The following is a 57671-nucleotide window of genomic DNA, read 5'->3' on the forward strand; positions in this document are numbered from 1 at the left end:
TCTCACTGATACTGTGGTGGGTGGCAAAGAGTTGGAGGAATCGTTCTGGTCCGCTCTTGGTTCCACCTTTGCAAGTTACGCAACAGACGAGATAACCTCAGACCAGTTGAACGATACTGTCAATTTGATCCTCATTGGAGCGATAGGAGCTGCAGGCTCCGCCATCGCTGGCGGCGACCCGATACAGGGAGCCTTTAGTTCCATCATCGCCGAGCTGGCAGAGCAGATCAAGGCTCCGGAGTTGACGGAGGAGCAGAAAGAGCGGGATGGACCGAAGGCAAAGCTTTCAAGTTGTTCGTATGACGATGACTGTCCTGGCTCAGATGGCTTTAGGCGGTTGACAGATAGCGAAATAGCTCAAAAAGTCCCAGAGTTACCTGCTCTTTTGCAGGACAACGACACAGGCATGACTACGCAGGTGTTTTTCAACGAAAAAATGAAAGAGTTGGTAGCGGTTTATCGTGGCTCAGATGAAATGAAAGACTTTTCATCAACGAATATTTCACAATACTTTGGGGCTTCTCCAGGGCAATATGCCATGTTAAATGAGCAAGTTAAGCTTCTTGATAGATTAAGATTTGAACTTAAAGCCGACAAGGTTACTGCTACTGGGCACTCTCTTGGTGGTGGTATGGCCATTGCGGCTGCTTCCACAGAATATGTTGCCAGTGCAGTGGTATTCAATCCTGCTGGGGTCCACGATAACACCTACACTGCAATTGGGGGAGATGTGAACAAAGTGCACGATAACGTCATATCCTATTCGAGTAGAGGCGATATGTTGACGAATCTCCAAGATATGCTGAGCTTCATGCTTCCAACTGCGATAGGCGAAAGATATGTCGTTGAAGCTGGTGGAATCCACGGAATAGAATCCATGTTGTCAGAATTTGATACGCCAACGCAACCGTAAATAAAAATCGTTATGAACATAATAATCAATGTGGCAATGTTATTGGCAAGCCTTTTCCTGCTCAACGCATGCGAAGGGATGTCGGCTGTTACAAAGGTTGCGATGCAGCAACTGCCCAAAAAAGAGATTCGAATTTCCGATCTTTTCCCAAGTGACAGTATGGCCCAAAAGTTGGCTGTTGCTGCTTCAGAAGGCGACCTTAAAAAAGTGGATGAACTTATCGCACATGGGGCGAACCCAAATGCTGTTGGCAAACACGGCATCACGGTTATTGGGTGGCTACTCTACCATCCCAATAAAGCTGGGCTCAAACGTCTCTTTGAGCATGGCGCAGACCCCAATGCCATTTGGGATAAGTGGGACGAACAACGAAGATGGGAATGGTCATTTATTCATTTAGCGACTGAATTGTCTTCAAAAATTGGCATAGATTATCTTCAAATGGCATTAGATGTGGGCGGAAATCCTAATTTGATTGTACGTAACTTGTACTCGCGTCCAATCTCTAGAGCAGTAGATATAAAATATTTTAAATCCTTTTGTGCTCTATACTATGCTGGGGCTGAATTGGATTTCGACGATTATATTTTTAGCATTGAACTCTTAGAATATTCAAAAGTATCACGCAATTATGAATTGACTTTTTTTTTGCTTGAGCATGGAGCAGACTATATGAACGGTGATCCATTTGACTGGGCAAAGGAATTTGCAAGAGAGAATTGCATTTCTGGACCCATATCAAACATATGGGGATATTTTTTATACGATATCTTACATCGAGAAAAGTCTATTGAGAACATGTGGTTCTGGCGCTGCATCGATTTCCTTGAAAAGAAAGGAATGGATTTCGCTGTTCCCGCTGATGTTGAAAAGCTGCGTCCGAAAATCCTAGATGCTAAGCCAACTGCTTATGAGCTTGAAATCGAAAAACTGAAGCTGAAAGAGGAGAATATTGATGCTTCGTAATTTCACGAGTCTTGTAATCGTTTTGCTTGTTTCATCTATAAGTGCGCCCGACGCCGTGAGTGCTGATTTGTCACAGGTGAAAACCATTACCCAAGTGGTCAAACTCTACCAAGGCGTCCTCTCCTATCCCCCGCCCATGTGGGTGAATGGTGTCAAAGACCTTGGCAACTCGGAGTTCTTTCGGAATCAGCAAAACAATCTATTCGCACTTGAACAGATCCCCAAAGGCCAGAATTTCGAAAGCTGGTCGAATCTTTACGGTGTGTACGGCTTCTACCTACCGAAATACGACATGAAACGCTTCCTAGACGAATCCCTCAATGCACTCGCCCTTGGCTGCAAGGTGCAAGGAAAGTCAAAAATAGTCAGCGCCGAAGGCGGCGCGATCATCATGACCTATTTTTGCAGCGACCTTCAGGATCCGCTGGTCGTGGACGGTTGCAATACCGAAAGCGGTTTCCTCTTTCTGAGTCAGGTCGATCAATCTTTTGCCAAGGTCTACATGGCATGGCGCGCGAAGAAGGAGGACATGAAGACGGATAAGTGGCCCATGAATGAGGAAACCGCAACCAAGGCTGTGGAGCGAATGAAAAAGATACGATATTTCAAGGCAGAATGACATCAATACACCAGTGAAAGCCCGCCTCCCCCTGCGGGGCTTTTTTTGTTTTTTGACATAACCACCACCTCCACACAACTCCGACGCTGGCGGGTAGATTGATCTCAAGGCCGGTGACAGCGTCATCCTTCAATCGGCGCGCATCACCTCCGGCGACGAGACCTCGATTACCACCGAGAGCGGACAGGTCGCCATGCTGGTGAGCAAGGACAGCCAATACTAACGTCTCGTCCGATATGGGCTTTCTGGCTTGGTCCTCTTCCGACAAGGGGACGCAGGACGAAACGGTTCAGCACACGGAGATATCAGCCAGGAAGCTGAGTATCACCACGGCGAACGGGGTCGTGGTCCAATACAGGCAGACTGGAAACGTCCGTCAGGACATAGAGCAGCTCGCGCAGGCCCCTGGTTTGGGCTGGATGGGCGAGCTTCTCAAGCGCGACGACGTCAACTGGCAGGCCGTGCAGGAAGCCCACGATAAATGGGCGCATGAGGACAGCGGTATCGGCGGGCCGGGCGTGCAACTGGTGGCCCTGGCCGTGGCTGTGCGCTGACGGTGACCGGGGTGGGAGCAGCCTTCGCGACATGGGCGACAGGCATCAACACTGCAACAGGTGCAGCGGCAACGGCCGCGACTGCAAGTGCCACGGCGGGAGCAACGACGGCCGCGAGTCTGACGGCAACGCAACTGGCCGTGCACTCCGCTGTGGCAGCGGGTTTCAACTCGCTTGTCAGCCAGGCCGCCGTGCAACTTATCGTCAATGAAGGCGACGTTGGCGCGGTGCTCAAGGCCATGGCGACCGAGGATACAGTCCGCTCCTTGGCCACGGTCATGCTGGCGGCGGGCCTGACGAGCGGGCTCATGAGTGCGACGGACGCGGCCAATGATCCTGGCCTGCTGAGTCAGGCAGAGGACATGACCGCAACCATGAAAGTTCTCAGCACGACTCTGCAACGTACGGCCATTCAGGCGGGCGTGTCGGCAGGCGTGAACACCGCCATAAATGGTGGAGATTTGGGACAGAACCTTACGAACAGTCTGCGCACCGCCGCCGTGATCACTCTTGGGGCGCAGGTTGCCGGAGAAATCGGTGCGGCCTACCGGGAAGGTGATCTCAACTACGTTACGCACAAGATAACCCATGCTGCCTTGGGCGCAGCCATGGGTGAGGCGTTAAGCGGCGATGCGGCAGCCGGGGCCATTGGCGCCGTGGTCGGCGAGATGACGGCCGAGGCTTTTGTCCAGCGATTCGTTTACAGTCAGATTGATAATCCTGAAGCCCTGATGAATCTGACGGATGAGGAAGCGCTCCAACTGAAGGCTGATCTCGTCCGGCTTGAGTCCTCCGGCGTGGACATGGGCAGGCTTGCCGCGGGCATTGCCGCCGCCGTTGCGGAAAGGGATATCGATACGGCCGCTACGACCGGCGGCAATGCGGCTGAAAACAACGCATTTTTTGTGATTCCGGTGCTCCTTGAATTCATGGACAAAGGGCTCCAGGCGTACGATGCGTACCGACTTGCCAAGGCCATTGATGCGGGCGATACGGACGAGGCAACCGACATAGCTGCCGAAATCGCCCTTGGTGCTGCAACAGACGCCATCCCGGCCAACGTGATCGCCATCAAGATTGGCATCGCAGTCAAGAAATTCGGCCTTGCCGGACTGGGTGCGAAGATTGTTGGGAAGTTTGGGGATGAGGCGGTCGGGGTTGCTGCCTTGAAGATTGCTGACAAGTTGCCTTCCTCTTTTGGGCATACTGCGGATGATTTGTTGAAAAATGCTGTTACTCCGAACGAATATGGAATATCTCCGATAGCGAGGGCAATTGATAAGCATTCTTCGCGTCCAGGCAGCGTGTATGAAGCGGTCAAAGGCAGCCCTTACGAAAAAAATATTGCGGGTCAAAAGCTTGTTGAAAACATTATGAATAATCCAGATTCAGTTGTATTCTCTAAAAATACAGGTCGATTTGGCCCTGTTATAGATATTGTTTCGCCTGATGGACGAACTCTGCGTTTTGATATTAATGGTAAATTTGTAGGAGTATTGGAGCCATAGTATGATAAAAATTAGTATCGCAAGTGTTCCTGATAGAGAAAAAGTCGTGGCAGAATTGTGGATAAAAAATTACCAATTGGCGGAAATTTCAAAAGAGCAAGAAGAGGTTCTTGTTGAGTTCTTTTGTTATCCCGATATAAAATGGAGTGAAATACCTTTGCTGGAATTAATTGAAAAATTGCAGGAAGCAAACAACAAGCTATCTTGACTATCTGCGGGTCTGAAAAGAGTCGAGCAGGTCAATTATGAACTACTACACCTTATCGTCCATAAATTTTAAGCTAAAACTATGTTTAATTTTATTGACAAATATAAAGAAAATGCTCTTCAGCGTGGAGGATTGTTATTATTCTCGCCGCAAGATGCAATCGAAATAGTAAAGGAATTAGAGAAGAAATCCATAAAAATTCTAGGTCTTGATGCTTTTCAAGTTACCATAAATACTACACAGCCTTTTATGGAACACGGTATCGACTTGTCGAATCAAGATTTTGCATGGAAAGCGGCAATTGAATTTCTTGAAAGAAGGAAAGGTAGCGGATTTGTATTTGAAATAATTACCGATGAATAAGCGAGCAAAAGGCGTCGGGGCACCATCGGGAGGAACGGGGTCTCTTGAATTCAACCGAAATCCACGACGCGAATTCGAATGCCACATCCGAATGGGCATAGGTTCCGCCGTAACGTCCGGCTTTGGACACAATCCCGATCGCGCCAGTTTGGTCAATCCACTGTTTCGGAGTGAGCGTGAAGCTGTTCAGCCCGGCCTGTTTTTTAATCCCGTCGAATTCGACGGGATTAAAACTGGGGTTGTGGAGCTGCTGCTCTCATATCAGGCAACAAAATTCCCATTGTCATACACACACTACCCGTATGCATTGCATACAACTACCCATAGTCGATACAACTCTGAACATTTGGCAGCAGCTATCCGCCTGTCATAAATGAATTCGATCTTGTACGCCTGATCCGGCAAGCACCCGTTTAAAAGGGCTTCCGGACTGAATGTTTCCATCACCCCGTCTTCCTCTTCCCCTTCAGCCACGGGGCCGACACGGCGCACAGTCTGGAAGGAAGAAACGCCCTGCCGGGTCGGGTCCGGTAGGGCGTTTGCTATTCGTTGCGCAGGAAAGGCGCGGCCTTTCTGCCCAGCACACGCCAGGTGCCGAGCAGTCCCATGAACAGCGACACCCCGACACCGGCCAGCACGGTCAAAAAGCCCATGGCAAGGTCCGGAATGAACTGCATGCGCAGCAGGCCCTGGACCACGCCCCAGGCCGTGAGCGAACCCAGCGCCAGGCTGCCAAGGCCGGTGAACAGTCCGGCCAGGGAGAACTCGGCCACGAGGATGGCCAGGATGTCGCGCCTGGTCGCGCCGCAGACCTTGTAGATGACGCTGTCGTAGATGCGCCGGTGCTGGTCCGCCGAGAAGGCTCCGGCCAGCACCAGAAACCCGACCAGCAGCGCCACGCCGGCCATGACCTGGAAGATGCGCACCGTGCGGGTCAGGATCAGGGCCGCGTTGTCGAGCACCTCGCGAATGGTGATCACGGCCACCTCTGGAAAGGCCTGAGTTGCACGGGCATAAAGGGCCTCCGTGTCGTCCACGCCGTAGGCCGCCCCGAGCCAGGTCTGAGGAGCGGCGTCAAGGGTTCCGGGCGAGAAGATGATGGCGAACTGCATGGCCAGGGTCCGCCAGTCGACCTCGCGGATGCTGGCGATGGTCCCGGTCAGGTTCCGGCCGAGCACATTGACGGTCAAGGTGTCGCCAAGGTCAACCCCGAAGCCTTCGGCCAGGTCGGAAGTCAGGGAAATGAGCGGCGGACCGGCATACCCCTTCTCCCACCACTTGCCCCGCACGAGGGTGCTGCCGCGCGGAAAATCCTCGCTGTAGGAGAGCCCCCGGTCCCCGCGCACCGCCCAGGAAACCTCCTCGGCCACGGTGGCGTTCTCCACCGGCGTGTCGCCGATGCGCACGATGCGCCCCCGGATCATGGGGCGCAGGTCCAGCCGCGACAGACCGGGAGTATCGAGAGCCAGGGCGCGAAACCTCTCGACCTGGTCGGGACGGATATCCATGAAGAAGAAGTCCGGGGCCTCTTCGGCCAGTTCGGCGGTCAGCGCCCTGGTCAGGCTGGAATTGACCATGACCACGGCCACCAGGGCCGTGAGTCCGAAGCCCAGGGCAAAGACCAGGCTCACGCCTGGCGAGCCCGGGCGATGAATGTTGGCCACGCCGATGCGGGCGCTGGGCCAGGGCAATCGCGGCGCCTTGGCCGCCAGCCAGCGAATGATCCGGGCCAGCCCCTTGAACAGCACGAAGGCCATGATGGTCCCGCCCACAAACCATGCCGAGAGCTTGTTGTTGCCCGCGAACCAGAAAACCATCAGAGCCAGCAAGGCAAAGGCGGCGGCCGTGGGCAGGATTGCCGCGCGGGGAATGCGCGCCATGTCGGCTGAGACGTAACCTCGGAAAATACCCGAAGGCCGCACCATGACGGCGCGAAAGAGAGGCGGCATGGAGAAGGCCAGGGTCGTGACCAGTCCAAAGAGAGCGGCCTGGATCAGGGGGGCGAAATAAATTCCGCTGCGGACCTGGATGGGCAGGACGTCGGAAAAGAATCGTCCGGCCAGCCAGGGCACAAGGCTCCCGGCCAGCATTCCGGCGCAGGCGCCGACAAAGCCCAGAAAAAGGACCTGCGTCAGGTAGGAAACAAACAGTACGCCGCTTGAGCCGCCCATGCATTTCATGGCGGCCATGTGGTTGAGCCGCCCGCCCAGATACCCGCGTACCCCGCCCGCGATCCCGAGCCCCCCGACCAGAAGCGCGCCCAGCCCAACCAGGGTCAGGTCCACACTCAGGCGCTCCAGCACCGTGCGGATGCGCGGCGCGGCGTGAATGTAGTCGCGCACCCGCCAACCCGAATCGGGATAGGAGTCGCGGATCCGACCGACCACCTGTTCGGCATCTCCGCCATCGAGACGCAAAAGATATTCGGCGCGAAAAAGGCTGCCCGGCTGGGTCAGGCCGGTTTGCCCGAAGGCCCCGGCGGAAACCATGAGCCGGGGTCCCAGGCTGAAGAACTCGACCACGCGGTCCGGCTCGCGCTCGATGATCCCGCGCAGGATGAAGCGCACATCACCAACGCGAATTTCATCCCCCACGGCAATCTGAAGTCTGGTAAAAAGCCCCCGGTCGGCAACGGCTCCGGGCAGACCGTCCCTGACGGCAAGCAGCTCCTGCAACTGCGCGCCGCCTTCAAGCTCCATGCTACCGTACAGGGGGTAGAGAGCGTCCACGCCCTTGAACTCGATCAGTGCGGAACGGGTGGACCCATGCGGAGCTTCGGCGCGGGCCATGGTCCGCGTGGATAGGGTCCGGCTCAATTCACCGAAACCGCCGAGATATACCACTTCGTCTTCGCTAAGATCCCGTGAGGTGAGGGTCACGCTCACGTCTCCGCCGAGTATGGCCTTGGCGTCACCAGCCAGCCCGGCCTCGAGGGCGCGCCCCAGAGAGCCCACGGCGCTGATGGCCAGAACGCCCAGAAAAAGACAGCCCAGAAAGACGCCGAAACCGCGCAGGCCGCCCCGCAGCTCGCGGCGGCAAAGCGTCAGGGCCAAATGCAGGTCTTTGGCACCCATCATGCCTCCATGCGCCCGGAGTGCATGGTGGCCACCCGGTCGCAACGTTCGGCCAACGAGCGGTCATGAGTGACCAGGACCAGGGTCGCATTCTCTTCGGCCTGCAGAGTGAAGAGCAGCTCCATGACCCGCGCCCCGGTCTCTTCGTCCAGGTTGCCCGTAGGCTCGTCGGCAAGGATGATCCGCGGCCGTGCGGCAAAGGCCCGGGCCAGGGCCACGCGCTGCTGCTCGCCGCCCGAGAGCTGCGAGGGGTAATGGCCGCCGCGATGCCCGAGGCCGACCTGCTCCAACGCTTCCATGGCCCGACTGCGGGCCTTTGGATGATGGGCGAATTCCAGGGGCAAGGCCGCGTTTTCAAGCGCCGTCATGGTCGGAATGAGATGAAAGGCCTGAAAGACGATGCCCAGATGCTCACGCCTGAAGCGTGACAGCTCGTCCTCGGTCAGGGCGGTCAGGTCCACCCCGGCCACCTGTACCTGGCCCAGCGTCGGCCGCTCCAGCCCGGCCATGAGCATGAGCATGGTCGTCTTGCCCGAACCGGAAGGGCCTACCACGGCCAGGGTCTCGCCCTGGGAAACCCGCAGGTTGACCCCGCTCAATATGTTGACCGGCCCCGAGCCGGCGGTTAGCGTCAAATGAACGTCAGAGAGTACAACAGAAGAGGAAACATTCATGTCATCCATCCTTGTATGGAGTATCACCTGGGCCGTGGCCCTGATCATTTTATGTCCGGTTCGCGGAGTTTGCGCGGAGCCTGAAATTCATATTCTCGCCTTCGGGGACAGCCTGACCGCAGGCTACAACCTGCCCCCCTCCAAGTCTTTCGCCGCCAGGCTGGAGCAGCGGGTGCTCAGCCAGGGGCGCAAGGTCCGAGTCACCAACGCCGGCCTGTCCGGCGACACCTCAAGTGGCGGACGGGCACGCCTGGGCTGGTCCCTGCAGGACAAACCCGATCTGGTCATCCTGGAGCTCGGCGCCAACGACGGCCTGCGCGGCCTGGACCCGGCGCCCATGCGCGCCAACCTCGAAGCCATGATCGAGGAGTGCCTCAAGGCCGGAGTACTAGTAATATTGGCCGGAATGCGTGCTCCGGTCAATTGGGGAGCGGCTTATCGCAAAGAATTCGAGCAGGTTTTTCCCGACCTGGCCCGAAAATACGATCTGCCCCTGTACCCTTTTTTTCTGGACGGGGTTATCTCCGATCCGAAGCTGCTGCTTGATGACGGCCTGCATCCCAATGCCGACGGCGTGGAACGCATCGTGGACGGGATCCTGCCGCTGGTCCTGGACGAAGTGGACGCGCTGTTGCAGCGTCCCGCATAACCGGAAACAAGACATTCTTGTCGTGGGGAACTCATGACCACTCTGCCTTTTGTGCTGCTGGGCATCCTTATCGGAGCCTGGTTCCTGTCAGTCAAGATCATGCGCATCACCGTCAATGCGCTGGCCTCTCCCAAAGAGCGGATGGTCCCGCGCTCGCATGTCCCCTCGGACCAGGAACTGCGCCAGCCGTTGCGCGAGGCCGAGGACTGGGCCCGTGAGCATGGTTTCGAAGACGATGTCATGTTCGACTTCCAGATCGCCTCCAAGGAACAGGCCCTCTTTTGCCGGACCTGGAAAAATGCGGCGGAAAAAAGTTATCTGGTTTTATATTACGGGATGGGCAAGCATTTCGTGGAACTGGTCACCATTTACGATGACAAGACCGGCGTGACGACCACCAACGCACCGGACGCGCATACCTTGCCGGCGGTACCCGGAGCTTTCATCCAGAGTTTTCCCGGAACCGGGCTTACAGACCTGCTCGGACTGCATCTGCAGGGCCGCGCCACTCTGGAGAGGCGCACCGGACTCACTCCGCAGGAGCGTCAGGAAGACACCGTCGATCTCATCGCCAGATCCCTGCAACGCCAGGCCACTTACGTCATGTCCATCCCCGGATGGCAATGGAAGGGCATCTGGTGGATCACCGTGCGCAAGAAGAAGATGATCGGCAAGGATGTCGGCTGGCAACTCGACCAGCTCGGCGTGTTTGAACCCAGCGCCGAGCCCCCTGAGATTCTGCAGTGAAGACCTGCCTTCGACCGGCGGAGGTCCTCTTCCTGCTTCTGGCCTGCACGGTCATACCGGATCAAACCCTGGACAGAAAAACAGCGGCCATGGACTTCATGACCGATCAGGGCGCACTGCCTGCACAGGACCCGGCCGGATCATGACCCTCGACCCCCTGGACTACAATCCTCCGACCCAGCCACGGCTGATCGTCATCCATGAAGACCGGGACATGATCGTGGTCAACAAGCCGGGCGGGCTCCTGTCCGTGCCCGGCCGCACACCGGAGCTGTTCGACTCGGTCCTGTCACGGGTACGCGAACTTCACCCGGGAGCCCAGGCCGTGCATCGCCTGGACCTTGGCACCTCGGGAGTGCTGGTCGTGGCGACCCGGCGCAAGGCCGAAGCGATCCTGCGCCAGCAATTTCAGGACCGCCTGACCCGCAAGATCTATCTGGCCAAGGTCGACGGCATCATGGAAGAAGACGCCGGACAGGTGGACCTTCCGCTCATCTGCGACTGGCCCAACCGCCCAAGGCAGATGGTCTGCCTCGACACGGGCAAACCGGCCCTGACGGACTATCTGGTGCTTGAACGCGCCGAAGAGAGCACCCTGGTCCTCTTGCGCCCCCACACCGGCAGGTCCCACCAGTTGCGGGTGCACATGGCCAGCCTTGGCCACCCCATCATTGGTGACAACCTTTACGGCGACGCCCGGCAAGGCGACCGCCTGCATCTCCACGCCAGCCAGCTTGGCCTCTATCACCCCTACAGCGGGGAATGGACCGTCTTCCACGCACCCTGCGATTTCGCCCCCCACCTGGCTCCCCTCGCGCTGGAGCCCCCCGCCTCCTCTCCCGGAACGTGATTTCGCCGTAAGTTGTCAGGCCCTTTGATCAAAACCGTCCATCCGATCAATCATCGACAAGTTCAATCCATTTCGACCTTCCTAATCAAAATTATCGATTTGACCGAAAGCCCGCATCAGGTCAGATATTCACTCCATGATCCCAATTTACTGGAAATCCTGGTCTTACGCTGCGGTGCGGATCGCGCTGGCGCTAGCTTTTCTTGCGGCCGGAATCATCAAAATCCTGGATCCAATGACCTTTGCCGTGACCATCGATGCCTTCGGCATCCTGCCGGGGCCGTTGATCCCGGCCGTGGCCATCATCCTTCCCATCCTCGAGATCATGGGCGCCGTGGCGCTCATTTTCGATATCCGAGGCAGCCTTGGCCTCATCACCCTCATGATCCTCATGTTCATCGTCGTGCTCGGCTACGGACTGCACATGGGCCTGGACATCGACTGCGGATGCTACGGCCCGGGCGATCCCGAAGGTGAAGCCTTCGCCGGAATCCGCGGCGCGCTGTGGCGGGATCTTGTCATGCTCGGATGCGCGGCAACGCTTTACGCGTGGCGAAAGCTTCTGGGCGTGCGCCCCGGCACTTTCACCAGCATCTACCAATCCATCACAACCTCTATTTCAAAGGAAGAAACTGCATGAAGAAAATCGCCGGCCTCGTCCTGACCCTCTTTTGCCTGCTCGCTGCAAGCCCCTCCTTCGCCCTTTTCGACAACAAGTTCGAGGCCGAAGTGACCACGGAAACAGTTGCCGTGAAACTGCACCGCGACACCATTGCCGGAGGCTACGAACTGCTCGCCGCGACCGAACTCAAAAAAATGATCGACGAAGGCAAGGACATGGTCATCATCGACACCATGCCCTACGAAGACAGCTACAAAAAGGAACACGTCCCCGGAGCCCTGCAGTTCCTCTTCCCCATTCCGGACATGAAGGAATGGAACGACAAGGAGACCACTGGCAAATCCCAGGCCGACTTCGAGGCCATGCTCGGCCCCGACAAGGACAAGCCCATCGTGATCTACTGCGGATTCGTGAAATGCACGCGCAGCCACAATGGCGCGGCGTGGGCCAAGAAACTGGGCTACAAGAACGTCTACCGCTTCCCCGGCGGCATCTTCGCCTGGAAAGGCGCCGGATTTCCCATCGAAAAAATCAAGTAGTCCTTACACTGCGCCGCGAAAAGCCGCGCATCCGGATGAAAACAGGAATGCCCCTGGCCATTACGGCTCGGGGCATTCTGCATGGTAAAGGCGGGATGTCACCGTCCCGGCGCGCAGTGCTCAACCCACCACGTCATACCGGCTGAAAACCAGCGAATAGAACGCCTTGCCTTTGGTCCGGGATCTGAGCTCCGTGGAAAAGCCGAAGAGCTGACGCATGGGGGCGGTGGCCGTGATACCGGACTCGAAATCGGAGGTGCGCACGTCCAGGATGCGGGCGTTCTTTGCTCCGAGGAGGTTGACGCAGTCACCGACATATTCCTGCGGCATGCGCAGTTCCACATCCATGATCGGTTCGAGCAGGACCGGCGAGGCCTTGATCAGGGCCGACTTCATGGCCTCCAGCGCGGCCATGCGCACGCCCAGATCCGTCAGGCCGTCCTCGAAATGGGCAACCTCGAGCAATGTCGCCTGCACGTCCGAAACCAGGCAACCCTGAAGCATCCCGGCCTGCAGCGCGTCCTCCATGGCCTTGAGCGCTATGTCCGTGTGATTCGAGGCCGGCAACTCGGTGACGCAGAGGTTGCCCTGCCCCCGCGCAGCCGGATGCACCATGACCCGAACCAGGGCGCGATGCTGCTGGTCCCCGATGAGCTTGCGGCAGGTTCCCTCGGCCGTCGCATCGGCGGCAATGGTCTCACGAAAAATGACCTGCGGATTGCCGTACCGGAAAGTAACCCCGCTCTCACGACGCAGCCTCTCCAGTACGACCTCCAGATGCAGCTCGCCAAGGCCCGCCACGATGAGCTGATCCGTGTCCTCGTCCGTGAAGGATTGCAGGGTCGGGTCTTCGATGCAATATCTTTGAAGCAAAGCTTGAAGTTTGTCCGTATCGCTGGCGCTGCCCGGCACCAGGGCCACGTTCAGGACCGGCTGAATGACGTCGATGTTCTCAAGACGCAACGTGGCCTTGCCGGAGAAGAGCGTGTCGCCGGTGATGCACTCCTTGAGCCCCGTGGCCAGGACAATCTCGCCGGCCTTGGCCTCGGGGATGGGCTCGTACCGGTTGGCATGAACAGTATAGAGCTTGTGGATCTTTTCGAAGTGCTCCAACCGGGAATTGTACACCGCGCTGTTTTCGCCGATGCGGCCGTTGTAGACGCGCATGAAGATCTTCTTATGCGCGCCTTCGAAGAGAACCTTGAAGACAAAGCCCACGAACTGGTCCGCACTCACGCTCTGCTCCTCCATGCGCCGCAGCACATGGGCGTGGGAATGCGACTCCACCGGAGAGGGCAAAAAATGCACGATCCCGTTCATGAGCGGCTGTACCCCGATATTCTTGAGTGCGCTGCCGCAATAGACCGGCACGGCCTGGCCCGTCAGCGTCGCCTTGCGCAGGGCTGCCCGCAACTCGGGCTCGCCGATGGCTTCGTCGGCCAAGTAGCGCTCCATGACCAGATCGTCGAAATCGGCTGCGGCTTCCGTCAGTTCCTTGCGCCTGGCCTCGAAAAGATCGCGGTCCCCGTCCGCCGGATCGAACTCGTGCACCGTCGTGCCCTGATCCGTCGCATCGAAGACCAGGACCTTGCCACGCAGAAGATGCAGCACCCCGCCCTCCACGCAGACGGACGGCACCGTCACCGGCAGCGGCCTGATCGCAAGGCGGGCCTCTATATCCGCGACCACCTTCCAGTAATCGGCTCCGGGACGGTCGGTCTTGTTGACGAAAACAAGTCGGGGCAAGCCGTATTTTCGCGCCTGTCGCCATACCGTCTCGCTCTGGGACTCGATACCGTTGACTCCGCAGAAGACAACGATCGCGCCATCACAGACCCGCAGGGAGCGTTCCACTTCGACGTTGAAATCCACGTGTCCGGGAGTGTCTATGATGTTGACCTGACTGCCCTCCCAAACCACGGAGGTGCAGGCCGAGGTGATGGTGATGCCCCGCTTCTGCTCTTCCTCAAGGTAGTCCATGGTCGCGTTGCCATCATGGACCTCGCCGATCTTGTGGATCTTGTGCGCATAAAAGAGGAGTCGTTCGGTCAGCGTGGTCTTGCCCGCGTCGATGTGGGCGATGATGCCGATATTGCGTGTGGAGGAATCGATGTCGTGTTTTTTCATGAGTTCTGGCTGAATCGGGTTAGGAATAGGTGGAAGTGCAATGGCGAAACGTATCGGGACTGATCACGTCCCAGACCCAACAGCCAAGCAGCCGCTCGGCCATGACCACCGGGGCCTGGCCCGGCTCGCCGCCGTAGAGGATGTAGGGGCGTCCTTCTGCGGCGACCTCGGCAGTGACTGCCCGGTAAGCCTGGAGATATTCGCTGTCCGGGATGTCCATCCGAATACCGTATCCTGCCGGATCAGGGCGCAGCGTCCGGGAATAATCGAGATCCAGTCCGGCCAGATCGACGCATATTCCCGGACCGCTGCCGGCCAGAAGTCTGACCAGGGGCTGCGGATCGGAAGTGAAGACCTGGTGCGCGGACAAAAAATCGCAACCAAACAGGAACGGGTCGGTCACCGGACCGGTTACGTGCACGACCACCCCCTGAACCTTGGCCACCAGGGCCTGGACCATGGCCGAAAAAAGGGCCGGCAGGGGAAAGCGGCGCAGATCCACCGCAAAAAAGGCCCACTCCAGCCGCTCGCAGCTCAGGGAATGTTCCACATGACTGAACCGCCGGGTCTGCATGACCGGCTCGGTCCCGTTCTGGGCCAGGGCATAGGCAAAGCTCACCGCGTTCTTGATGATTGATTTTTGGACCGGCGGACAGCGTTCATACGCCTCCCCGAAAGCATCGTCATCAATGTCCGCTACAAATCCGTTCTCGGCCAACAGTTCTTCGATCACCCGTAGCTCCTTGCAAAAAAATGGGCAGGCCATGCATGACCTGCCCGACATTTCCATATTTCAAGGCGTTGCACAACAGGGTGCGGCCCTGGAAGTTCAGATCGCGTCCAGCACCAGGGCGCCCATTTCCGAACAGCCGACCTTTTTGCCCTCGCCTACATAGATGTCACCAGTACGATAGCCCTGGGCCAGCACGCTCTTGACCGCCGCGTCGATGGCCGCGGCCTCTTCCTCGAGGCCGAAGGCGAAGCGGAGCATCATGGACACGGACAAGATGGTGGCCAGGGGATTGGCGACGTCCTGACCGGCGATGTCCGGGGCCGAACCGTGAATGGGCTCGAACAGCGCAGGTCCGTCCGACCCCATGGAGGCCGAAGGCAGCATCCCTATGGAGCCGGTGATGATGGAGGCCTCGTCGGAAAGGATGTCGCCGAAAAGGTTCTCGGTCACGATGACGTCGAACTGCGAGGGGTCGCGGATGAGCTGCATGGCCGCGTTGTCCACGTACATGTGCGAAAGTTCGACATCCGGATACTCGGCTGCGGTGCGGATGGCCACCTCGCGCCACAGGCGGGACACGTCGAGCACGTTGGCCTTGTCCACGGAGCAGAGCCGCCCAGAACGCTTGCGCGCGATCTCGCAGGCCACGCGCACGATGCGCTCGATCTCGGATTCGGAATAGATCATGGTGTTGAAGGCCGCCCGCTCGCCATTCACCACGGTCTCGCCGCGCGGCTCTCCGAAATAGGCCCCGCCCGTCAGCTCGCGCACGACCATGATATCAAGGCCCTGGCCGATGATGTCCGGACGCAGGTAGGACGCCGCCGCCAGCTCCGGAAAGAGCACGGCCGGGCGCAGGTTGGAAAAGAGTCCAAGCGCCTTGCGGATGCCAAGCAACCCTTTTTCGGGCCGGATTGCAGGATCGATGGTGTCCCATTTGGGGCCGCCCACCGCGCCCAGCAGCACCGCGTCCGCAGCCTTGCAGGCAGCCACGGTGGCATCGGGCAAAGGATTGCCCACTGCGTCGATGGCTGCACCACCGATCAGCGCCGTCTCGGTCTGAACCGTATGCCCAAACTTCGCCGCCACCTTCTCCAGCACCTTCACGGCCTGGGTCACTATCTCGGGGCCTATGCCGTCGCCGGGCATGAGGCATATCTTCATGTTCATTGAGAGCTCCTATGTATTTTAAGCATGCCTCCGGCGGGCAGGGGACGCGCCCCCTGCACCCCATTCAAGGAGAGTGGAGGAGGCCCGATGTTCGCGCCAGAGAGCGCCGAATGGGGCTACTGCGCCACCTTGCGCTTCACGTACTCGACCAGGCCGCCGCCGGAGAGCATTTCCATCATGAACGGGGCCACTGGGATGAAACCGATGGTCTCGCCCGTGGTCAGGTTCTTGATCGTGCCTGCGGCCACGTCGATCTCAAGCTCGTTGCCTTCCTTGATGCGTTCGATGTCGTCGCCCAGTTCCAGGAGCAAGAGCCCCATGTTAAAGGCGTTGCGGTAGAAGATGCGTGCGTAGCTCTTGGCCAGCACCACGGGAATGCCCGCTCCGATGATGGCCAGGGGGGCGTGTTCCCGGGACGAGCCGCAGCCGAAGTTCTCCCCGGCCACCAGGACGTCGCCGGGAGCGACGCGCTTGACCCAGCCTTCTTCCAGCCCCTCGAAACAGTTTTTGCCCAGTTCCGCCGTATCGGCAGTGACAAGAAAACGCGCCGGGATAATGGCGTCGGTATCTATATGATCCCCCACAACGTGGGTTTTTCCTTTGAATTTCATGTTTCCTCCTTTAGCCGAGCGCGCCCGGATGCGTGATGAGCCCGGTCACGGCCGTGGCTGCGGCGACGGCCGGGTTGGCCAGGTAGACTTCGGACTTCAAGCTGCCCATGCGGCCCTTGAAATTACGGTTTGTGGTGGCCAGGCAACGCTCGCCGCCGGCCAGGATGCCCATGTGCCCGCCAAGGCACGGCCCGCAGGTGGGCGGACTGATAATGGCGCCCGCATCGAGGAAAATGCGCAGCAGGCCCTCGTCCAGGGCCATCGAATAGGCGCCGGGTGATGCAGGGATGACGATGAAACGCACCCCCTTGGCCACTTTTCGGCCCTTGATGATCCTGGCCGCCTCGCGCAGGTCGCTGATACGGCCATTGGTACAGGAACCGAGCACGACCTGGTCCACGCGCACGTCGGAAACTTCCTCCACCGGCCTTACATTGTCCGGCAGGTGCGGACAGGCGATCTGGGGAGAAAAGGAGGACACGTCAAAGGTCATCTCCTTCCAGTAATGCGCGCCCTCGTCGGCGGCGATGGGGCTGTCGCCCATGCGGCCGTGAGCCTGGCAATAGGCCAGGGTCTTTTCGTCGGCAGCAAAAAGCCCGACCTTGCCGCCGGCCTCGATGGCCATGTTGGCCATGGTCATGCGCGCCTCGACTGAAAGGCCGTCAATGACCTCGCCGCCGAACTCCAGCGCCTTGTACAAGGCTCCGGCAACACCGGTCTGGCCGATGGTGAAAAGGACCAGATCCTTGCCGCCGACATGCTCCGGCAACTTGCCGGTGAAGTTGACGCGGATTGTCTCCGGAACCTTGAACCAGGTTTCGCCAAGAGCCATCGCTGCGGCGATATCCGTGCTCCCGAGTCCCGTGGCAAAAGCGCCGAGGCCGCCGTAGGTACATGTGTGGCTGTCCGCACCGACCACGATATCTCCTGGTCCGACCATCCCGTATTCGGGCAGAATGGCGTGCTCAACACCCACGTTTCCGCCCTCGTAATAATGGGTGATGTCCATCTCGCGGGCAAAGTCGCGCACGACCTTGACCTGTTCAGCCGAATCAATGTCCTTGTTGGGGGTGAAGTGGTCGCAGACCAGGGCCACGCGGTCCTTGTCGAAAACCTGCTTCACACCCATCCCGCGAATGGACTTGATGGCGAGCGGTGCGGTTATATCGTTGGCCAGCACCATGGAAACGCGGCACTGGACGATCTGTCCGTCCGCGGTGATGGGCTGGTCCGTATGCCTCTGCAATATCTTCTGAGCTAAAGTCTGGCGCATATGCTGTCCTCCTGTCTTTTGGCCAAGCGGTTCAGGGCGTTCAGATACGCCTTGGCGCTGGCCACGATGATGTCCGCATCAGATGCGCGGCCCACCGAAGTTTTTCCGTTCTCTTCTATCTTGACGGTTACCTCGCCCTGGGCGTCGGTGCCGCCGGTTATGGCATTGACCGCATAGCGGACCAGTTTGGGGCTACGCCCCACGACCTTGCCGATGGTGTTGAAAACAGCATCGATGGGGCCTGTCCCGAAATCCGACAGGATGCGTTCTTCGCCGTCCACATACATTTTGACGACCGCGTTGGGGATGGCCATGTTGCCGCTCAAGGCGCTCAGGTATTCCAGGCGGTACTTGTCCGGAAGGCGGAAAATCTCATCGAGGACGACGGCCTCGAGGTCTTCGACGAAAATCTCCTTCTTGCGGTCGGCCAGTTTTTTCATGGCCGTGAAAACAATGCCGAGCTGCTCCTCATCGAGGCGGTAGCCCAGATCCTTGAGGCGCTTGTCGAAGGCGGCGCGACCCGAATGCTTGCCCAGAACCATGTCCTCTTCCTGACGTCCCACGGATTCGGGAGTCATGATCTCATAGGTCTGGCGATTCTTGAGAACTCCATCCTGGTGGATTCCAGATTCATGGGCAAACGCATTAGCACCGATAATCGATTTGTAAGGGGGTATAGGCTGACCGATGATCAAAGACAAGAGCCGGGTGGAGGGGAAAATCTGCTCTTTATTGATGTTTGTGGTCAGCTGATAGAAATCCTTGCGCACGTCCATGGACATGACCACCTCTTCCAGGGCCGCGTTGCCGGCGCGCTCGCCGATGCCGCTCAGGGTCACTTCGGCCTGACGTGCGCCTGCCTTCAAGGCCGCCAGGGTGTTGGCCGTGGCCAGGCCCAGGTCGTTGTGGCAGTGCACGGAAAAGACGGCCTTGTGACTGCCCTTCACGTTTTCGAGCAGGTACTTGATCAGCTCCGCGAATTCCTGGGGCTGGGTGTAGCCGACGGTGTCCGGGATGTTGATGGTCGTGGCCCCTGCCGCGATGACGCGATCGAAGACCTGAACCAGAAAGGGCCAATCGGAACGGGAGGCGTCCTCGGCGGAGAATTCAACATTGGAGGTCTTCGACGCCGCGTATTTGACGGCGGCCTCGGCCATGTCCAGAACCTCGTGACGCTCCTTGCGCAGCTTGAACTTCATGTGAATGTCCGAAGTGGCCAGGAAGGTGTGGATTCGCGCCTGCGGGTTGCCCTTGACCGCATCCCAGGCACGATCGATATCACTGGGCAGCGCACGGCAAAGTCCGGCCACCTGGCAGTTCTGCACGGCCAGGGCAATGTCGCGCACGGCCTCGAAATCGCCCTGGCTTGCGGCGGGAAAGCCGGCCTCGATGATGTCGACGCCGAGTATTTCGAGCTGCCGTGCCAGACGAACCTTCTCGTCTCGGTTCATGGTTGCGCCGGGAGACTGCTCGCCGTCACGCAAGGTCGTGTCGAAAATGAAAATTCTTTCTGACATGATGCACTCCTTTTAATGGATGATGTATAATCGATAAGTGATAAAGACCGCGACTGACCCTGGCTGAATATACGCCTGGATGGCCGTTTCCTGCAAACGATGCTGAGGGGGTTACGTGTTTCCTTTACGAGATCTTGTGAGAAGACTCTCGTAGGAAGGATTTCCCGCGTAGGGGTAGAAAAAAGTAGGTGTAGATGAGACCGGAGATGATGTAGCCGATGAAGAACACAAAGCTCAGAAGCTTTGGTTCGGAGGCGACGAGCACGAAGATGAGCAGTGCTGTCACCGTGGCGCTGAAGCGGTGTGCGCGAATGACCTCGGCGTCCTTGAAGGAAGCGTAACGGACATTGCTGACCATGAGAATGGAGACCAGAAAAGCGAGCCCAAGCGTGATGCCGGGCACCATGCCGGCCATGGATTCAGGGATGTAGGAAGAAAAGAGGACAAACGTGGCCAAGGTGCAGGCCGCCGCCGGAATGGGCAGGCCGATGAAGAATTTCTTGCTGATCTTGCCCGTCTGGATGTTGAAGCGGGCCAGCCTGAGCGAGCCGCAAGCCATGACCAGAAAGGAGGCCATCATGCCCAGGCGGCCGAACTCGAAAGTGTTCCACTGGTGGATCATGATGGCCGGACCGACGCCGAAAGCGACGAGATCGACCAGCGAATCCAGCTGAACACCGAAATCGGATGCCGAATTGGTCAGCCGAGCCAGTTTTCCATCCAGTCCGTCAAAGACGCAGCTGACGATAATGGCCACGGCAGCCATCTCGAAACGCCCGTCGATGGACCACAGAATACCCAGGAAGCCAGTCAGCAGACTGGCCATGGTCATCATGTTGGGGAGCAGATAGTATCCCCGATGTTTGGGTTTCAAGTGTTCCATTACGGTCCTGAATAAAGCTCTTTTTTATTTCTTGCGGGCCAGGATCGACTGTCCTGCAAAAACCTTGTCACCAATACGAACACTTGGTTCATACTCGGCAGGCAGGTAAAGGTCAACTCTGGATCCGAACTTGATCAGTCCGAAACGCTGGCCACGGCTCAGGGCGTCGCCCTCCTCCCCCCAGCAGATGATACGCCGCGCGATGAGCCCTGCGATCTGGACCATGGTCCAGCTGCGGCCATCCCCGTCCTCGATCAGGAGCGAGTTGCGCTCGTTGTCGGTGGAGGCCTTGTCGAAGGAGGCGTTGAGGAATTTCCCGCCGAAATAGGAGATGCGCGCAATGCGACCGGCCACGGGCATGCGGTTCACGTGCACGTTGAAGACGTTCATGAACACGCAGACGGCGGTACGGTCCTCGCCGGTCATGGGATCGCGCATGGTCTCGACCTTGATGACCTTGCCGTCGGCCGGAGACACGGCAATACCCGGCTCCTGTGGAACCACACGCTCCGGATCGCGGAAGAAGTTCAGCACCAGGAAGAGGACCACGAGCAGGACGGTCGCCATGAACCAGCAGTCAAGCAGGGCGAAGGTCAGGGTGGCGATGGCCGTAAAGAATACAAAGGGCAGGCCTTCAAGAGAGAGGCCGATCGAGGGCTTGTACATGAAAACTCCTGATCAATTGATAAGCAAGGGCCTGACTACTCGCGGGGGATGAGAGTTTCAAGCCAAATTTTCCCCGGTCATTTTCCCGGCCGTGGACCTGAATACAGTTTTTTCCATTCATCAAGAAAGAGAATGGCTGTCTCCAGACGGTCCAGACGGCCTTCCCGGCCGCGCAGGGTACAGACCAGATCCTCGAAACTCACCGTTGGGGCAAGGTTCAATCCGGCCAGAAGGGCTTCCACTTCCGAGCGCAGATGCGGAGCGATTTGAGCCCGCCAATCATCTGGCGGGATCTCCTTTACGTGCATGAATTTTGCCGCGTGCCGCAACAGGGTCTGCATGCGGTGCGCGTAGGTGTGCTCGGCCAGCACCCTGGCCCTGCCCCTGGCCGCGACCTCGGACCTGGCCTCGGGATGGGCCAGGTAGTACGCGATGCTTTGCAGCAGTTCGGGCATGTCCGAAAAAAGGGCCAATTCCCCTTCTGCGAAAAGCTCGGGCAAGAGCCCGCGCCGGTCCACCAGCTGAAAAGCGCCACAGGCCGCAAGCTCGAAGGTGCGGGGATTGACGAAATCCCCATCCCCCACCAATACGCCCGGCCTGACGGAAGAATGCAGGTTCACGTTGATGGTCGTGGCGTTGAAGATACGCACCACTTCCTCGGTCTCTATGCGCGCCCCGTCCCGCTGCAGATAGGGGGCAAGGGTCGTCTCTCCGTCCCAGTCGTTGCCCCAGATGCGCAGGCCATGGCCGGCCAGTTGCCGAAAAGCCAGGCGCCGGTTGGGGTAGCCCGCGCCCACAAAGGAAATTTCGCTGCCGCACTTGCGCCGTTCAACGGCTGACAACTCCAACGGCCGGTGCACGAACGGATCCGCCGCCAGAGGCAGATAGAATGAGTCCCGCTGCCCCAACGCCGCCAGCTGTTCCGCGAAATCTCCCTTCTGGATGACCGCGAACAGGTCGTAATAGGGGGCAAAGGCCTTCCAGTACGGAAAGACCTCGCGGTCTTCCACGAACCACATGGCTGTCGGCACCTTGTCTCGCCGGAGACGTTTGAGGGCCTGCCGGGACAAGGGAGCCTGCGCCATGGCCAGAACCAGGTCGGGGCAGAATGTTTCGACCTTGGCCAGGATGGCCTGGGACACGACCTGCAGGAAGCTGTTTTCCAAATAATCAAGACGGTCCGTGCCCACGCGCAAGGTCTTCAGCGCCGAAAAGGCTCCAAAAAAATCCGGAGCCTCGAAATATTCTACCACGTGCCCAAGCTCTCGCAGCGCGTTCCCGCAGTAGCGTCCGATAGGCAGGGAGCCTCCGTACATGGGTAAAACAACCAGAATTCGCCGTGTCTCAGTCATGGGCCCTTCCTCGCAGTGTTTGGGGCAGCATCCAGTCGCGCTCCAGAATCCAGTTTTCCTCCGGCAGAAATTCCCCTCCCTCCGGCATGGGCACGCCGGCATAGGCGGCGGCCATCGCCCTGAAGGCCTTTCGCCGCTCTGCTCCGGGGTCCGTACCGGCGACGGCGGCAAAGGTCAGGCCCAGCTCGTCGAAGCCGCTGCTCATGACCGCGCACCCCGGCGCAAGCTCCCGGAACGTGTGGCCGCTGACATGGCGCAGCACGGACGGGTCGCCGAAAACCCGGCGACAGGCAACGTCATGCGGGCAGGGCGTGGTTTCCAGACAGGGCGCGCACTCTCTTGTGGCCTGCAGGACCAGGTGCCCCCGGCCATAGGGCCCGGTCTCGTGACACCAGGCTGAAGAAAGAAAAAAAGCCAGCACCGGCACGCCCAGATGGGCAGCCAGATGCATGGTTCCGGTATCCGGGCTGACGAGCAGATCGAGCCCGCCCACGGTGTCATGAAGCTCTTGCCAGCCGGTGCGGCCGACCAGGTCGCGGACCTCGCTCCGGAGCGAAGCGGGCAGCAGGGCCGTGAGTTCCTTGGCGGCCCGCCGCTCCCCGCCGGAGCCGAGCAAATGGATGGGGCCGTGACCCACGCGCCCGGCCGCGGCCTGGACAAGCGGAGCCAGCATCCCGGCAGGCAGGGACCTGCGGGCGTTCTGCCCGGCCATGACCACCCCAATGCCGCCGCCGCGCGGGACCGCATCGGGATTGAGCAGCTCGGGCAGAACCGGCTGCTCGGCATAAAGCCCCCACACGTCGACCAGGTTGAGGCCGGTCAGGGCGCGGACTCTGGTCCAGCGCATGATCTGCCCGGGCCAGGAATCGATCAGCCGCTGCCCCCGATGAGAACGGTAGCCCCGGACCGAGGAACACGGAAACATCCCGGCCAGGGCGAAACTCGGCCCGGAAAAATTGAGGTTGTAGATGCGGTGGAAATCGAGGTCCATGATACCGCCCAGATCCTCGTGCACCCGCGCCAGAATATCCGGGCCGTGAACCCCGTGGGCGGCAATGCCGTGCACCTGGACCCCCGGATAGACGATCCGGGCCAGGGACTTAAGCGAATCGTCCACCAACAGGTGCGCCTCGCCTTCGCCCTGCAGGGAGCGCAGCAGACGCTTGGTCTGGAGCAGGTCGCCGAACCGGGCCAGCTGGATGACCAGATATTTGAGGGAGGATTTGCAACGCATGTCGGAATCGCAGGAATTCATGCCCCTTCATCCGGCAAAAAACCGGAAAAGTCCAGAACTCCCCGGATTATCAGACCTCTCGCCCGGCAGGACCGGACTGGACGGAAAGCGGGGGGCCTGACGTCTTGGACAAGCAGGACTCGCTCTGCTAGACGACAGGCATGCGTTATTATCCTCTGCTTTTGGATCTGACAGGCATGCATTGCCTGGTCATCGGCGCGGGCGAAGTCGGCCGGCGCAAGATCGAGGGACTGCTGCAATGCGCCCCGGCGCTGGTCACCGCCATCGACCCCGCGCCGCCAAGCCCGGAACTGACCGAGCTTCTTGCAAGGCAGGACAACTTCTCGTATGAACAGCGGCCCTTCGCCGAAACGGACCTGGCCCGGGCGCGGCTGGTTTTTGCCTGCACCAGCGACCGCGCCGTGAACGCCGCAATCGGCCGGATCTGCATGGAGCGAGGCATACTGTGCAACATGACCGATGCCCCCGGGCATGGCAGTTTCGTGCTCCCGGCCAGCATCACCCGCGGCGATCTGACCATCTCCATTTCCACCAGCGGAGCCAGCCCGGCCCTGGCACGGGTCATCCGCCGGGATCTGGAGAAACGATACGGGCCGGAATACGAGACCATGACCCGTCTTCTGGCTGACATCAGGACCGCGCTGCTGGCCCTGGGTCGAAGCAGCGACGAGAACAGGGAGATCTTCCGCCGGCTGGCCGCCTCCGCCCTGCCGGACCTGATCAAGAACACCGATCGGCACGCCTGCCTGGAACTGCTCCGGAACGTGCTTCCCACTGACCTGCATACAAGAATCGGAGAATGGTGTGATGACTGCTTCCCGACTTTTTGAACTGATCATAGCACTGCTCTACCTGTCCGGGTCGGTTTCATACCCCCTGGGCCTGGTCCTGCGCCGCGCGTTCCTCAAACGCATCGCGGCCTGGACATCCGCGCTGGCCTTTGGCCTGCATACCGTGGACCTGGGCCTGCGTTTTATGGAGCTCGGGGCCGCCAATCTGCAGCACGGCCAGTTCTACATGAGCCTCATGGCCTGGTTTTTCGTACTCATCTTTTTTGTCCTGTGGTGGCGTCTCAAGCACGACTTTCTGTCCATGATCACCGCGCCGCTGGCGCTGGTCCTCTTTTCCTCTTCCCTGGCAGTGCGCACCCAGGTCCTGGCCGTGCCCGAGCATTTCAGCGTGCTGTGGTTCAGCCTGCATGTCGGCACCATCTTCGTCTCGCTCGCGCTCATCGCCATGGCCTTCGGCGCCGGGGTGGCCTATCTGCACCTGGAAAGACTGATCAAGACCAAGGCCAAGCTGCCCGGGTTCTCCAAGGAACTGCCCTCCCTGGAGACCTTCGACAGAGCCAATCACTGGGCGGTGAGCATCGGGTTTCCGCTTTACACCATTAGCTTGCTTGCCGGATTTCTGTGGGCATCCTTCACCTGGAAGAAAGTCATCAGCTGGGACCCAAAGGAGCTGATCTCCATCGTCATCTGGGTTCTTTTCGCCCTGCTCTTCCATCAACGCATGGCCCTGGGCTGGAGAGGCCGCAAACCGGCACGGACGGCAATAATCCTTTTCATTCTTTGTCTTGTCTCCCTGGTCGGGGTCAACTTTCTGTTGCCCTCACACCATAGCTTCAGACAGTAATCTCTAGACATCACCAATCCATGAATCAGGAAATCTATCTCGTTGGTTTGAATCACAAGACCGCCGGTGTCGACATCAGGGAACGCTTTGCGCTGACCGATTGCGACCCTGCCGCCACCGGTCTGGTCAGCGAAGCCGGGGCCGTGAACGAAGCCATGATCCTCTCGACCTGCAACCGCGTCGAATTTCTGGTTGTCGGAGCGGAAGTGGCGGACATGCGCGCAAGAATCCTGCGCTTTTGGGCCGACCAGTGCGGACAGCCCGCCAGCGATCTGGAAGGCCACACCTACTGTCATGTCGGAGACGATGCCGTAAGCCACCTCTTCACCGTGGCCTCAAGCCTCGATTCCATGATCCTGGGCGAACCCCAGATTCTGGGTCAGCTCAAGACGGCTTACCGCAACGCCGTGGAAAAAGGTGCGGCCAGGGTCATCGTCAACCGTCTGCTGCACAAGGCTTTTTCCGTGGCCAAAAGGGTCCGCACCGAGACGGCCATCGCCTCCAGTGCGGTATCAATCAGCTATGCGGCCGTGGAACTTGCGCGCAAGATCTTCACCGACCTGACCAACCACCGCGCCCTCTTGATCGGCGCGGGGGAAATGGCCGAACTGGCAGCGACGCACCTTCTTTCCTCCGGCGTGCGCGACATCACCGTGGTCAACCGCACCCTGGCCAAGGGCGAGGAACTGGCCAGGCAGTTCAAGGGCCGCGCCATGCCCTTCGAGGAACTGCATCAGGCGCTCCTTGAAACGGACATCGTCATCAGCTCCACGGGTTCGCCCACGGCCATCATCCGCGCCAAGGACATGAAGGAAGTGCTGCGCAAACGCCGCCACAAACCGATCTTCTTCATCGACATCGCCGTGCCGCGAGACATCGACCCCGACATCAACGGGCTCGACAACGTCTATCTCTACGACATCGACGACCTCAAAGAGGTGGTCGAAGAAAACCTGGCCGGAAGACAGCAGGAAGCGCAGAAGGCCAGAACCATAGTCGCCGAGGAAGTGGGCGCCTTCATGCGCTGGCGCGACGGACTGGCCCTGCAGCCGACCATCGTAGCGCTGCTGGACCAGGGTGAATGCATTGCACGCAAGGAGCTCAGGAAATCCATCAAACAGCTCGGACCCAACCCGGATCCGCAGATGGTCGCCATCCTTGAGCGACTGGCCAAATCCCTGTGTCACAAGATCTACCACGAGCCCATAAGCTACCTCAAACGCCGTTCCCTGGAAGAAGGGTCGGCCCAGCGGTTCATCCACAATGCCCGCCGGATGTTCAATCTGGACGAGGAAGCCATCCCCGAAGACGCCCATCTGGACCGAAAAGTCCCGACCGGCAGCAAATAACGGAGAATCCCATGCGCGCCTTTGTCATCGATGAAATCACCCCCGAAGACATGGAAAAGCTCGAAAACTGGCTCAAGGAACAGGAGCTATTGAGCATCGAGCACCTGTTCCACTTCAACCTGCCGCCTGCGCTCCTTTCGCCCGTGCAGCAGGAACACGCCCCCGAATGCGGACCGTTCTACATGGCCGTCGAGACTGGCCGCGACTGGGTCCGGCTCGAACTCCTGGTCCGGGCCAAACGCATCCTGCGCTGCGCGTGCATCGCCTACGCCACTCCCGAGCAGCAGGAGCACATGATCACCTACCTGGAAAACCTGCTCAAAGACCTGAATATCCCCCTCTGATCCCAAAGCCCATGAGACTTCAGGACCTCCCTCGACACATGGCCCGGCGTTGCCTCGGCATCCCGCGCTTTTGCCGGGAGGTCCTGGGAGTTGAGCTTCGCGGCGCACGCCTGGTGGTCGCCTACTCCGCAGGCCTTGACTCCACGGCCCTGCTGCACATGCTCCACCTGCTGCGCACGCCGTTGAACCTGACCATCGTCGCCGCCCATGCCCACCACGGCCTCAGGCCCGAATCGGACCAGGAACTGGAGCATGCCCAGGCAGTCTGCTCAGGGCTCGATATTCCCTTGCGCACCACAAGGCTCGACGTACCTGCGCTCAAGGCCGCGTCGGGACGAGGCCTTGAGGAATGCGCCCGTCAGGCGCGCTACGCCTTTCTGGATTCCGTGCGCCGCGAGCATCAAGCGGACTGGATCGTCACCGCCCATCATGGCGACGATCTGGCCGAAGACATCGTCATGCGCCTGCTGCGAGGCACTGGCTGGCCCGGATTGGGCGGCATGCCGGGGATAGATCCGTGTCGAAGCCTGCTGCGGCCACTGCTGGGCTTGGAAAAAAGCGAGTTGCGCGCCTTCTTGGAAGAGACCGGGACAGGCTGGTGCGAAGACATGTCCAATACCTCGACGGATCGCACCCGCAACCGTATCCGACACGATATCCTGCCACTCCTGCGCCGCGAAAATCCCTCGTTTTTCAGGACCTCCATGCAACTCTGGACCCTCGCCCGGATCGATGAGGAATACTGGAGCCAACAATTGCCGGACCTGCCCGCTCCGGAACGGGATTTCATGCTGGATCAGACAATGCTTGAGGCGCATCAGGCCATGCGACTTCGCCTTTACAAGGCCATCCTTGACTCCATGGGGCCAGGGCAGGCGCTGGCGGACCATCTTTTGCTCCTCGACAAGGCCTGGATGCGCAAAAATTGTGGAAGGACCATCCAGTTTCCAGGCGACAAGATCGCCTCGGTGGAACCCGCGGGCATCCGCTTTCATTTCCAGAAACGCACTCCGTAAAATCCGGATTTTCCGCAAAGAGCCCTGCCATTATCCAGCAGGTCCGGTTCCACGGCCGTATTTATCGCCAACATGCCGGAATGAAAAAGCTGGAGCAACCTCTTTGCATGTTTCGCCCGATAAATCCCCATCCGTATTTGGTCCGGGAAAACTGGAACAGGTCCTCAGGCAGGCAGGTTGATTTCCGAAACGACACTGACACACAGGGTTGTCAAAAATACGAATTACTTGGTATATAACTTGCTTCAAAACTACATAGAAGTATGTAGTTCAGGTTCACGGAGCCTGACTTTGCAGTAAAGACGAGGTGTGTATGAGAGTCAGCAAGAAGAGCGATAATCGGGAAAAAGATCGAATTCCGCACAAGGCCGTCATCCGTTTTTGCGCCGGAGAGCAGGAGGAATGCCGGATTGCCAAAATGATAAATTACAGCAGCACCGGCATGTACCTGGAACTGAACTACCCGCCACCGAAACTTGGCGCCAATCTGCTCATCGAAGTATTGACGGATGAAGAACTCCAGAACCCCGTGGCTGAATATCAAAATCCGAAGACATGCTATTACGCGAAGGTCATATGGAAAAAAAACCTGCCCGATTCAAACGCCGAATACGGAGTAGGTTTGCGCTATCTGTCTTCTGCCACAACGGAAAGCTGACCGTAGGCGGCATTTTTCATGGCCCTTTGCAGGGCCATTTTCATTTGCGCGCGGCCAGTTCCGCCTTGCGTCTCGTCAGATCCTCGAAAACCGCCATGGCCGCCGTAGCGCCCTCGCTGACGGCCGTGACGATCTGCTGCACTCCCCCAGTGATGTCTCCGGCCGCATAGATGCGTGGAATGCTGGTCCGCCCCTGCCTGTCGACACGGATATAGCCGCCCGGCTCCTGGGCCAGGCCCAGATGGGATACGGCCTGTACGTTGGGCACGATGCCGATGGCCAGAAAAAGCCCGTCCACAGAGACACGCTCTGTTTCACCGGTTTTTACATGTTTTACGCTTATGAACGTGAGCGCCTCTTTTCCTCCGATCTCCTCGACAACGCTGTTCCAACGCACGGGAATCTCTTCCCTGAGCACTGAATCGACAAGGTGCTGTTCGGCCCGGAAGCTGTCGCGGCGATGCACGATGAACACGTCCACCCCCAGATTCTTCAAGTGCAGGGCGTCGGTCAGGGCAGTATTTCCGCCTCCGACCACGGCAACCTTCTTGCCCTTGAACATGAATCCGTCGCAAGAGGCGCAAAACGACACGCCTTTGCTCATGAAACGTTCCTCGCCGGGAACTTCGAGCTTTTTCCAGGTCGCCCCCGCCGCGTAGATGACGGCATCCGCCAGAAAAATCCGGTCCTGGGTCAAGACCTCGATATCCCGGGCAACCTTGATCTCTTCCACCGTCTGGCCTGTGATCACATCCACGTACTGCTTGGCCTGTTCGTGAATCATGTCCATGAGCATCTTGCCGCCGATGTTGATAAAACCGGGATAGTTCTCCACTTCCGGAGTGATGCTGACCAGCCCGCCGACAATGCCTTTTTCCAACACCACGGCGTCAAGACCGGCGCGCTTGGCGTAGATTCCGGCCGTAAGCCCCGCTGGCCCCGAGCCGATGATGACGACATCGTGCCGGCTCACGTCCGCCGCATCCATGACACCCCTTTCCTCCGCCATGTCCTTGGCCGCCTTGAGGGTGAGGAGTTGGACGACGAAAGCCAGTTCAGCCTCCATGCCCACGGTGGACAGCTTGTCGTCGTAAACCGTGTGCGGAATGGAGCCCACGGAATACTCCTCGGCATATTCGGGGTTCTCACCGGTCTCGATGCATTCGACACTGACCAAAAGCGGTTTCTCGACGGCCGCCTTGATGGCGTTGACGCACTGCCCGGGACAATAAGGGCAGGTCGGACTGACAAAAACCTTGACCTGACGAGGCTCCTGCAATTCCTGCAGCAGTTCCCTGCTGCGCTCGGACAGGAAGCTCTTGCCCGTGGAGACCATCATCAGGGCATGCAAAAAGGCCTGCCCTTCCTCGCCGGCCGGGGCTCCTGTGAAGCGAATGGAATATTTTTCGGGCGCTATGAGCAGCGTCGGGAAACGCTCCACTGCATATTTGCTGTTGGCCGCTTCATCTTGCGAATGCACGCTTAAAGTGACCTTGTCGGTGAGGCGAACGAGATCCTTCATGAGATTTTGCGCAAAGTCCGCATAGGCATCGTTCTGACCGGGCTTCACGAACAGGTGCACCGGCACCACTTCCTTGAAATCTTTCAGATAGGAGGACAGGGCCTTGCGCTGATCCTCGGGCAGAAACCAGTCGTTATTTTTATTGGGTTTGGTCATGAGAGCCTCCGGAGATAGAGTAACGAGTATTGCGAACTGTTTCTCTAACGTCTTCCGGACATTTGTCAAAGCGCTGTCGGTGGTTGCAACGAAACGTCACGAAAGAATAGATTCAGGGAGACGGCAGTCAACGCGGAACAAAGGCCATGAGGGAAGTGATAAAGCATCAAGACCGGGGGGGAAGGACCGAGGCATAGGCCCGCAGATACGCAGCGTGCATCAAGGATGCATCATAGGCCGCAACATCCCGGTTCCCTGCCGAAGCGAGTTGTTCGCCCAAGGCGGGATTTTCGAGCAGGCGCTTGATTTGCAGCGCAAGGGATGACGGTTCGCCATTGGTGAAGACAAGCCCGTTGACACCGTCGCGGACCAACTCAAGATTGGCGGGAAGATCGGAACAGATCACGGGCACGCCCGAAGCCCATCCCTCCTTGACGACCCCGCTTGACCCCTCGCCATGAGCCGAGGGCACGATCAATATGTCGAGGCTGGGGAGAACCTGGACGCTCTCGATATGACCTTTCCACACGATTCGGTCTGAAAGGCCCAAACTTTCGGCCTGACGCGCAAGGTCGGCCTTCAAGGCTCCGTCTCCGATCACCCAGACCTCAGGCACATGCGCAAGGAGCGAGAGAGCCTGAAAAAACTGGGCATGCCCCTTCTGCGGGGAAAGGGCGCCGATGAGTCCCACCCGCCCCCGGTTCCCGGGCTTCCTGCGGGAATACCTGTCGAGCACGATGGCGCTTGGAATGACCGCGGTGCGGGAAACTCCAGCGCGGCGAACCACATCCTCAACTTCCCGGCTGACACAAGCCACCAAGGCCCCAAGCCGGTATTTCCAGCGGCTCCAGCCTTGGCCCAGGGCATAGGATACCCTCCGGGAATGGATCAGGGTCAGGTCCCGCCTGCAGAGATGCGCCAAGGCCCCAAGCGAGGCGGCGCGGGAATCGTGGGTGTGAAGGATATGGGGAGAGGAAGGAAGCAAACCAAGCAGCGCGGCCAGATTCAGGGGATGATAATCACGCCTGCGGGGCAGCGGCGCAATCGCCAGCCCAAGCTCAAGGGCCGCATCAAGAATGGGCGCGCCCTTGGGCGCGGCCACGCACACACACATCCCGGCCTTATGCTGCTCCGCGGCAAGATATATGACCTGACGCTGACCACCACGATATTCACATCCAAGATCCAGATGCGTCACTCCCGCGGCCCCCGGCAACGCCTTCTTTCTGTCCGCCATCTGAATTCTCACGCCCGCCGCAGCGGCTGACCATGGGCCTTGCGGTCCGCCACCAGCAGTTCACGCAGACGCAGACTGACCGGACCGGGAACACCGTCGCCCACGACACGGTCATTGTAACGGACCACGCCGACCGCATCTATGCTCGTCCCCAGAAGAATGATCTCGCGGCAGTCATAAAGCTCGGACTCGGGCACGGGACGTGTGGCGACCTGCATGAATCCCGCGGCCAGGCTCATGGCCCGCTTCAGGGTCGTGCCCATGAGGGCGTTCTTGAGTTCAGGCACGACGAAAACCCCGTCCCGGTCCACCAGCACCGCATTCTCCGTGGAGCCTTCGGCCAGAAAACCCTCCCCGTCGAAACAGAGAGGATAGTCGGCGCCCTGTTCCACGGCGTCCTTTTTCATGAGCACGTTGGGCAGATAGTTCACGCTCTTGATCTGGGACATCCAGCCCTGTTTGGCCGGAATGCGCGTGCGCACGGCACTGACCCCGACGGTCCAGAAGGATTCGAGCTTGCGGACGATGCGCTTGGCCACGATATAAAGGCTCTGGTGCGGGCATTCGCGGGTGTCCAGGGTGAATCCGCCAGGACCGCGCCCCACAAAAACCATGACGTTGCCTTCGTTTGCGCCGCTGACCAGGCAGACCTGCCGGATCAGGTCGTCCAGCTCTGCAGTGCTGATCGGCAACGCAAGCCCGATGGCCCCGGCGGAACGTTCCAGACGCAGCAGATGTTCGCCCAGTTGATAAATGGCTCCGTCCTCAAAACGCAGCGCCTCGAATACGCCGTCACCGCGATGCACGAGGTGGTCATCAAGAGGTATGAGCATGAGGCGCGGATTGGTGAAAATCGCCCCCAGCCGATGATCGTAGAATGCCAGAAAATTCTCTTCGCCGGGACGCGGGAGAGCCAGCAAGCGTTCCCAAAAGAACTGCTCATTTCCGATTTCAGCCATATTACCCTCCATGGCGGCAAGCCGCACCTCATCGCACTGCACTCGCAAAACACGCCCCAAGCCGTTGTCAGGTTCGGGGCGTGCGGAGAACTGGAAGCGTGTCGAGTTTACGAAATGCGCAAAAGGCCGCGTTCCAGAAGCACCTCAGCGATCTGTACGGCGTTCAGGGCCGCGCCCTTGCGAATATTGTCGGCCACGATGAACATGTTCAGCCCATTCTCGATGCTCTCGTCTTCACGGATGCGGCCCACGAAAGTTTCGTCCTCTCCTGCTGCAAAAACGGGCATCGGGTAGATCTTCTCACTCGGGTTATCAAGAACGCGAACACCCGGAGCCTGGGCCAGGATGGCGCGGGCCTCCTTGGAGGTCAGCTTCTTCTCGGTCTCGATGTTCACGCTTTCGCTGTGCCCGTAGAAGACCGGCACGCGTACCGCGGTAGCGGTGACACGGATGGAATCGTCGCCCATGATCTTCTTGGTCTCAAGGACCATCTTCATCTCTTCCTTGGTGTACTCGTTATCCAGGAAGACATCGATCTGCGGCAGACAGTTGAAGGCGATGCGGTGCGGGTATACCGAGTTGGTGGTTTCCTGGCCGTTGAAAAGCTGGCGCACCTGGCTTTCCAGTTCGACGATGGCCTTCTGGCCGGTACCGGAAACAGCCTGATAGGTGGAGACCACGACACGCTTGATGCGGGCCGCGTCATGCAGGGGTTTCAAGGCCACGACCATCTGGATGGTCGAGCAGTTGGGGTTGGCGATAATGCCCTTGTGCCATGCGAGATCGTCCGGGTTGACCTCGGGCACGACCAGCGGAACTGCCGGGTCCATGCGCCAGGCGCTGGAGTTGTCGACTACGACGCATCCGGCCTTGACCGCGCAGGGCGCAAACTTTTCGGATGTGGATCCGCCGGCGGAAAAAAGGGCCAGATCAACACCGACAAAGGAATCTTCGGTCAATTCCTGCACCGTCAGTTTTTTCGTACCGAATTCAACCTTGGTACCCGCGGAGCGCGAAGAGGCAAGAGCCCGCACTTCCGAATGGGGAAAATTCCGGCGAACCAAAGTATCGAGCATCTCTCTGCCAACGGCGCCAGTCGCACCAACCACCGCCACTACGGGGATCTTCTTCATCATCGCCTCCAAAATATGTTACTTCAGCCCATCCCTGCGCAAAAAATCCTTCCAGATGTCAAGACAGGTGTCGGCTTTGTTAAGGGTGTAGAGATGCACTCCAGGGGCTCCCCGGTCAAGCAGATTTCGGATCTGGCTCTTGGCGTAGCCCAGCCCCAGCCCCCGTACCCCGCTCTCTCCGTAGACCTTGTGCACGTGTTCCAGATCGCTCATGAACCCTTCGGGCACGGAGGCTCCGCAAAAGGTGAGCATCCGCTTCAGGGCCCCAAGGTTCTGGACCGGCAGGATGCCCGGAATGATGGGCACGTCGATTCCCACCGCCCTGGCCCGGGCAACGAAATCGAAATATGCGTCATTGTCGAAAAAAAGCTGCGTGATGATGAAGTCCGCCCCGCAGGCCACCTTGTGCCGCAGGCGCTCGAGGTCGTCATCCATGCTCGCGGCCTCGGGGTGCTTTTCGGGGTACCCGGCCACGCCGATGGACAACTCTGAAAAATCCTGCCGGATGAAGGAGACAAGATCGCTGCCGTGCTGAAACTCCTCGCTGTCCGGAGTGAAGGTGCTCTCGCCGCGAGGAGGATCGCCGCGCAGGGCGAGGACGTTCTTCACGTCGGCCTGGACGAGTCCGGCCAGAAAGGATCCAAGACGCGCCCTGTCCGCGCCGACACAGGTCAGGTGCGCCAGCGGCTCAAGGCCGTATTCCTGTTTCATGCGGGCCACGATCTCAAGCGTGTTGTGCTGGGTGCTGCCGCCCGCGCCGTAAGTCACGGAGCAAAACAGAGGGCCAAGGTCACGCAACTGGCGCACGACGTCAAAAAAACCGGGCCACTGCGCCCGGTCCTTGGGTGGAAAGAACTCCAGCGACAGGAATGGTTCCTGCCGCTGGAGCAACTGAGCAATACGCACGAAAAACTCCCTGAACTTAGGCTACTGTGTCGGCGATGGAGAAGATGGGCAGGTACATGCTGATGACCAGTCCACCAACGACAACACCCAGGAAAACGATCATGATGGGCTCGATGAGGGAGGTCAGGGCGTCAACGGCCACATCGACCTCGTCATCGTAGAAGTCCGCGATTTTCGAGAGCATGGAGTCAAGGGCGCCCGTGGTCTCGCCAATGGCAATCATGTGGATGACCATGGGCGGAAAGACTCCGGTATCTTCCAGAGGCTCGGCCAGGCTCTGGCCCTCGGCGATGGATTTCTTGGCTTCGAGCACGCCCTTCTCAACGGTCTTGTTGCCCGAAGTGCGCGAGACGATGTCCAGCGCGTTCAGTATCGGCACGCCGCTTGAAACCATGGTCGCCAGCGTCCGGCTGAACTTGGCCACGGCGGCCTTGCGCAGCAGGGGCCCGAAGACGGGCAGGAAAAGAACCCAGCGGTCGACGATAATCTGCCCTTTTTCCCATTTGTAAAAAAACTTGAAGCCCACGATAAAGGCTATGATGCCGGCCACAAGCAACATGAAATTGTTGATGACGAAGTTGCTCATGGAGATGACTACCTGGGTCGGCAGGGGCAGCGCGCCGCCTGCTTCCCGGAACATCTGCTCAAACGTCGGGATGACGAAGATGAGGATGACCGCGATGACCGCCACGGCCACGGTCACGACCACGCTCGGATAGATCATGGCGCCCTTGATCTTGGCTTTGAGTTTGGCGGCTTTTTCTATGTATTCTGCCAGACGCAGGAGTACCTGGTCCAGGATACCGCCAGTCTCACCGGCGTTGACCATGTTGGAATAGAGGGCGTCGAAAATGTCTGGATGCTTTTTGAGGCCCTCGTACAGGGAACTGCCGCCCTCGATGTCGTTTCTGACCGTGTAGAGTTTGCGGCGCAGCTTGGGGTTCTCGGTCTGCTCGCACATGATCTGCAGGGCCTGCAGAATGGGCACGCCTGCATTGATCATGGTGGCGAACTGCCGACTGAAGACGACCATGTCCCGATCGGACACACCGCCCTCAAGAAAGGTGCCCTCAAGGATGTCCTTGGGCTTTGGCTTGACCCGGACATTGCCATATCCCTTGCGCCTGAGGATATTTTCGGCAAATTCAAGACTTGGAGCGTCCAAATCCCCTTTAACCGATCTACCACCGCGTGTTTTGGCCTTATAGATGAAGACAGGCATGAACGTCCTCCAGAAGTTGGGTCGGGAAAATACGTAACCAATCGCTGCCGGGAATCCGATCGGGGCCTAGCGCGTTTGCAGGCATGCCGAAAGTTCGGACAGAATCTCCTCGTCAGCCGGCAAAAAAGAGTAACCCCGTGCTTCTTCACATGTGACCCAGGCCAGTTCCTGGCCTTCACGCGGCGTTGGTGCGCCTGAAAATTCCGTCACAAGATGAAAGAAGAGCCGAATTGCACCTGCCTTAACCTTTTTTTCCTTTACTTTCCAGAGGGAAAAAGCATCTATTGCAATGGATAATTCCTCTTCCAGTTCCCGCACAAGTGCCTGACCAAGCGTCTCATCGGCTTCGACCTTGCCGCCCGGAAATTCCCAGAATCCGGGCTCGGACATGGAAGCCGAGCGCCGCGCGGCCAGAAACCTGCCTTCGCGAACGATGATCCCGGCCACCACGTCAATGGCGTCGCTCGTCATGCATCCCTCTGGATTTCAAGCTCCTGCAGCTCCTTTTCCAGATAGGCCAGATCCGACATCAGCTCTTCAGCCCTGTTCTGCAAGGCCGCGAAACGCTGCCCCAGTTCCCGGGACAGGGGGACATCCTCATAGGTCGCCGGGTCGGCCAGCCGTGTCTCCACGGTTTCCTGCTCGACGAGATTGGCTTCAAGCTCCGCTTCGAGTTTCTCGTATTTTTTGCGCAGGGGCTTGAGCTGCTGATAAATTCTGTTGCGCATCTCGGCCTGCTCGCGCTTCTTGAGCTTCTGCTCGTTGCGCACCGCGCGGGTCATGTCGGGTTTTTCCAGTTCCTGGGCCTCGCGGGCCTTCTTTCGGGCGTGATATTCGTCAAAGCCGCACTGGTGCACTTCGATGCCGTCGGCATGCAGTTCCCAGATTTCGCTCACCACCTCGCTCAGGAGATAACGGTCATGGGCGACCACCAGCATGGTGCCCTGATACGCAGAGAGCGCGTCCATGAGGGCCTCGCGGCTCTCCATGTCAAGGTGGTTGGTCGGTTCGTCCAGAATGAGGAAATTGGCACGGCTGAGAAAAAGGGTGCTCAGCACCAGGCGGTTTTTTTCGCCGCCGCTCAGGTCCTCGACCTTCTTTTCCCAGTAGCGCTCGCCAAGCATGAACAGTCCCAGGGCGGACTTGAGCTGCAGGTCCGTGCACGACGGCGAGGCCAGCCGCTTGATCTCGGACATGACCGTGAAGGCCGGTCGCACGATGTCGGTCTGGTGCTGGCTGAAGTATCCGGTGACAATGCTCGAACCCATGTTGATGTGGCCCTGGCTGGGCTTGAGTTGACCGGTGATGAGCTTGATCAGGGTCGATTTGCCCTGGCCGTTGGGGCCGACCAGCCCAATTTTCTGACCACGGTAAATATTGAAGGACAGATCCGAAAACAGGACCGAATCCGGAAAGGAAAAGGACAAGTCCACGGCGGAAAGCACGGTCTGATTGCCCCGCTCGGGTTCGGGCCAGCTGAAGGACAGGGTGCGGGAGCGGGTCTCGGGGGTCAGGGTTTGAAGCTCGCTTTGCAGCTTGCCAATCTGGCCGAGCCTGCTCTGGGCCTGCTTGGCCTTGGTGGCCTTGGCTCGGAAACGGTCAACGAAGGCCTGTTTCTTACCGATCTCCGTACGGAGTTTTTCGGCCTGCCGCCGAACCTGATCATTGCGTTCGGCGTTCCATTCCAGAAACTGGGTAAAGTTGCCGTCGCGTAAAAAAGGCTTTTCTCCGCCGAGAAACAGGACCTTGTTTGCGACCCGGTCCAGAAAATAGCGATCGTGAGCCACGAAGACGAGAACGCCCTCGAAGTTCAGCACGTAAGATTCAAGCCACTCCACGGCTTCAAGGTCGAGATGGTTTGTCGGCTCGTCCAGGAAGAGAATATCGGCCCCGGCCACCAGCACCCGGGCCAGCTTGGCCCGTTCGCGCCAGCCGCCGCTCAGCTCTCCCACGGGGCGGGAAAAAACCGCTGGCGCAAACCCCAGGCCGGAAAGGATGGCGTGGGCCCTGTGCTCGGGATTGTACCCGTACTGATGCTCCAATTCCTCCTGCCGGTCGTGCAGCCGGATCAAGGCGGCCTCGTCGCCCTGATCCAGGGCGGCGCGCCACTGCGTCCAGAATTCCCCCCATGAGGGCAGCACCTCCAGCACAAAATCCTGCAGGGGTTTGACCAAATCGGCTGCGCCCAGTTCCTGGCGCACGAATCCGATCTGCGAACCTTTGGGCACGGTGACCTTGCCGGAGTCGGGCACGGTCTCCCCGGCCATTATCATGAGCAGCGTGGACTTGCCGCACCCGTTGGGACCAACCAGGGCAAGACGGGTCCCGGAATGGACCTCCATGGACAGGCCCATGAAGAGATCCACTCCGGAATATGCCTTGGAAACAGCTTGAACGGTAATCTTGGACATTATTCCGCTTCGAAGAAAATGGACATCTGGGTCATCAGCGATGTGACGGACTTGTTGAACATGTCTTCGGAGAAATCCGAGGCCACGAACTTGGTCTGCAGCATGAGGAACTCCTCCTGCTCTTCACCGAGCGGCGGGGTGATGGTCAGAGAAGCGCCGAGCAGGTCGCCGTTGATGATCAGAAGATCCATCAGGTCTTCCTTGCTGATCTCTTCGATGGAACCCAGGGACAGGGACACGGTCACCGTGGGCACATCGAGGGTGCCCTCGTTTGATTCCAGGGACAGAAAGCCGCTGGCGTCCTCGCCAAGTTCAAAACCCCAGATCGCGCCGTCTTCAGAAGCCGGAGAAACCAGTTCGCTCTCGGTCGCGGCCGTTTTGAGGACGGTTTCCATTTCCTTGGCAAATTTAATCAGATCCATATAAGCACCTCAACGTGTAAAAGTGTGATGCCGGCCCTTCAGGCGGCCAGCAGAAAATGTATCCCGGCAATCCAGCCCCGCTCTTCAAGCTCCGAGGCGATGCGCGCTCCGGCTCCCCTGCTTCCCACATATGACAGGAGAAATTCCCCCTGCGGAGCGCCCACTTCGTGCCATGAACGGACCGGACGGCCGCTGGCCCGCTGGCCGATCTTGGCCGGATCGACCTCCAGCCAGCAATCGATGACAATGCCGTGTTCCTCAAGCATCAGGGCCCGACGCCGGGTGATGCGCCCGCCGCCGATGATCGACACCCGTCCTATCCCCCTTGAATCAAGCCATCGGGCCAGATATGCGGCCTTGGTGCGATAGAATGCATCGGGATCGTAACGAGGGTCAGTGCGCGTGAGCCGGGAAGGCGGATCATTCCAGATCAGCACCTCCTGGGGGACCTTGTCCATGCGCACACCGGCGGCCATCAGACGCAGCAAAAACTCGTAATCTTCTGGAAACGGGCCGTCATAAAACGGGCCGCACCGGCTGACAAGCTCTTTGCGGAACATTATGCTCGGATTGGCATAAGGTGATTCCACAAAGCGTGACAGGGAAATTTCCTCTTCCGTCACCAGGGTGTTGGTCCAGTCCACATAGGCCTTGTAGCCCCGGCCGGTCTCGGGATCGCCGCCGAAAAGGACCCGCCCGCCGACCAGGCCCAGGTGGGAATGGCGGTCCAGGTGGGCTTTTTGCACAGCCAGGCGCCCCGGCAAACAGACATCGTCGCTGTCCATGCGGGCCACATACTCGCCCCGGCACTGCTCAAGGGCAAAATTCATGGCCTGCACCACGCCGCCGTGGGGGCGATCGAAAACGCGAATCCTGGAATCCCTGGCAGCGTATCGCCGAAGCAGGGCAAGGGTGTCGTCAAGGGATCCGTCGTTGACGGCCACGACCTCGAATTCCTCCCAGGTCTGAGCCAGCAGGCTGTCCAGGCAGGCCCCAAGGCCTTCCCCGGAATTGTAGCACGGCAACGCGACGGATATCACGCCCTGTCCCCCCTGGTGCAATGGCAATGGACACGGACCGCGCTCACGGCCGCAAATCGGACCCAGACAAAAGACATGAAATTTGCAAACCTCCCAAGCGACAATTTCGGACCGCCCTTGACAGCGCGCCCAGCGCTGACCAAAGCAGAAATCAGATTTCATATTTCCCGCGCAAGGTAAATCCGCCCGCGAGCCCCAAACCACGGAACCCCGTCAATGCCTTCAACGCCACCAAACGGCACCGCTTCCGAAACTCTCATTGCAGAAACCCTGCTGGACTGGTGCCCTGGCGCGAAACCTACAGCCCCTACCACATCTGGATCTCGGAGATCATGCTGCAGCAGACCCAGATGGAGCGCGGCGTGGAATATTTCAGGCGCTGGATCGACCGTTTTCCGGATGTGACCAGTCTGGCCCAGGCTCCGCAAGACGAGATCCTGAAACACTGGGAGGGCCTTGGCTACTATTCACGCGCCCGCAATCTGCACAAGGCGGCGCAAGTGGTCATGGAACATCACGGCGGAACCCTGCCGTCCTCCATGGAAGGACTGCTGGCCCTGCCCGGGATCGGCCCCTACACGGCCAGGGCCATTGCCAGCATCGCCTTCAAACAGGACGTCTGCGTCGTGGACGCCAACGTCGAACGGGTCGTTAGCCGTCTGTACAACATCGAGCAACCAGTAAAATCCCGTCAGGCCCAGAAAGAAATCAGCGAATACGGACAGCGCCTCCTGCCAAGTGGGCATGCGCGAAACTTCAACCAGGCGTTGATGGAATTCGGCAGCCTCGTCTGCACGCCCAGAAGTCCGTCCTGCCCGCAGTGCCCCCTGGCGCAATGGTGCCGGGCCAGGGAGGCTGGAGTGCAGGAGGAAAGGCCTGTCGTGGTCAAAGCCCCCTCCCCCGTCTATCTGACCATGGCCACGGGCATACTGATCCATGAAGGAAGGATTCTGACGCAAAAACGGCTGGCCGAAGACGTCTGGGGCAACCTCTGGGAATTCCCGGGCGGCGTCGTGGAAGACGGGGAGACACCGCACGAGGCCGTGATCCGCGAATACATGGAAGAGACGGGCCTCGTCGTGAACCACCCCGAACCCATCGCGTCTTTCAAACACTCCTTCACGCGCTTCCGCGTGACCCTGCACGCCTTCAGCGTCACCCTGCTCTCGAGCCCCGAGGAACTGAGCCTTCAGGCCGCTCAGGAGCATCGCTGGGCCAGCTGGTCCGAAATCATGAAGCTGGCCTTTCCGGCCGGTCACCGCAAACTCGTCCGCCACCTCGAGAACGATCAAAAATTTTTGGCAAAGGTACAACCATGATCACGTTTCTGCTGACCGCCTTCCTCACGCTGACGCTCCTTCTCGCCCTCCTGACCTACACGCTGTACTGTTACGAGGAGTGCAACCAGACGGGCAAGCCGCTGGGTCCATTTCTGGCCCTGGCCGGAAAAACTGCCCTGCGCAGCATCGCAAGCGAAATGGCGATCCTGCTGCTGCACCCCCTGGGTCTGTGGCCGCGGCTCTGGAAGGAACCGACCGGCGGACGGGATCTGGTGGTGCTCGTGCATGGGCTTTTTCACAACCAGAGCGCCTGGGTTCTCTTTCGTCGCTGGATGCAGGCCCACGGTTTCGCCACGGTCTGTGTTTCCTATGCGAGCTGGGGTGCCGAGTGGGACGAAACCGTGGCCGCCCTGCGGGAGGACCTGGAATCCCTGCTGGCCACGTACCCCGACCGGGAAGTGCATCTGGTAGGGCACAGCATGGGCGGCCTGCTCCTGTGGTCGGCCCTGGCGCAGCTTCAGGGTTCCAGCCGCATAAAGAGCTTCGTGACCATGGGCACGCCTTTTGCCGGAAGCAAGCTCTCCCCCTTTGCGCTGACCTCGCTGGGCAGATATCTTGACTACCAGGGCGAAACCGTGCGCGCAGTCACGCAACTGCCTCTGCCCTCCCACGTGCGCCGTCTGGCCCTGCATTCTCCGGCGGACAACATGGTGCTGCCCAACGCGGCCCTGCGCTGCACGGCTCCGGGATGGGAACAGGTGACGACACGGCCCGTAAGCCATGTCGCCATGCTCCATTCTCGCGAGGTGTTCCGGGAAGTCCGGAGCTGGATCAGCGCCGAGCTGGCAAACGAAAGGTCACAGGCCGCCGCTCAGGACCCTGCCTGAGCCCCTGCCTGCCCCGCCTGCGCGGGACGGGCAGGACCGATTTCTCACTTCAGCCCTTCCTTGCGATCAAGGTACAGGTTGGTCAGGGCCAGCACGGACGTGCCGATGATGAGCAAAAGCGATATGGCGTTGATCACGGGCGTCGAGCCGTCGCGAACCTGCAGGTACAGATTGATGGGCAGGGTGGGCTGCGAGCCGACCAGAAAGAGGGTGGTGTTGAAATTCTCGAAGCTCATCAAGAAGGCCACGGCCCCTGAGCCGATGATCGATGAGCGCAGATAGCGCAGGGTTATGTGCCAGATGACCTCGAAGCGGGTCGCGCCGAGGTTCAGCGCCGCCTCTTCCAGGGAATGGTCGAACTTGCGCAGCTTGGCCGAAACCACCAGCGTCACGAAGGTGGTGATGAAGGAAAACTGCCCCACCACCACCAGCCAGAAGCTGGGCCTGAAGAGATCGAAATCCAGGTTCCAGTGATCCTCGAAATAGATTCCCGCCGTTGTCGCCCCCAGCAGAATGGAGATGCCCAGGATCACGCCCGGAATGACCAGCGGGGCGAGCATCAGAAAATACAGAAAATTCTTGCCCTTGAAATTCTCCTGCTCAAACAGGAACGCGGCGCAGACTCCCACCACCACGCATGAAACCGAGACCCAGAGCGCGGTCTGGAAGCTGACCCAGATGGCGCGCAGGTTGTCGGAATCCTCGAAGATGCCGACCCGTTGGGGTCCGGCCGAGAAAAACCAGTCCAGGGTGAAGCCGCGCCAGGGCAGGGACGGAAAGTCGGAATTGTTGAAGGCCAGCACGCAGGTCACCAGGAGCGGCGCGAACAGGAAAAAGAAATAGAGCAGGATGAAGACCACGAAAGCGCGGTCGTAGGCACGGGATCTTGGCAACGAGCGGATCATGACGCCACCTCGCCCAGACGCTGTCCCGAAAGCTTGAGCCCGACCCAGATGATGCCGGAGCTTAAGACCAGCAGCAAAAAGCCGAAGGCCGCGCCCTGGTTCCAGTTGAAACTGGCGATAAACTGGTTGTAGATCTGCTCCGTGAACCACAGCGAGTTCTTGCCGCCCATGAGGTTGGGGGTCAGGTAGTTGCCGAGCACCAGCATGAAGACCACGATGGAACCGGACGTGATGCCTGGCTTGCAGTGCGGAATGATGATCGTGCGCCAGATGCAGCTCTTGCTCGCGCCAAGGTCGTAGGCGGCCTCGACCAGACTGTCGTCCAGGCTCTCCATGACCGAGACCAGCGGCACGACCATGAACAGCATGGACGTGTACACAAGGCCCATGATCATGGTCGCGTCGTTGTAGAGCATCTCGATGGGCCGCTCAACGAGGCCAAGCTGCAGCAGGAAATAATTGATGACCCCGGATTCGCGCAGCAGGATCATCCAGCCGTAAACCCGCACCAGTTCGCTGACCCAGAACGGCAGTAGCAGGAGGACCATAAGGAACCCGCGCACCCCCGGTCTTGAAAGCTTGGTGATGTAGAAGGCCACGGGCAAGGACACGATCAGGGTCAAAAACGTGGTGATGACGGAGTAGGCTGCCGTGCGCACGAAGGTCAGCCAGTAGATGGGCTCCATGAAAAAATTGCCGTAATTGGCGAGGCTCCAACTCTTGCCGACCCTGAAGCTGAGGATCAAAAGATCCAGGTGCGGCAGCACGATGAGCAGAACAAGCCACATCAGCACCGGGGCCAGAAAAATCCAGAACAGCCCGGAGCGCTTCATGGCGTCTCCTCCTGCGCGAACGCGATGCCGGACTGGGGATGCCAGCCCAGGGTGATGCTTTCACCGGGACGGATGTGATCGAAAGAGCGGTTCTGAGGCAGGGCCACGAGCAGCTCGTGACCGGCGGCGGTGGCAGTCAGCAGGCGGCTGTTGGCCCCGTCGAAGAGAATGGCCTTGACCGTGACGCCGAAGGTGTTGAGCCCGGCCGGATCGGACGGTTCGATGACCATGGCCTCGGGACGCAGAAAAAGAGTGGCCGGACCCTTGCGCGCATCGGCCTTCTTGCGGGCGCGGAAAACCAGGTTTTCGTCCGTGCGGATCAGCACCGTTTGGTCGTCCATCTCCTCCACCTTTCCGGCCCAGCGGTTGTTGTCGCCCACGAATCCCGCCACGAAGGGGGTGTGAGGATCGCCGTAAAGCTCCTGCGGGGAGCCGACCTGCTCGAAGCGCCCCCTGTTCATGACCGCCACGGTGTCGGACATGACCAGGGCTTCGGACTGATCGTGGGTGATGTAGACAAAGGTCGTGCCGATCTTGGCCTGAAGCTTCTTGAGCTCGACCTTCATCTGTTCCCTGAGCTTCAGGTCGAGCGCGCCAAGCGGCTCGTCCAGCAGCAGGACCTTCGGTTCGAGCACCAGGCAGCGGGCGATGGCCACACGCTGTTTCTGACCGCCGGAGAGCTGCTGGATGCGCTTGGCGCCGAATCCGGGCAGATCCACCCGCTCCAGAATCTCCTCCGTGCGGCGGCGGATCTCGGCGGCAGGCACCTTGCGGCGTTTCAGGCCAAAGGCGATGTTCTCGGCCACGTCCATCATCGGAAAAAGAGCCAGATGCTGAAAAACCAGATTGACGGGCCGGTTATTGGGAGTCACCCCGCGCACGTCCTGCCCGCTTATCTCGATGCGCCCGTCCGTCTGCTCCTCGAATCCGGCGATCATGCGCAAAAGCGTGGTCTTGCCGCAGCCCGAAGGCCCGAGGATGGAAAAAAAGGAGCCCTTGGGCACGGAAAAAGAGACATCGTCCACGGCGACAAACGTCCCGAACTTCTTGACCAGACCCGTGATGACCAGATCGTATTGCATGCGCCTTCCGTTATGAAAAAAATGAGGTCCGAAGCCTGGGTGACTTCGGACCTACGTGCTTAGTTGGAGGCCTTGACCTTGTCCAGCACCTTGCCTTCCATGGCTTCAAGGTTGGCTGGAACGGGCGGATACCATTTGATGTTGTCGATGGTAGCCTGCGGGAAGGAGCGGTCGAAATTGGCCTGGAATGCCGGGTCTATGAAAGGACCGGCGCCCTTGCAGGCCGTGGGGGTCTTCTCGGCGGAAGTGAAATAGCCGCTGTTCTCGGGCTTGAGCATAAAGTTGATCCACTTGTAGGCCGCATCCACATTCTTGGCCTTGGCCGGAATGGTGAAGGTGTCGATCCAGCCCAGCGCGCCTTCGCTCGGAGCCACGAAGTCTATATCCTTGTTGTCGCCATGCAGTTTCCATCCACCGTTGTCCCAGGCCTCGGCCACGGTCACTTCACCGGAACGGACGGATTCAAGCAGCTGGTCGCCATTGGCCCAGTAGTTCTTGACCAGTGGCTTGGCCTTGATCAGTTCGGCCTCGATCTTGGAAAGCATCTCGGCGTAGGCCTTTTCGTCACCGTAGAGAGCGAAGGGGTCGTAGCCAAGCGCAAAGCCCAGACCAATGAGGACAGGGCGTTTGAGACGGTAGCTGATGCGGCCCTTGTACTGCGGATCGACGAGGGCTTTCCAGGAGGTCGCGCCCTTGGCCTGCGCAGTGTTGACCACCAGACCGGACGTGCCCCAACAGAAGGGAACCGCGTGCGATTTGCCACCGACCAGTGTGTTCTTCTTCACGGCTTCGAGCATGGAAGGAATGAACAGATCGGCCTCGATCTTGGAATAATCGATGGGCTGGTAGATGCCGAACTCTTCCTGCACCGAGGAGATGCGGTCCTGGCTGGGCTGGGCCAGATCAAAGCCCGCTCCGCGCGTGGCCCGCAGCTTGGCGATCATTTCCTCGTTGTTGGAATAGGTCACCTCGACCTTTACCCCCGTCTCGGCCTCGAACTTGTCCACCAGCTCCTTGGGGGCGTAGCCTTTCCAGGTCAGCAGCTGCAGGGTGTCGGCCATGGCCAGGGACGAACCGGCCACTAGAAAAACGATCATCAATACAATCCGTTTCATGCGTAATTCTCCTTATAAATGTGTAGGAAAAGCCAAACAATCATGTATCAATTACAATCAATTTCGACAAGAGCATGACAGCAGGAAGGCAGGACGACGGCAGGACTGTTTCCAGAGGAATCCCATATGCGCCCAGCGCCGGAGATACTTGAAAACGTACGCAGGTCCCGGGAGGAAAATTTCCGCCAAGGTCCCGTAAAAATTACCTCCCGGGAAGAAGCGAAAGGACGGTCTCTTTGAGATGCCCCATATCCACGGGCTTTGATATATAGGAATCCATCCCGGCCTGCAGGAAGCGTTCGCGATCCCCGGCCATGGCATAGGCGGTCATGGCCACTATGGGGACGTCCTGCCCCAGCTTTTCCCGGATGATCCGCGTGGCTTCCATCCCGTCCATGACCGGCATCTGCACATCCATAAAAACCAGATCCACGCGCTCACGCCCGAGTATTTCCACAGCTTCCCGGCCATTGACGGCGCTTATGACCTCGCAGCCGAACTTTGCCAGAATCCTTTCCATGGCCATGCGGTTCACGCTGTCGTCTTCCACCAGCAGAAAACGTCGTCCGGCAAAGTCTTCATCCCTGCTCCGGCGCTGCACCCGCGCATGACTGCCCGAACCGACGGCAAAAGGCAGCGTCACGCCAACCGAGGTGCCTTCACCCGGGACGCTTTGGATCTGCAGCTGCCCGTGCATGAGATCCACCAGACGGCGCACTATGGCCAGCCCAAGGCCCGCACCCTGATGGGTACGGACACAGGAGCCGTCGACCTGAATGAAAGGCTCGAAAATGTCCTTGAGCCTCTCGCTTGGAATGCCTACACCGCTGTCCTGAACCGTGCAACGGATCTGACAGGGAGATTCACCTGCCGCCGAGACAAGGACAAAACTCACTTCGACCCGCCCTTTGGGTGTAAACTTGACGGCGTTGCCGACCAGGTTGAATAGAATCTGCCGCAGTCTGACCTCGTCTCCAAACAAATGAGCAGGGATACGCGGATCAAGCCGAACATCCAGTCGCACCCCCTTTTCACGGGCCAGGACCCCGAAGATGTCGAGGATGCTCTGCTGCACATCGGCAAGGGCAAAGCTTTCTTCCTGGATGACCAGCTTGTTGGATTCGATGCGGGACAGATCGAGGATATCTGAAAGCAGACGGGTGAGCCGATTCGTGGAACGGATGGCCGCCTCGACATATTCCTGCTGCTCGGCATTGGGGCTTGTGGTCTGGAGCAGCTGCAACATGCTCAGCACGCCGTTCAGGGGCGTGCGAATTTCGTGGCTCATGTTGGCCAGAAATTCGGATTTACTGCGCGAGGCATCCTCTGCCGCATCCTTGGCCTTGCGCAGATCGTCCTGCGCGATCTGCCGCTCCAGGGCCATGCGATCGAGAGCCTCGGCCAAAAGGCCCAGTTCTCCTGCGTCATGACTCACTCCGGTGGATGCACAGTAGTCTCCGGTCCTGAAACGCTCGGCCGCCATGACCAAAGCTCTTATCCGGGGCATGAAGAAAACCCTTTGCGCGGCCCAGGCCAGAGCCAGCGCCAGCAGGGCCGCGCACGCAGACAGAAAAAGGCCAGTTTGCAGGGCCCTCTGGGCATCGGCGCCAATGGACGCTTCGGGCACTCCGACGAAGATGGTCATATAAGGCTGCGCCCCGTCGGCATGCCTGATCTTGTAAAACGCGTTCATGCGGCTGAGGCCGTCGGAGTCCCTGCTGAAGAAAACTCCGCTTTCCCCACCCTGTCTCGATGCCTCCCATGCGTCCGGGCTGATGAACGCCCCCAGGGGAAAGGACTCGTCGACACGGGACCTGAAGATTCGCCTGCCCACATGGTCGGCAATGCACAGGAAGGATTGGTCCGGCAGACGCTGTCCGCCCAGAAATGGATGAAACCTGCCCAGATCAAGGGCCACGGTGAGAATGCTTTCCACCTGCCCCTGGTCGTCCAGGATGGGATACGCGAACGGAAAAGACGGCACCGCCGTGCCCCTGGAAACGATAAATTCTCCCGGCGCAAAATCCTTGGTGCGCAACGCGTCCCTGAAATGCTTGCGATCTGCCAGGCTGTCGAAGGACATGGGCACGGCCGAGGCCAGGACAGTGCCCTCCCGGTCGGTCAGGGCCATGTTGGTGTAGTGGAGATTATGGAGCAGAATTCGCTTGAAGATCGATATGCAGCCGTCAACATCCTGGCTTTGAACCCGATCCATGAGAGACAAGGTCACAAGAGTTTGCCGGGTTGCCTCGGAGGTTCTTTGCTGCACTCCGGCCAAAGCGGTAATGATCCGAATCAACTCGTCCTCGGCGTGACGAAATGCATCGTCCCGGCTTTGGAGTCCATTGTGCAAAATGATTCCCAACGCCGGCAGCACTGACAGCAGCGCCAGGCCGAACAGCATGGCCCGCAAGGATTGGAGAAAAGCCAGACCCACGAAAGTCCTCCCAAGCCCCGGAACGCGTAATCGTCCGAAAGCTTCTTGCCCCCCATAACGCACGGGCAAGGAAAAGGGAAGAAAACGAATGAAACTGTGCGCAATCTTCCCCCCGACATCGCCGCGAACGAAGGCGTACAGGACTGCGGGCCCCGCGTCATGCAGGGCCCGAAAGGGGCGCTACCAGCCTATGAGCATACGACTCTTGTTGGGAAAGATCTTCTTGATCCGTTTGGCCACCACGTAGGAGATCCAGATGACAAATGGCGAAAGGATGGGCAAAAGATGCAGCCCATAGTAAGGCCTGTAGTAAGATTGAACAGTTGAAATGATATAGATGATCCAACCATGCAGAAAATAAATGGCAAAGCTTGAGGCAGCCAGGGTTTTCAGCAGCACACTGTCGACATGTTCGTATTTATGCAGAAAAATCATGAAGTAGACACAAAGTATTTGCTTTTGTATATAAGATATATCAATCCAATTAAATTCGAATGGGTTCTTTTGCAAATTTCCACATGCTTCAAAAAATACAGCCTGCACAACCGCAAGAAAAAAAACAACTCCAAGCAGATGAAAATCTTTTCCTTTAAACGTTTTATATATATAATCTCTTTCCATTGAACATAAAATACCAAACATATATACAGGAGAAAAATAGACCACGGACTGAGTTATAGACCAATTATTTATAGGCCTATGCATAAAAATAGACAGAATAGATAGAATAGCCAATACATACAACTTATGACGCAAATTTAATTTTATAAACAATATGAACAAAGGAGATATTATAAACATGGCCATGATGAATGGGATATACCAATACACCATAACACCACCATACCAGTAGTAAAGCAACGTCGGACGAATAATCTGATCGTAAAAAGTATCATCAGGACCAAAATAGAATTCTGGAAATGGTTCTTTTATGACCAGAGCCCAAATAATGGGCAGTACGGACAAGAGGAGATACGGCAGATACACATTCTTGAACTTTTTCTCCAAGAATTTCCGATAAACAAATTTGGGATAGAAAACATGGTGAAAAAGAAATCCGGAAATGAAAACGAAAAGCGATGTCCCACCTGAAATCAGATTGGCCAGCACCCGCTCGCCAAAACTCTCGATCACCCACCCGGAAATACCGTAACAATGGCCGATTACAATCAGGACAATGGCGACAGCCCTAAAATACTCAAAAGATCTCAGATGCATACATTTTTACTCAAAGTAGAAGGTTGGCGGCAGTCTGCCGCGATCGGAAACAGGACAATCATATCCGGCAAACCAGAAAAAATTTCCCGGCGCCCCACCCAAAAAATACTCCGCCCGCGTCGAGCCCCGCCTGCCGAAGTCTGGCCCAAAATCTGCTAAGATTGCCATGAAGCATCGACAGCGACACGATTTTGACATGGAGACGTTACATGAGCCTTCTTGATCCCATCCAACTGATGACCCTCATGGGAACCAAACCCGAGCGCAGAAGCCACAAGGCGGCGCTGGAGAACGGGTTTCAAAGCCACATGCGTCAGGCCCTGGGAACCAAAGACATAAACGCCCTGAGCGCGAATCTTGGCGGCTCTTCCATGGAAAACTCCCTCATGCGGGATGCCCTGCACGGCCTGGCTTCCATCATGAAACAGCAGTCCTCCAACGGCGCAGGGACAGCACGAAGCTCCCAAAAGCAGAATCCGACAGGCTCCCTGTCCGCGACCTTCGAATCCGGCACAGAGGGCGTAAACGCCATCGGCCATGACAAAAACGGCGGCACTTCATACGGCACCTATCAGATCGCGTCCAAGCCCGGCACCATGAAGGATTTCATCGAGTTTCTGCGCGAAAAGGAGCCCGGATGGGCCGCCAAACTTAAAGCTGCCGGTCCCGCAGACACGGGCTCGACCCAGGGACGCATGCCGGAAGTCTGGCGTGAAATCGCGGCCGAAGACCCGGATAAATTCGGCGGACTGCAACGAGACTTCATCGAGGGCACCCATTACGCCCCCGCTCGTGACAAGATTTTGGCACGAACCGGCGTGGACATGGACACGATGCCGCCCGCAGCCCGCGAAGCGCTGTGGAGCACGGCGGTTCAGCATGGAGCAGGCGGAGCGGCCAGAATCTTCGGCCGGGCCATAAAAGCCATCGGCACAGACCAGTCCGAACAGCAGTTCGCGGAAAAACTCATCGACAAAGTCTACGACAACCGCAAGTCACAGTTCGGCTCCTCCACGGCCAGCGTGCAGGCCAGCGTGAAAAATCGCATGAACGTGGAAAAGGAAATGGTCCTGGCCATGCTTAATAGCGACAGCCAGTCCGTGGCCTAGTTCAACCCTGCGCCAACAGTCCGACATATTTTGTGAAATAGAGAATATCCTCGCCCGGCGCGTAGTAATCGCGAATGCGAGCCTCATTGCTGAAACCGCAGGAAAGGTAAAAACGTTGCGTCGGCGCATACTGTTCCCGGGACGAAGTCTCGGCGATGAGCTTGCCTCCTTTGCCCCTGCGCAACCGTTCCTCCACTTCCGCCAGCAGCTTTCTGCCCAGCCCCTGGCCGCGCATAACTTCATGCACCGCGATCCAGTAGAGATCGTAGGTGTTCGCGGTGCACGGCGTGGGACCGTAGCATGCATAGCCCATGGTCCCGCGCCCCGGTATGTCGGCAAATACGAAAAAATAGCCGCTCTCTTCTCCCTTGGACAGGCGCTCGGTCACCAACTCCTCGGCCACATCCACTTCCGAAGCTGAAAAAAATGCCGTGGAGGTCACGATTTCGCGCACGGCATGAGGATCGCCAGAGTGCACCTGATCGCGAAAGGTAATTTCATCCACGATCGACTCTCTCCTGCTGCTCCGCCCGCTCCAGGGCATCAAGGACTATGCACCGGACCAGCGCGGCATGATCCAGACCGGCCTGCCCGGCCGCGGCCACGAAGCCCGCGTCCGGGGTGATGCACGGATTCGGATTGACATCGATGATGTAAACTTGGCCGCCATCACTGACGCGAAAGTCTATGCGGGCGTATCCGGCCAGATTGAAAAGTTCCCAACAGGAGATGCCGACCCGCGTCATCTCCATGGCCAGGGGGTCATCCCCGGCAAGGTTGAAGCTGCGCGCCGATGCGGCATAATCCGCGCTGCTCTGCTCCCATTTGGCCGCATAATGCAGTATGGCCGGGCCGGATATCGCGGCATTGAAGACCATCTCCGCCAGGGGCAGCGCGCGGACCTTTGATCCCGGCTCTGCCAGCAGAGCCAGATTGAATTCCCGGCCAGGAACGTATCCTTCGGCCACGCAGTCCCCGCCCATGCGCGGCGCGATTTTTTTCATCACCGCCAGCAACTCTTCGCGAGCCTGCACCTCAACGACGCAATCCGGGCCAAGGCCCAGGGAGGCATCCTCGAAACGCGCCTTGACGATATAGGTGCCGGGACCGGGAAAAACACCCCGCTGCAATTCCCCGAGCGTCGCACCGCAAGGCACGGGCAGCCCGGCCGCTTGCATAATCCGCCTGGCCAGGGCCTTGTCGCCCGCCAGGGTCATCCCGCCCTCGTCCGCTCCGGTGTAGACAAGCCCGCCCTTGCGAAAAAGAGCAGGAGCAAGACATGCAAGACTGGACAATCCATGACAGGACTCAACCAGATTGAAGACGACATCGGGTCTGCGGTGCGCAAGAGCGGCCTCGAGCGCAGAGGGATCGGATCCCAGGATATGCTCCGAGGTGCGCCAGCCGCAACGGGCCAGGCTCTCGCGCACGCTGCGGGCCTGCACCACCGTGTCCAGAGCATCGGGGGAAGCGGCTTCCGGAACGCTCTCGCGCACCACTGCCACATGCAGGGGCGTCACGAACGTTTCCCCTGAACCCTGCTTTCGGCTCTGCGGATGGCAGAATCCATGATGCTGCTTATGAGTTCGTCATAGCCAAGGCCTATCTTGCCGCAGAGAATGGGCAGATCCGAACTCTCCGGATTGAGCCCCGCCAGCGGATTGACCTCGATGAACCGCGCCTCGCCCCGCTCGTCCAGACGCACATCGATGCGCCCGGCGTCGAGGCATCCAAGGGCCCGCCAGGCAGCGCGGGCCACCTCGGCGGCCTGCTCCGCAGGGCCGTCGGTGGCCAGTTCGTAGAGCGCCCGCTCGCGCCACTCCTGCTTGTTGGCGTAGGTGTAGGCGCACGCATCGCCGCTGGCGGTGGAGAGCACCTCCATGACCCCGAGCACCCTGCACTCCCGGCCGCTCCCCAGAAGACCCACGGTGAATTCCCGACCCGGAAGAAACGTCTCCACCAAGGCGGGCTGGCGATACGTGCCAAGGACATGGGCGCAAATCTCGCGCAACGCCTCCCGGTCCCTGACCAGCGACTTGTCGCTCACGCCCTTGCTGGATCCTTCGGCCACAGGTTTGACAAAGAGCGGAAAAGGCAGGTCGATGGCGCCCACGTCGTCCATGGAGTTCACGATCCCGAAATCGGCCGTGGGCACGCCGTGCGCCCGCAGCACCGCGTTGGTCCAGCCCTTGTGCAGGGCCAGGGCCAGCACGTCGGGGCCGGAGAAGGTGTAGGGAATGTCCCACGCATCCAGCAGGGCCGGGACCTGAGCTTCGCGAGCAAGGCCGAGCATGCCCTCGGCGAAATTGAAGACCATGTCCCAACGCCGCCCTTCCGCCAGGGCGCGCGTCAGCGGATTCACGCCGCCGATCAGTTCCACGTCGTGTCCCTGGGACAAAAGCGCACTTCTGATGGCCTCTACAGTGACAGGACTGTCCAACTCCGCCACCTCATCCCTGCCGTATCCAGCGGCCAGGTAGTCCTGCTGCAGGTCGTAGGTCATGCCAACGAGCATGGCGCCTCCTGCGGGCAAAGCTGGTCGGGGTAATGGAAAACACGGTTTTCATAATTGCGCAGCACGATACCCTGCTCGTCCCGGCCCTGAAAATAATCCGGTTGCAGCGGCACCTTGCCTCCGCCGCCGGGAGCATCGATGACATAGGTCGGGATGCAGTAGCCCGAGGTATGCCCTCGCAGATCCCGGATGATGGACAATCCCGTCTCCACCGGAGTCCGGAAATGGCTTGATCCGGGAATCGGGTCGCACTGGTACATGTAGTAGGGGCGGACGCGATTGCGGATCAGCCCGTGCATGAGCCGCTTCATGGTCGGCGCGTCGTCATTCACACCGGACAGCAGCACGGTCTGGCTCCCCAGGGGAATACCGCCGTCGGCCAGACGGTTGCAGGCCAGGGCTGTGTCCGGGGTCATCTCGTCGGGATGCGTGAAATGCAGGCTGATGAACAGCGGATGGTAGCGGCGAAGCATGCGCACCAGCTTGGGCGTGATGCGCTGAGGCAGCACGGCCGGCACCTTGGACCCGATGCGCACGATCTCGACATGGGGGATGGCGCGCAACTGGGACAGCAGCCACTCGATCTTCATGGCCGGAAGAGTCAGGGGATCACCGCCGGAAAGAAGTACGTCGCGCACCTCGGGATGCGCGCGGATATAGTCCAGGGCGGCCTGCCAGCTGCGCATGTCCGATCGGTGTCCGACCTTGCCCACCAGGCGTGAGCGCGTGCAGTAGCGGCAATAGGTCGAGCAGAACTCCGTGACCAGGAACAGCACCCTGTCCGGGTAGCGATGGACAATGCCGGGAACGGGACTGTGGCCCTCTTCGCCCAGCGGATCCGGTGTCTCGAAAGGCAGGCTCAGCGTTTCGCGCACATCGGGCAGGATGCAGCGCCGCAGGGCCTCGCTGCGGGATGCGACCCATAGATAATAGGGAGTTGCGGCCACGGGCAACTGGCGCCTGGTCTTTTCGAAGGCCGGCACGGGGACGCCAAGAATCCGCGCCATGGCCTCCACGGAGGTGACACGGTGCTTCAGCTGCCAGCGCCAGCTGTCCCAGTCCTTTTGCACGGCACCGGGAAAATGCGTGCTCATGAATTTTTTGCGATGTGCCCAGAGGCCAAGCTCCAGGTCTTCGGGATGGGGAGATAAAGAGGGGGGTTCGGCCAGCTCCTGATCGATTTCGGAAGGCTCTGCCGCGACAATTTCGACAACGTCCATGGTTTCCTCTGTGCACGTTAAATTATTCAAAAGATGAAAACGCGCCAACATTTAGCAATATATTGAAATCAGTATATAAAATCAGTGTTAATCCTTCATGCGCACCTGCCCTTTGGCAGCTATAAAAACGCATGTTCCCTGATGCGTCGGCTCATATGCCTTTCCCATTTTCTTGTCATCAGGGTTATGCCCATAGCAGCACAAATTTTTTGATATTTCCTGAAATATTTTGCGAAAGTCCGCCAGGGGCATGAAGGATGGAAAAAGTCTTGCGGTTCAAGCTGTTTGAAACCGAAAGATACAGGAATGAAGAGTCCCTATTCGGGCTTTGAGATCACGATGCGCTTGTAGGTTTCGAGCAGCTCCACGAAGGCGTCATGGTCCCCGCCCTTGTCCGGATGCATGGACATGGCTTTCTTGCGGAAGATGCGCGCGAACTCGCGGCGGCTCAGACGCCTGATCTCGTCCATGCCCATGCCGAAGAGTTCCCGCACCCGTACCGGGGCGACAGCCCGTGGGCGGGGACGGGGACGTCGAAAATCGTTCATGAAATCGCGAAAGATCCGCTCGAAACCCGCTGATCCCGCGAAATCGAAATCAAAATGGAAACAGGCATAACGCCGCAGATACGCCTGCGCATTTGTGTCCAGGCCGAAGGCAAAGGCCGCATCGTTCCCGAGGGCACAGAATTCATGCATGAAGGCTTCGTCATGATCGGCCGGATCCAAGGCTTCGGGTATGGTCCGGGCCGCCGGAGAGGTGAAATGGCGTTGCAGATTGAACACCGCATGCACGTAGCCGCGCAACTCCTGCATGGGCAGGGAGCGCTCCAGTCTCAGGAAGAGCTGCTCGATTTCGTCCCGGCTCTTGTTCATGAGGCTCAAAAACAGTTTGGGGCTGACTTCGTCGATGCGGCTCAAATTGAGCTCGCCCGAACGCATGAAAGCCATGCGCCTGCGATCAAAGGGGTGCAGGGCGCGGATGGCGTCCTCCTGCGTGCGGGTCAGCACTGTTCGCGTCCATTTCCCGGCCCGCCCGGCCCGGTCCCGAAAGCCCTGCGGGGCAAAAGGAGCGAAGGCTTCGTCGAGCTCGTCCATGTCCGGGTCCAGACGTGCCAGCTCCTCAAGAAGCTCCTCGGCATAAGAGATCCCGAAACGACCGAACCGGACCATTCTGCCCGGGTCCTCCCCCAGGTCTGCAAGCGTCTCGAAACCGAATCCGCCGTCCATCGGCACGGAACGCCTGAGTTCGAAGCGTACCGGCCTGCCGTCTGCAAGCACTGCCACGTACATGCTAATCCACCACCCGCCACTTCAGGGTTTGGCCCGCCAGATATGGCACGACGGAGCCGATGCGCTCGGGCACTTTCCAGGCGCCGTGTTCAAGGCGCACTGCCCGGGGCATGGGGCTCAGGCCGTAGGCGGCGCAGGCACGGTCCGAGACAAAGGACTGCAGCAGATCCAGGGCACCAAGTTCCTCGAAGAGACCGGCCAGGGCAGGAAGGGCCACTGGCGCGGAAAAGATTCCGGCCGCGCAGCCCGGAGCCTCCTTGGCATCGCGGGGATGAGGGGCCGAGTCGCTGCCGAAGAACGCCCGGGGGTGATGCAGCGCCGCCTGCCGCAGGGCGTCGCGATCCTCCGGACGCTTGGCCACCGGCTTGCAGAAGAGATGGGGACGCATAAGCCCGCCAAGCACATCATCAAGGGTGATGAGCAGATGGTGCAGGGTGATGGTGGCGAAGAGATTGTCGAAGCGGTCCAGCAACTCCACCCCGGCGCGGGTGGTGACGTGTTCGAGAACAATGCGCAGCCGGGGAAACGAGCGCGCCCACTCCTCGACAACGGGCAGAAAAACCGCCTCGCGATCCATGACGAATCCGCACCCCTCTCCGTGAATGAGAAGCGGGATGTCCAGTTCCTCCATGGCGGCCAGGGTAGCATGGGCCTGCCTCATGTCGGCCAAGCCGGCCTCGGAGTTGGTCGTCATTCCGGCGGGATAGAGCTTGACCCCGATGATATGCGGCCTTGCGGCCAGCAATTCGGCTCTGGAGCAGGTCCTGAAGAAAAGGGTCATGAGCGGAGAGAAGGATTCTCCCGTCACGCGAAGTATTTCCTCCCGGTAATCCAGAACCTGCGCGAGGCTGGTCACCGGCGGAGTCAGGTTGGGCATGACCACGGCGGCGGCGAAGTACCGGGCCGTGTGCGGCGCGACCAGGGTCAGCATGTCGCCCTGACGCAGATGGACATGCATGTCCATGGGGGAGTGCAAGGTCAGCATAAAACCTCCAGTGAATAGAAATATATCAGGAAAGCAGATAGGCAAGTCCGGCATACCGGGCCAGCTTGCCGAGCAGTACGGGAGGAATGAAGCGGCTTATTGACAGGCCGAAGAGACCGGCCACGGCGCAAAGCGGATCACCGAGTATGGGCGTCCAGGCCAGCAGCAGGCTCCACGAACCATACTTGGCAAAAACGCGCACGGCCCGCTCCCGCTGCGCGGCGGAGAGGCCGAGCATGCGGGTCAGAAATGCCTCGCTGCCCCACCGCCCCATCCCCCAGGTCGCCAGGGCTCCCAGAGTATTGCCCAGCGTGGCCACCGCCACGCTCGCAAAGGGATCGGCACCGGCCAGAATCAGCCCCACCAGCGCGGCCTCGGAAACCACGGGCAGAAACGTGGCGGCCAGGAAGGACAGGACAAAAAGCCCGAAGAGGCCGTATTCAAGGAGCAACTCTTCCATGTCAGGACGTGAACAGGAAGGCGTTGGGGGTGGACGCGACCCGAGGCCTCTTTCCCAGAATCCGCCTTGCGTTCTCCGCCATGTCTTCCCGGGTCAGCCCGCGCACCAGTTCCGGCCAGAGGCTGTGCCCGTAGACAAAATTGGCGGCCAGGTACGGCACGTATTTTTTGTACATCTTGATGGCCCGGGCCGGCTCGAAATGCTTCCAGATGGCGTCGATCACCTTCAGCGCCGTGTTCATGAAGACATCCTCGTCAGGCTCGAAGCCGTGCACCAGCTGCGCGAAAATCCAGGGCCGGGCGATGGCCATGCGGCCGATGGACACTCCCGCGCAACCGGTCTCGGTCATCATCCGGGCGCAGTCTTCCCCTGAGAACGCATTGCCGTTGCCTAGCACGGGAATCGAAACGGAGTCGGCCACGGCCCGGATGTGCGCCCATTTGGGCGGAC

At 59.1% G+C, this 57671-nt stretch carries 56 protein-coding genes and 1 pseudogene (1 of these 57 running past the window's edge); 20 read left to right on the top strand and 37 right to left on the bottom strand.

Going from position 1 to position 57671, the window contains the following annotated elements; genetic code table 11:
- The 6 genes from CVU60_00005 to CVU60_00030 form a co-directional block, all read left to right on the top strand.
- On the top strand, positions 1–913 hold a 913-nt coding region (locus CVU60_00005), incomplete at its 5' end, for a filamentous hemagglutinin (protein PKN43445.1).
- Between the two features lie 12 nt (positions 914–925).
- A complete protein-coding gene (locus CVU60_00010; GenBank protein PKN43446.1) occupies positions 926–1879 on the top strand; it encodes a hypothetical protein in 954 nt (317 codons plus the stop codon).
- Positions 1869–2498 carry a hypothetical protein gene (locus CVU60_00015; GenBank protein PKN43447.1) on the top strand — a complete coding sequence of 210 codons (630 nt, stop codon included), beginning with the start codon at positions 1869–1871 and terminating at the stop codon, positions 2496–2498. Before CVU60_00010 ends, CVU60_00015 begins: the two co-directional genes overlap by 11 nt.
- Positions 2499–2734: 236 nt before the next feature.
- Positions 2735–3052, top strand: coding sequence for a hypothetical protein (locus CVU60_00020; protein ID PKN43448.1), 318 nt, complete (start codon positions 2735–2737; stop codon positions 3050–3052).
- On the top strand, positions 3049–4560 hold the full coding sequence (locus CVU60_00025) for a hypothetical protein (protein ID PKN43449.1): 1512 nt from the start codon (positions 3049–3051) through the stop codon (positions 4558–4560). Before CVU60_00020 ends, CVU60_00025 begins: the two co-directional genes overlap by 4 nt.
- Before the next feature lies 1 nt (position 4561).
- Positions 4562–4768, top strand: coding sequence for a hypothetical protein (locus tag CVU60_00030; protein PKN43450.1), 207 nt, complete (start codon positions 4562–4564; stop codon positions 4766–4768).
- A 406-nt stretch (positions 4769–5174) separates the two neighbouring features.
- On the opposite strand, the pseudogene CVU60_00035 reads toward CVU60_00030, so the two are convergent.
- The 3 genes and pseudogenes from CVU60_00035 to CVU60_00045 form a co-directional block, all read right to left on the bottom strand.
- Positions 5175–5381: pseudogene (locus CVU60_00035) on the bottom strand (DNA-binding protein).
- A 292-nt stretch (positions 5382–5673) separates the two neighbouring features.
- Positions 5674–8208 carry a hypothetical protein gene (locus CVU60_00040; GenBank protein PKN43451.1) on the bottom strand — a complete coding sequence of 845 codons (2535 nt, stop codon included), beginning with the start codon at positions 8206–8208 and terminating at the stop codon, positions 5674–5676.
- A complete protein-coding gene (locus CVU60_00045) occupies positions 8205–8879 on the bottom strand; it encodes an ABC transporter (protein PKN43452.1) in 675 nt (224 codons plus the stop codon). Before CVU60_00045 ends, CVU60_00040 begins: the two co-directional genes overlap by 4 nt.
- Between CVU60_00045 and CVU60_00050 the strand changes: the two genes are divergently transcribed.
- The 5 genes from CVU60_00050 to CVU60_00070 all read left to right on the top strand — a co-directional run bounded on the left by CVU60_00050 (position 8878) and on the right by CVU60_00070 (position 12286).
- A complete protein-coding gene (locus CVU60_00050; GenBank protein ID PKN43453.1) occupies positions 8878–9528 on the top strand; it encodes an arylesterase in 651 nt (216 codons plus the stop codon). The genes CVU60_00045 and CVU60_00050 overlap by 2 nt on opposite strands.
- A gap of 33 nt (positions 9529–9561) precedes the next feature.
- A complete protein-coding gene (locus CVU60_00055) occupies positions 9562–10275 on the top strand; it encodes a hypothetical protein (GenBank protein ID PKN43454.1) in 714 nt (237 codons plus the stop codon).
- A gap of 142 nt (positions 10276–10417) precedes the next feature.
- Positions 10418–11125, top strand: coding sequence for an RNA pseudouridine synthase (locus tag CVU60_00060; GenBank protein PKN43455.1), 708 nt, complete (start codon positions 10418–10420; stop codon positions 11123–11125).
- A gap of 136 nt (positions 11126–11261) precedes the next feature.
- On the top strand, positions 11262–11765 hold the full coding sequence (locus tag CVU60_00065) for a DoxX family protein (GenBank protein PKN43456.1): 504 nt from the start codon (positions 11262–11264) through the stop codon (positions 11763–11765).
- Positions 11762–12286: a sulfurtransferase gene (locus CVU60_00070; GenBank protein ID PKN43457.1), complete on the top strand. Its 525-nt coding sequence runs from the start codon at positions 11762–11764 to the stop codon at positions 12284–12286. The genes CVU60_00065 and CVU60_00070 overlap by 4 nt, the downstream gene beginning before the upstream one ends.
- A gap of 120 nt (positions 12287–12406) precedes the next feature.
- Here the strand turns inward: CVU60_00070 and fusA are convergent, their stop codons facing one another.
- The 10 genes from fusA to CVU60_00120 form a co-directional block, all read right to left on the bottom strand.
- Complete coding sequence (gene fusA / locus CVU60_00075; protein ID PKN43458.1) at positions 12407–14413, bottom strand: elongation factor G; 2007 nt, start codon at positions 14411–14413, stop codon at positions 12407–12409.
- Between the two features lie 19 nt (positions 14414–14432).
- Entirely contained in the window at positions 14433–15146 is a 714-nt protein-coding gene (locus CVU60_00080) for a hypothetical protein (GenBank protein ID PKN43459.1), read from the bottom strand.
- 96 nt (positions 15147–15242) lie between these two features.
- A complete protein-coding gene (gene leuB, locus CVU60_00085) occupies positions 15243–16316 on the bottom strand; it encodes a 3-isopropylmalate dehydrogenase (protein ID PKN43460.1) in 1074 nt (357 codons plus the stop codon).
- Between the two features lie 116 nt (positions 16317–16432).
- Positions 16433–16927 (bottom strand): 3-isopropylmalate dehydratase small subunit, encoded by a 495-nt coding sequence (leuD, locus tag CVU60_00090; GenBank protein PKN43461.1) that lies wholly within the window; start codon positions 16925–16927, stop codon positions 16433–16435.
- Between the two features lie 10 nt (positions 16928–16937).
- Positions 16938–18200, bottom strand: a complete 1263-nt coding sequence (gene leuC, locus CVU60_00095) for a 3-isopropylmalate dehydratase large subunit (GenBank protein ID PKN43462.1) — start codon at positions 18198–18200, stop codon at positions 16938–16940.
- Complete coding sequence (locus CVU60_00100; protein PKN43463.1) at positions 18185–19717, bottom strand: 2-isopropylmalate synthase; 1533 nt, start codon at positions 19715–19717, stop codon at positions 18185–18187. The genes leuC and CVU60_00100 overlap by 16 nt, the downstream gene beginning before the upstream one ends.
- A gap of 124 nt (positions 19718–19841) precedes the next feature.
- Positions 19842–20600 (bottom strand): CDP-diacylglycerol--serine O-phosphatidyltransferase, encoded by a 759-nt coding sequence (gene pssA, locus CVU60_00105; protein PKN43464.1) that lies wholly within the window; start codon positions 20598–20600, stop codon positions 19842–19844.
- 24 nt (positions 20601–20624) lie between these two features.
- Entirely contained in the window at positions 20625–21266 is a 642-nt protein-coding gene (locus tag CVU60_00110; GenBank protein ID PKN43465.1) for a phosphatidylserine decarboxylase family protein, read from the bottom strand.
- A gap of 77 nt (positions 21267–21343) precedes the next feature.
- Positions 21344–22618: a hypothetical protein gene (locus CVU60_00115; protein PKN43466.1), complete on the bottom strand. Its 1275-nt coding sequence runs from the start codon at positions 22616–22618 to the stop codon at positions 21344–21346.
- Positions 22611–23873, bottom strand: a complete 1263-nt coding sequence (locus tag CVU60_00120; GenBank protein ID PKN43467.1) for an ADP-heptose--LPS heptosyltransferase — start codon at positions 23871–23873, stop codon at positions 22611–22613. Before CVU60_00120 ends, CVU60_00115 begins: the two co-directional genes overlap by 8 nt.
- A 140-nt stretch (positions 23874–24013) precedes the next feature.
- Here CVU60_00120 and CVU60_00125 point away from each other — a divergent pair, with 140 nt between their 5' ends.
- From CVU60_00125 to CVU60_00150, 6 genes are all read left to right on the top strand, one after another.
- Entirely contained in the window at positions 24014–24703 is a 690-nt protein-coding gene (locus tag CVU60_00125; protein ID PKN43468.1) for a siroheme synthase, read from the top strand.
- On the top strand, positions 24681–25508 hold the full coding sequence (locus CVU60_00130) for a cytochrome C assembly protein (GenBank protein ID PKN43469.1): 828 nt from the start codon (positions 24681–24683) through the stop codon (positions 25506–25508). Before CVU60_00125 ends, CVU60_00130 begins: the two co-directional genes overlap by 23 nt.
- A gap of 20 nt (positions 25509–25528) precedes the next feature.
- Complete coding sequence (locus CVU60_00135) at positions 25529–26857, top strand: glutamyl-tRNA reductase (protein ID PKN43470.1); 1329 nt, start codon at positions 25529–25531, stop codon at positions 26855–26857.
- 11 nt (positions 26858–26868) lie between these two features.
- Entirely contained in the window at positions 26869–27201 is a 333-nt protein-coding gene (locus tag CVU60_00140) for a hypothetical protein (protein PKN43471.1), read from the top strand.
- An 11-nt stretch (positions 27202–27212) separates the two neighbouring features.
- Positions 27213–28217 carry a tRNA lysidine(34) synthetase TilS gene (gene tilS / locus CVU60_00145; protein ID PKN43472.1) on the top strand — a complete coding sequence of 335 codons (1005 nt, stop codon included), beginning with the start codon at positions 27213–27215 and terminating at the stop codon, positions 28215–28217.
- 313 nt (positions 28218–28530) lie between these two features.
- Entirely contained in the window at positions 28531–28875 is a 345-nt protein-coding gene (locus tag CVU60_00150; protein ID PKN43473.1) for a hypothetical protein, read from the top strand.
- A gap of 40 nt (positions 28876–28915) precedes the next feature.
- Here the strand turns inward: CVU60_00150 and CVU60_00155 are convergent, their stop codons facing one another.
- The 10 genes from CVU60_00155 to CVU60_00200 all read right to left on the bottom strand — a co-directional run bounded on the left by CVU60_00155 (position 28916) and on the right by CVU60_00200 (position 40045).
- Complete coding sequence (locus tag CVU60_00155; GenBank protein PKN43474.1) at positions 28916–30553, bottom strand: thioredoxin reductase; 1638 nt, start codon at positions 30551–30553, stop codon at positions 28916–28918.
- Positions 30554–30719: 166 nt separating this feature from the next.
- Positions 30720–31790 carry a glycosyltransferase family 1 protein gene (locus CVU60_00160; protein PKN43475.1) on the bottom strand — a complete coding sequence of 357 codons (1071 nt, stop codon included), beginning with the start codon at positions 31788–31790 and terminating at the stop codon, positions 30720–30722.
- A gap of 8 nt (positions 31791–31798) precedes the next feature.
- A complete protein-coding gene (locus tag CVU60_00165) occupies positions 31799–32749 on the bottom strand; it encodes a 4-amino-4-deoxychorismate lyase (protein ID PKN43476.1) in 951 nt (316 codons plus the stop codon).
- Positions 32750–32856: 107 nt separating this feature from the next.
- Complete coding sequence (locus CVU60_00170) at positions 32857–33885, bottom strand: aspartate-semialdehyde dehydrogenase (protein ID PKN43477.1); 1029 nt, start codon at positions 33883–33885, stop codon at positions 32857–32859.
- A 15-nt stretch (positions 33886–33900) separates the two neighbouring features.
- Positions 33901–34788, bottom strand: coding sequence for a methylenetetrahydrofolate reductase [NAD(P)H] (gene metF, locus CVU60_00175; GenBank protein ID PKN43478.1), 888 nt, complete (start codon positions 34786–34788; stop codon positions 33901–33903).
- 16 nt (positions 34789–34804) lie between these two features.
- Entirely contained in the window at positions 34805–36010 is a 1206-nt protein-coding gene (locus CVU60_00180; protein PKN43479.1) for a pilus assembly protein PilC, read from the bottom strand.
- A 66-nt stretch (positions 36011–36076) separates the two neighbouring features.
- Positions 36077–36481: a hypothetical protein gene (locus CVU60_00185; GenBank protein ID PKN43480.1), complete on the bottom strand. Its 405-nt coding sequence runs from the start codon at positions 36479–36481 to the stop codon at positions 36077–36079.
- Positions 36478–38421: an ABC transporter ATP-binding protein gene (locus tag CVU60_00190; GenBank protein PKN43481.1), complete on the bottom strand. Its 1944-nt coding sequence runs from the start codon at positions 38419–38421 to the stop codon at positions 36478–36480. Before CVU60_00190 ends, CVU60_00185 begins: the two co-directional genes overlap by 4 nt.
- Positions 38421–38843, bottom strand: a complete 423-nt coding sequence (locus tag CVU60_00195; GenBank protein PKN43482.1) for a hypothetical protein — start codon at positions 38841–38843, stop codon at positions 38421–38423. Before CVU60_00195 ends, CVU60_00190 begins: the two co-directional genes overlap by 1 nt.
- A gap of 38 nt (positions 38844–38881) precedes the next feature.
- Positions 38882–40045, bottom strand: coding sequence for a glycosyl transferase family 2 (locus CVU60_00200; protein PKN43483.1), 1164 nt, complete (start codon positions 40043–40045; stop codon positions 38882–38884).
- Positions 40046–40161: 116 nt separating this feature from the next.
- Between CVU60_00200 and mutY the strand changes: the two genes are divergently transcribed.
- Both mutY and CVU60_00210 read left to right on the top strand, forming a co-directional pair.
- Positions 40162–41202 (top strand): A/G-specific adenine glycosylase, encoded by a 1041-nt coding sequence (gene mutY, locus CVU60_00205; protein PKN43717.1) that lies wholly within the window; start codon positions 40162–40164, stop codon positions 41200–41202.
- Positions 41199–42050 carry a hypothetical protein gene (locus CVU60_00210; GenBank protein PKN43484.1) on the top strand — a complete coding sequence of 284 codons (852 nt, stop codon included), beginning with the start codon at positions 41199–41201 and terminating at the stop codon, positions 42048–42050. The genes mutY and CVU60_00210 overlap by 4 nt, the downstream gene beginning before the upstream one ends.
- Before the next feature lie 44 nt (positions 42051–42094).
- Here CVU60_00210 and CVU60_00215 read toward each other — a convergent pair whose 3' ends face one another.
- The 6 genes from CVU60_00215 to CVU60_00240 form a co-directional block, all read right to left on the bottom strand.
- Positions 42095–42955 (bottom strand): ABC transporter permease, encoded by an 861-nt coding sequence (locus CVU60_00215; GenBank protein PKN43485.1) that lies wholly within the window; start codon positions 42953–42955, stop codon positions 42095–42097.
- Complete coding sequence (locus CVU60_00220) at positions 42952–43788, bottom strand: ABC transporter permease (GenBank protein ID PKN43486.1); 837 nt, start codon at positions 43786–43788, stop codon at positions 42952–42954. The genes CVU60_00215 and CVU60_00220 overlap by 4 nt, the downstream gene beginning before the upstream one ends.
- Positions 43785–44870 carry an ABC transporter ATP-binding protein gene (locus tag CVU60_00225; protein PKN43487.1) on the bottom strand — a complete coding sequence of 362 codons (1086 nt, stop codon included), beginning with the start codon at positions 44868–44870 and terminating at the stop codon, positions 43785–43787. The genes CVU60_00220 and CVU60_00225 overlap by 4 nt, the downstream gene beginning before the upstream one ends.
- A 59-nt stretch (positions 44871–44929) precedes the next feature.
- A complete protein-coding gene (locus tag CVU60_00230) occupies positions 44930–45985 on the bottom strand; it encodes a spermidine/putrescine ABC transporter substrate-binding protein (GenBank protein PKN43488.1) in 1056 nt (351 codons plus the stop codon).
- A 202-nt stretch (positions 45986–46187) separates the two neighbouring features.
- Positions 46188–48422, bottom strand: a complete 2235-nt coding sequence (locus CVU60_00235; protein PKN43489.1) for a hybrid sensor histidine kinase/response regulator — start codon at positions 48420–48422, stop codon at positions 46188–46190.
- Positions 48423–48602: 180 nt separating this feature from the next.
- Positions 48603–49640: an acyltransferase gene (locus CVU60_00240; GenBank protein ID PKN43490.1), complete on the bottom strand. Its 1038-nt coding sequence runs from the start codon at positions 49638–49640 to the stop codon at positions 48603–48605.
- Between the two features lie 209 nt (positions 49641–49849).
- On the opposite strand from CVU60_00240, the gene CVU60_00245 reads away from it, so the two are divergent.
- Positions 49850–50749 carry a hypothetical protein gene (locus CVU60_00245; GenBank protein PKN43491.1) on the top strand — a complete coding sequence of 300 codons (900 nt, stop codon included), beginning with the start codon at positions 49850–49852 and terminating at the stop codon, positions 50747–50749.
- 1 nt (position 50750) lies between these two features.
- On the opposite strand, the gene CVU60_00250 is transcribed toward CVU60_00245, so the two are convergent.
- The 8 genes from CVU60_00250 to CVU60_00285 all read right to left on the bottom strand — a co-directional run.
- On the bottom strand, positions 50751–51254 hold the full coding sequence (locus CVU60_00250; protein ID PKN43492.1) for an N-acetyltransferase: 504 nt from the start codon (positions 51252–51254) through the stop codon (positions 50751–50753).
- Positions 51247–52269: a D-alanine--D-alanine ligase gene (locus CVU60_00255; protein PKN43493.1), complete on the bottom strand. Its 1023-nt coding sequence runs from the start codon at positions 52267–52269 to the stop codon at positions 51247–51249. The genes CVU60_00250 and CVU60_00255 overlap by 8 nt, the downstream gene beginning before the upstream one ends.
- Positions 52266–53264 carry a D-alanine--D-alanine ligase gene (locus CVU60_00260; protein PKN43494.1) on the bottom strand — a complete coding sequence of 333 codons (999 nt, stop codon included), beginning with the start codon at positions 53262–53264 and terminating at the stop codon, positions 52266–52268. The genes CVU60_00255 and CVU60_00260 overlap by 4 nt, the downstream gene beginning before the upstream one ends.
- Positions 53249–54484: a lysine 2,3-aminomutase gene (locus tag CVU60_00265; GenBank protein PKN43495.1), complete on the bottom strand. Its 1236-nt coding sequence runs from the start codon at positions 54482–54484 to the stop codon at positions 53249–53251. Before CVU60_00265 ends, CVU60_00260 begins: the two co-directional genes overlap by 16 nt.
- 317 nt (positions 54485–54801) lie before the next feature.
- Positions 54802–55776 (bottom strand): hypothetical protein, encoded by a 975-nt coding sequence (locus CVU60_00270; GenBank protein PKN43496.1) that lies wholly within the window; start codon positions 55774–55776, stop codon positions 54802–54804.
- Between the two features lies 1 nt (position 55777).
- Positions 55778–56761 carry a dihydroorotase gene (locus CVU60_00275; protein ID PKN43497.1) on the bottom strand — a complete coding sequence of 328 codons (984 nt, stop codon included), beginning with the start codon at positions 56759–56761 and terminating at the stop codon, positions 55778–55780.
- A gap of 25 nt (positions 56762–56786) precedes the next feature.
- Positions 56787–57221, bottom strand: coding sequence for a hypothetical protein (locus CVU60_00280; GenBank protein ID PKN43498.1), 435 nt, complete (start codon positions 57219–57221; stop codon positions 56787–56789).
- A gap of 1 nt (position 57222) precedes the next feature.
- Positions 57223–57671 carry the final stretch of a tRNA-dihydrouridine synthase gene (locus tag CVU60_00285; GenBank protein PKN43718.1) on the bottom strand. Its footprint extends 577 nt past the window's final position, so 449 of the gene's 1026 nt are visible here — the last part of the coding sequence; its start codon lies beyond the right edge, outside the window; its stop codon occupies positions 57223–57225.

The sequence above is a fragment of the Deltaproteobacteria bacterium HGW-Deltaproteobacteria-18 genome (genome assembly GCA_002841885.1).
Taxonomy (GTDB): Bacteria; Desulfobacterota; Desulfovibrionia; order Desulfovibrionales; family Desulfomicrobiaceae; genus Desulfomicrobium.

Excerpts from the sequence above, each read along its gene's own strand:
- CVU60_00065 (PKN43456.1), top strand. The coding sequence starts at position 11,262 with ATGATCCCAATTTACTGGAAATCCTGGTCTTACGCTGCGGTGCGGATC.
- CVU60_00200 (PKN43483.1), bottom strand. The coding sequence starts at position 40,045 with ATGAAATCTGATTTCTGCTTTGGTCAGCGCTGGGCGCGCTGTCAAGGG.
- CVU60_00190 (PKN43481.1), bottom strand. The coding sequence starts at position 38,421 with ATGTCCAAGATTACCGTTCAAGCTGTTTCCAAGGCATATTCCGGAGTG.
- CVU60_00100 (PKN43463.1), bottom strand. The coding sequence starts at position 19,717 with ATGTCAGAAAGAATTTTCATTTTCGACACGACCTTGCGTGACGGCGAG.
- CVU60_00120 (PKN43467.1), bottom strand. The coding sequence starts at position 23,873 with ATGAATTCCTGCGATTCCGACATGCGTTGCAAATCCTCCCTCAAATAT.
- CVU60_00245 (PKN43491.1), top strand. The coding sequence starts at position 49,850 with ATGAGCCTTCTTGATCCCATCCAACTGATGACCCTCATGGGAACCAAA.
- CVU60_00050 (PKN43453.1), top strand. The coding sequence starts at position 8,878 with ATGTCATCCATCCTTGTATGGAGTATCACCTGGGCCGTGGCCCTGATC.
- CVU60_00270 (PKN43496.1), bottom strand. The coding sequence starts at position 55,776 with ATGTACGTGGCAGTGCTTGCAGACGGCAGGCCGGTACGCTTCGAACTC.
- CVU60_00265 (PKN43495.1), bottom strand. The coding sequence starts at position 54,484 with ATGGACGTTGTCGAAATTGTCGCGGCAGAGCCTTCCGAAATCGATCAG.
- CVU60_00195 (PKN43482.1), bottom strand. The coding sequence starts at position 38,843 with ATGGATCTGATTAAATTTGCCAAGGAAATGGAAACCGTCCTCAAAACG.
- CVU60_00060 (PKN43455.1), top strand. The coding sequence starts at position 10,418 with ATGACCCTCGACCCCCTGGACTACAATCCTCCGACCCAGCCACGGCTG.
- leuC (PKN43462.1), bottom strand. The coding sequence starts at position 18,200 with ATGCGCCAGACTTTAGCTCAGAAGATATTGCAGAGGCATACGGACCAG.
- pssA (PKN43464.1), bottom strand. The coding sequence starts at position 20,600 with ATGGAACACTTGAAACCCAAACATCGGGGATACTATCTGCTCCCCAAC.
- CVU60_00225 (PKN43487.1), bottom strand. The coding sequence starts at position 44,870 with ATGCAATACGATCTGGTCATCACGGGTCTGGTCAAGAAGTTCGGGACG.
- CVU60_00070 (PKN43457.1), top strand. The coding sequence starts at position 11,762 with ATGAAGAAAATCGCCGGCCTCGTCCTGACCCTCTTTTGCCTGCTCGCT.
- CVU60_00130 (PKN43469.1), top strand. The coding sequence starts at position 24,681 with ATGACTGCTTCCCGACTTTTTGAACTGATCATAGCACTGCTCTACCTG.
- CVU60_00155 (PKN43474.1), bottom strand. The coding sequence starts at position 30,553 with ATGACCAAACCCAATAAAAATAACGACTGGTTTCTGCCCGAGGATCAG.
- CVU60_00110 (PKN43465.1), bottom strand. The coding sequence starts at position 21,266 with ATGTACAAGCCCTCGATCGGCCTCTCTCTTGAAGGCCTGCCCTTTGTA.
- CVU60_00020 (PKN43448.1), top strand. The coding sequence starts at position 2,735 with ATGGGCTTTCTGGCTTGGTCCTCTTCCGACAAGGGGACGCAGGACGAA.
- CVU60_00115 (PKN43466.1), bottom strand. The coding sequence starts at position 22,618 with ATGACTGAGACACGGCGAATTCTGGTTGTTTTACCCATGTACGGAGGC.
- CVU60_00150 (PKN43473.1), top strand. The coding sequence starts at position 28,531 with ATGAGAGTCAGCAAGAAGAGCGATAATCGGGAAAAAGATCGAATTCCG.
- CVU60_00210 (PKN43484.1), top strand. The coding sequence starts at position 41,199 with ATGATCACGTTTCTGCTGACCGCCTTCCTCACGCTGACGCTCCTTCTC.
- CVU60_00135 (PKN43470.1), top strand. The coding sequence starts at position 25,529 with ATGAATCAGGAAATCTATCTCGTTGGTTTGAATCACAAGACCGCCGGT.
- CVU60_00220 (PKN43486.1), bottom strand. The coding sequence starts at position 43,788 with ATGAAGCGCTCCGGGCTGTTCTGGATTTTTCTGGCCCCGGTGCTGATG.
- CVU60_00180 (PKN43479.1), bottom strand. The coding sequence starts at position 36,010 with ATGCCTGTCTTCATCTATAAGGCCAAAACACGCGGTGGTAGATCGGTT.
- CVU60_00170 (PKN43477.1), bottom strand. The coding sequence starts at position 33,885 with ATGATGAAGAAGATCCCCGTAGTGGCGGTGGTTGGTGCGACTGGCGCC.
- CVU60_00015 (PKN43447.1), top strand. The coding sequence starts at position 1,869 with ATGCTTCGTAATTTCACGAGTCTTGTAATCGTTTTGCTTGTTTCATCT.
- fusA (PKN43458.1), bottom strand. The coding sequence starts at position 14,413 with ATGAAAAAACACGACATCGATTCCTCCACACGCAATATCGGCATCATC.
- tilS (PKN43472.1), top strand. The coding sequence starts at position 27,213 with ATGAGACTTCAGGACCTCCCTCGACACATGGCCCGGCGTTGCCTCGGC.
- CVU60_00230 (PKN43488.1), bottom strand. The coding sequence starts at position 45,985 with ATGAAACGGATTGTATTGATGATCGTTTTTCTAGTGGCCGGTTCGTCC.
- CVU60_00165 (PKN43476.1), bottom strand. The coding sequence starts at position 32,749 with ATGGCTGAAATCGGAAATGAGCAGTTCTTTTGGGAACGCTTGCTGGCT.
- CVU60_00040 (PKN43451.1), bottom strand. The coding sequence starts at position 8,208 with ATGATGGGTGCCAAAGACCTGCATTTGGCCCTGACGCTTTGCCGCCGC.
- CVU60_00160 (PKN43475.1), bottom strand. The coding sequence starts at position 31,790 with ATGGCGGACAGAAAGAAGGCGTTGCCGGGGGCCGCGGGAGTGACGCAT.
- CVU60_00140 (PKN43471.1), top strand. The coding sequence starts at position 26,869 with ATGCGCGCCTTTGTCATCGATGAAATCACCCCCGAAGACATGGAAAAG.
- CVU60_00045 (PKN43452.1), bottom strand. The coding sequence starts at position 8,879 with ATGAATGTTTCCTCTTCTGTTGTACTCTCTGACGTTCATTTGACGCTA.
- CVU60_00215 (PKN43485.1), bottom strand. The coding sequence starts at position 42,955 with ATGATCCGCTCGTTGCCAAGATCCCGTGCCTACGACCGCGCTTTCGTG.
- CVU60_00260 (PKN43494.1), bottom strand. The coding sequence starts at position 53,264 with ATGCTCGTTGGCATGACCTACGACCTGCAGCAGGACTACCTGGCCGCT.
- CVU60_00030 (PKN43450.1), top strand. The coding sequence starts at position 4,562 with ATGATAAAAATTAGTATCGCAAGTGTTCCTGATAGAGAAAAAGTCGTG.
- CVU60_00010 (PKN43446.1), top strand. The coding sequence starts at position 926 with ATGAACATAATAATCAATGTGGCAATGTTATTGGCAAGCCTTTTCCTG.
- CVU60_00280 (PKN43498.1), bottom strand. The coding sequence starts at position 57,221 with ATGGAAGAGTTGCTCCTTGAATACGGCCTCTTCGGGCTTTTTGTCCTG.
- CVU60_00275 (PKN43497.1), bottom strand. The coding sequence starts at position 56,761 with ATGCTGACCTTGCACTCCCCCATGGACATGCATGTCCATCTGCGTCAG.
- leuB (PKN43460.1), bottom strand. The coding sequence starts at position 16,316 with ATGAACATGAAGATATGCCTCATGCCCGGCGACGGCATAGGCCCCGAG.
- CVU60_00125 (PKN43468.1), top strand. The coding sequence starts at position 24,014 with ATGCGTTATTATCCTCTGCTTTTGGATCTGACAGGCATGCATTGCCTG.
- CVU60_00055 (PKN43454.1), top strand. The coding sequence starts at position 9,562 with ATGACCACTCTGCCTTTTGTGCTGCTGGGCATCCTTATCGGAGCCTGG.
- CVU60_00240 (PKN43490.1), bottom strand. The coding sequence starts at position 49,640 with ATGCATCTGAGATCTTTTGAGTATTTTAGGGCTGTCGCCATTGTCCTG.
- CVU60_00185 (PKN43480.1), bottom strand. The coding sequence starts at position 36,481 with ATGACGAGCGACGCCATTGACGTGGTGGCCGGGATCATCGTTCGCGAA.
- leuD (PKN43461.1), bottom strand. The coding sequence starts at position 16,927 with ATGAAATTCAAAGGAAAAACCCACGTTGTGGGGGATCATATAGATACC.